Annotated in this window: 44 protein-coding genes (1 of these 44 only partly in view); 21 read left to right on the forward strand and 23 right to left on the reverse strand. The window is 37.5% G+C overall.

All coding sequences use genetic code 11. The features are described from left to right. Window positions 1-234: 234 nt before the first annotated feature. Window positions 235-1,863 (reverse strand): MFS transporter, encoded by a 1,629-nt coding sequence (locus ACFINX_RS02945; RefSeq protein ID WP_375611818.1) that lies wholly within the window; start codon window positions 1,861-1,863, stop codon window positions 235-237. A 314-nt stretch (window positions 1,864-2,177) separates the two neighbouring features. On the opposite strand from ACFINX_RS02945, the gene rpsO reads away from it, so the two are divergent. The 3 genes from rpsO (at window position 2,178) to ACFINX_RS02960 (ending at window position 5,956) form a co-directional block, all read left to right on the forward strand. Continuing rightward, entirely contained in the window at window positions 2,178-2,447 is a 270-nt protein-coding gene (gene rpsO / locus ACFINX_RS02950) for a 30S ribosomal protein S15 (protein WP_375611819.1), read from the forward strand. Window positions 2,448-2,695: 248 nt separating this feature from the next. Continuing rightward, window positions 2,696-4,888 carry a polyribonucleotide nucleotidyltransferase gene (gene pnp, locus ACFINX_RS02955; protein WP_375630006.1) on the forward strand — a complete coding sequence of 731 codons (2,193 nt, stop codon included), beginning with the start codon at window positions 2,696-2,698 and terminating at the stop codon, window positions 4,886-4,888. A 72-nt stretch (window positions 4,889-4,960) separates the two neighbouring features. Then, window positions 4,961-5,956 carry a class I SAM-dependent methyltransferase gene (locus tag ACFINX_RS02960; RefSeq protein ID WP_375668317.1) on the forward strand — a complete coding sequence of 332 codons (996 nt, stop codon included), beginning with the start codon at window positions 4,961-4,963 and terminating at the stop codon, window positions 5,954-5,956. A 19-nt stretch (window positions 5,957-5,975) separates the two neighbouring features. On the opposite strand, the gene hslU is transcribed toward ACFINX_RS02960, so the two are convergent. Both hslU and hslV read right to left on the reverse strand, forming a co-directional pair. Then, on the reverse strand, window positions 5,976-7,286 hold the full coding sequence (gene hslU / locus ACFINX_RS02965) for an ATP-dependent protease ATPase subunit HslU (protein WP_375611822.1): 1,311 nt from the start codon (window positions 7,284-7,286) through the stop codon (window positions 5,976-5,978). After that, entirely contained in the window at window positions 7,287-7,868 is a 582-nt protein-coding gene (gene hslV / locus ACFINX_RS02970) for an ATP-dependent protease subunit HslV (protein WP_120121701.1), read from the reverse strand. Window positions 7,869-8,088: 220 nt separating this feature from the next. Between hslV and ACFINX_RS02975 the strand changes: the two genes are divergently transcribed. From ACFINX_RS02975 to ACFINX_RS02990, 4 genes are all read left to right on the forward strand, one after another. After that, window positions 8,089-9,078, forward strand: coding sequence for an asparaginase (locus ACFINX_RS02975; protein ID WP_375668318.1), 990 nt, complete (start codon window positions 8,089-8,091; stop codon window positions 9,076-9,078). A gap of 123 nt (window positions 9,079-9,201) precedes the next feature. Further along, complete coding sequence (gene coaA, locus ACFINX_RS02980; RefSeq protein ID WP_375627680.1) at window positions 9,202-10,200, forward strand: type I pantothenate kinase; 999 nt, start codon at window positions 9,202-9,204, stop codon at window positions 10,198-10,200. Window positions 10,201-10,213: 13 nt separating this feature from the next. Further along, window positions 10,214-11,581 carry a M17 family metallopeptidase gene (locus ACFINX_RS02985; RefSeq protein WP_375668330.1) on the forward strand — a complete coding sequence of 456 codons (1,368 nt, stop codon included), beginning with the start codon at window positions 10,214-10,216 and terminating at the stop codon, window positions 11,579-11,581. A gap of 159 nt (window positions 11,582-11,740) precedes the next feature. After that, window positions 11,741-12,604, forward strand: a complete 864-nt coding sequence (locus ACFINX_RS02990; protein WP_375611871.1) for an NlpC/P60 family protein — start codon at window positions 11,741-11,743, stop codon at window positions 12,602-12,604. Between the two features lie 898 nt (window positions 12,605-13,502). Here the strand turns inward: ACFINX_RS02990 and mutT are convergent. From mutT to ACFINX_RS03005, 3 genes are all read right to left on the reverse strand, one after another. Beyond that, the gene (gene mutT, locus ACFINX_RS02995; protein WP_375668319.1) at window positions 13,503-13,916 is read right to left on the reverse strand and encodes an 8-oxo-dGTP diphosphatase MutT; all 414 of its coding nucleotides are present in this window, start codon (window positions 13,914-13,916) and stop codon (window positions 13,503-13,505) included. A 125-nt stretch (window positions 13,917-14,041) separates the two neighbouring features. After that, the gene (gene argJ, locus ACFINX_RS03000; protein ID WP_375627653.1) at window positions 14,042-15,274 is read right to left on the reverse strand and encodes a bifunctional glutamate N-acetyltransferase/amino-acid acetyltransferase ArgJ; all 1,233 of its coding nucleotides are present in this window, start codon (window positions 15,272-15,274) and stop codon (window positions 14,042-14,044) included. 128 nt (window positions 15,275-15,402) lie between these two features. After that, window positions 15,403-16,356, reverse strand: a complete 954-nt coding sequence (locus tag ACFINX_RS03005; protein ID WP_375611828.1) for a peptidylprolyl isomerase — start codon at window positions 16,354-16,356, stop codon at window positions 15,403-15,405. 436 nt (window positions 16,357-16,792) lie between these two features. Here ACFINX_RS03005 and secA point away from each other — a divergent pair, with 436 nt between their 5' ends. The 4 genes from secA (at window position 16,793) to prmC (ending at window position 22,102) form a co-directional block, all read left to right on the forward strand. After that, a complete protein-coding gene (gene secA / locus ACFINX_RS03010) occupies window positions 16,793-19,510 on the forward strand; it encodes a preprotein translocase subunit SecA (protein ID WP_375668320.1) in 2,718 nt (905 codons plus the stop codon). Further along, window positions 19,449-19,940, forward strand: coding sequence for a Fur family transcriptional regulator (locus ACFINX_RS03015; protein ID WP_375611830.1), 492 nt, complete (start codon window positions 19,449-19,451; stop codon window positions 19,938-19,940). Before secA ends, ACFINX_RS03015 begins: the two co-directional genes overlap by 62 nt. A 222-nt stretch (window positions 19,941-20,162) precedes the next feature. Continuing rightward, window positions 20,163-21,239: a peptide chain release factor 1 gene (gene prfA, locus ACFINX_RS03020; RefSeq protein WP_375668321.1), complete on the forward strand. Its 1,077-nt coding sequence runs from the start codon at window positions 20,163-20,165 to the stop codon at window positions 21,237-21,239. Further along, window positions 21,236-22,102: a peptide chain release factor N(5)-glutamine methyltransferase gene (prmC, locus tag ACFINX_RS03025; protein ID WP_375613295.1), complete on the forward strand. Its 867-nt coding sequence runs from the start codon at window positions 21,236-21,238 to the stop codon at window positions 22,100-22,102. The genes prfA and prmC overlap by 4 nt, the downstream gene beginning before the upstream one ends. Here the strand turns inward: prmC and nrdF are convergent. The 4 genes from nrdF to nrdH are packed head-to-tail and all read right to left on the reverse strand — an operon-like array spanning window position 22,099 to window position 25,839. Further along, complete coding sequence (gene nrdF, locus ACFINX_RS03030) at window positions 22,099-23,073, reverse strand: class 1b ribonucleoside-diphosphate reductase subunit beta (protein WP_273722534.1); 975 nt, start codon at window positions 23,071-23,073, stop codon at window positions 22,099-22,101. The genes prmC and nrdF overlap by 4 nt on opposite strands. 11 nt (window positions 23,074-23,084) lie before the next feature. Continuing rightward, on the reverse strand, window positions 23,085-25,235 hold the full coding sequence (nrdE, locus tag ACFINX_RS03035) for a class 1b ribonucleoside-diphosphate reductase subunit alpha (protein ID WP_375638354.1): 2,151 nt from the start codon (window positions 25,233-25,235) through the stop codon (window positions 23,085-23,087). After that, a complete protein-coding gene (gene nrdI / locus ACFINX_RS03040) occupies window positions 25,217-25,615 on the reverse strand; it encodes a class Ib ribonucleoside-diphosphate reductase assembly flavoprotein NrdI (RefSeq protein ID WP_375613294.1) in 399 nt (132 codons plus the stop codon). Before nrdI ends, nrdE begins: the two co-directional genes overlap by 19 nt. Beyond that, window positions 25,615-25,839 (reverse strand): glutaredoxin-like protein NrdH, encoded by a 225-nt coding sequence (gene nrdH / locus ACFINX_RS03045; RefSeq protein ID WP_005774163.1) that lies wholly within the window; start codon window positions 25,837-25,839, stop codon window positions 25,615-25,617. The genes nrdI and nrdH overlap by 1 nt, the downstream gene beginning before the upstream one ends. 680 nt (window positions 25,840-26,519) lie before the next feature. Between nrdH and ACFINX_RS03050 the strand changes: the two genes are divergently transcribed. From ACFINX_RS03050 to ACFINX_RS03065, 4 genes are all read left to right on the forward strand, one after another. Then, the gene (locus ACFINX_RS03050) at window positions 26,520-27,272 is read left to right on the forward strand and encodes an ABC transporter ATP-binding protein (RefSeq protein ID WP_375613293.1); all 753 of its coding nucleotides are present in this window, start codon (window positions 26,520-26,522) and stop codon (window positions 27,270-27,272) included. 3 nt (window positions 27,273-27,275) lie between these two features. Beyond that, window positions 27,276-28,145 carry a metal ABC transporter permease gene (locus ACFINX_RS03055; RefSeq protein WP_375613292.1) on the forward strand — a complete coding sequence of 290 codons (870 nt, stop codon included), beginning with the start codon at window positions 27,276-27,278 and terminating at the stop codon, window positions 28,143-28,145. A gap of 10 nt (window positions 28,146-28,155) precedes the next feature. Further along, complete coding sequence (locus ACFINX_RS03060; protein WP_375613291.1) at window positions 28,156-29,073, forward strand: metal ABC transporter solute-binding protein, Zn/Mn family; 918 nt, start codon at window positions 28,156-28,158, stop codon at window positions 29,071-29,073. A 370-nt stretch (window positions 29,074-29,443) separates the two neighbouring features. After that, a complete protein-coding gene (locus ACFINX_RS03065; protein ID WP_375668322.1) occupies window positions 29,444-29,623 on the forward strand; it encodes a DUF4102 domain-containing protein in 180 nt (59 codons plus the stop codon). A 1,374-nt stretch (window positions 29,624-30,997) separates the two neighbouring features. On the opposite strand, the gene ACFINX_RS03070 is transcribed toward ACFINX_RS03065, so the two are convergent. The 7 genes from ACFINX_RS03070 to ACFINX_RS03100 all read right to left on the reverse strand — a co-directional run bounded on the left by ACFINX_RS03070 (window position 30,998) and on the right by ACFINX_RS03100 (window position 40,042). After that, the gene (locus tag ACFINX_RS03070) at window positions 30,998-32,044 is read right to left on the reverse strand and encodes a sn-glycerol-3-phosphate import ATP-binding protein UgpC (RefSeq protein WP_375613290.1); all 1,047 of its coding nucleotides are present in this window, start codon (window positions 32,042-32,044) and stop codon (window positions 30,998-31,000) included. Between the two features lie 2 nt (window positions 32,045-32,046). After that, window positions 32,047-32,898, reverse strand: a complete 852-nt coding sequence (ugpE, locus tag ACFINX_RS03075; protein ID WP_375613289.1) for a sn-glycerol-3-phosphate ABC transporter permease UgpE — start codon at window positions 32,896-32,898, stop codon at window positions 32,047-32,049. 10 nt (window positions 32,899-32,908) lie between these two features. After that, complete coding sequence (ugpA, locus tag ACFINX_RS03080) at window positions 32,909-33,793, reverse strand: sn-glycerol-3-phosphate ABC transporter permease UgpA (RefSeq protein WP_375627662.1); 885 nt, start codon at window positions 33,791-33,793, stop codon at window positions 32,909-32,911. Between the two features lie 95 nt (window positions 33,794-33,888). Continuing rightward, on the reverse strand, window positions 33,889-35,223 hold the full coding sequence (gene ugpB, locus ACFINX_RS03085) for a sn-glycerol-3-phosphate ABC transporter substrate-binding protein UgpB (protein ID WP_375618067.1): 1,335 nt from the start codon (window positions 35,221-35,223) through the stop codon (window positions 33,889-33,891). Between the two features lie 951 nt (window positions 35,224-36,174). Further along, entirely contained in the window at window positions 36,175-36,897 is a 723-nt protein-coding gene (locus ACFINX_RS03090) for a glycerophosphodiester phosphodiesterase (RefSeq protein ID WP_375611843.1), read from the reverse strand. Between the two features lie 169 nt (window positions 36,898-37,066). Next, window positions 37,067-38,623: a glutamine-hydrolyzing GMP synthase gene (guaA, locus tag ACFINX_RS03095; protein WP_375611844.1), complete on the reverse strand. Its 1,557-nt coding sequence runs from the start codon at window positions 38,621-38,623 to the stop codon at window positions 37,067-37,069. A gap of 132 nt (window positions 38,624-38,755) precedes the next feature. After that, window positions 38,756-40,042 (reverse strand): RsmB/NOP family class I SAM-dependent RNA methyltransferase, encoded by a 1,287-nt coding sequence (locus ACFINX_RS03100; protein WP_375627664.1) that lies wholly within the window; start codon window positions 40,040-40,042, stop codon window positions 38,756-38,758. A gap of 466 nt (window positions 40,043-40,508) precedes the next feature. Between ACFINX_RS03100 and ACFINX_RS03105 the strand changes: the two genes are divergently transcribed. After that, on the forward strand, window positions 40,509-40,655 hold the full coding sequence (locus ACFINX_RS03105; protein WP_375668323.1) for a hypothetical protein: 147 nt from the start codon (window positions 40,509-40,511) through the stop codon (window positions 40,653-40,655). Between the two features lie 178 nt (window positions 40,656-40,833). Here ACFINX_RS03105 and guaB read toward each other — a convergent pair whose 3' ends face one another. From guaB to ACFINX_RS03120, 3 genes are all read right to left on the reverse strand, one after another. Continuing rightward, window positions 40,834-42,333: an IMP dehydrogenase gene (gene guaB / locus ACFINX_RS03110; RefSeq protein WP_375613284.1), complete on the reverse strand. Its 1,500-nt coding sequence runs from the start codon at window positions 42,331-42,333 to the stop codon at window positions 40,834-40,836. A 149-nt stretch (window positions 42,334-42,482) separates the two neighbouring features. Next, the gene (locus ACFINX_RS03115; RefSeq protein WP_375613283.1) at window positions 42,483-44,054 is read right to left on the reverse strand and encodes a phospholipase D family protein; all 1,572 of its coding nucleotides are present in this window, start codon (window positions 44,052-44,054) and stop codon (window positions 42,483-42,485) included. A gap of 403 nt (window positions 44,055-44,457) precedes the next feature. Then, window positions 44,458-45,843 (reverse strand): sigma-54-dependent transcriptional regulator, encoded by a 1,386-nt coding sequence (locus ACFINX_RS03120; RefSeq protein ID WP_375611848.1) that lies wholly within the window; start codon window positions 45,841-45,843, stop codon window positions 44,458-44,460. Between the two features lie 253 nt (window positions 45,844-46,096). Between ACFINX_RS03120 and ACFINX_RS03125 the strand changes: the two genes are divergently transcribed. Then, window positions 46,097-46,456, forward strand: a complete 360-nt coding sequence (locus ACFINX_RS03125) for a hypothetical protein (RefSeq protein ID WP_375611849.1) — start codon at window positions 46,097-46,099, stop codon at window positions 46,454-46,456. 278 nt (window positions 46,457-46,734) lie between these two features. Here ACFINX_RS03125 and ACFINX_RS03130 read toward each other — a convergent pair whose 3' ends face one another. Further along, a complete protein-coding gene (locus ACFINX_RS03130) occupies window positions 46,735-47,727 on the reverse strand; it encodes an SIS domain-containing protein (RefSeq protein ID WP_375613282.1) in 993 nt (330 codons plus the stop codon). A gap of 39 nt (window positions 47,728-47,766) precedes the next feature. Beyond that, window positions 47,767-48,657, reverse strand: coding sequence for a UTP--glucose-1-phosphate uridylyltransferase (locus ACFINX_RS03135; protein ID WP_375613281.1), 891 nt, complete (start codon window positions 48,655-48,657; stop codon window positions 47,767-47,769). A 265-nt stretch (window positions 48,658-48,922) separates the two neighbouring features. Between ACFINX_RS03135 and ACFINX_RS03140 the strand changes: the two genes are divergently transcribed. Both ACFINX_RS03140 and ACFINX_RS03145 read left to right on the forward strand, forming a co-directional pair. Next, a complete protein-coding gene (locus ACFINX_RS03140) occupies window positions 48,923-50,179 on the forward strand; it encodes a lytic murein transglycosylase (RefSeq protein WP_375668324.1) in 1,257 nt (418 codons plus the stop codon). 14 nt (window positions 50,180-50,193) lie between these two features. Further along, window positions 50,194-51,270 carry an SGNH family hydrolase gene (locus tag ACFINX_RS03145; RefSeq protein ID WP_375668325.1) on the forward strand — a complete coding sequence of 359 codons (1,077 nt, stop codon included), beginning with the start codon at window positions 50,194-50,196 and terminating at the stop codon, window positions 51,268-51,270. A gap of 162 nt (window positions 51,271-51,432) precedes the next feature. On the opposite strand, the gene ACFINX_RS03150 is transcribed toward ACFINX_RS03145, so the two are convergent. Continuing rightward, complete coding sequence (locus tag ACFINX_RS03150; protein ID WP_375632269.1) at window positions 51,433-53,457, reverse strand: M3 family metallopeptidase; 2,025 nt, start codon at window positions 53,455-53,457, stop codon at window positions 51,433-51,435. A gap of 548 nt (window positions 53,458-54,005) precedes the next feature. Here ACFINX_RS03150 and mgtE point away from each other — a divergent pair. Together mgtE and typA are read left to right on the forward strand one after the other, a co-directional pair. After that, on the forward strand, window positions 54,006-55,382 hold the full coding sequence (gene mgtE / locus ACFINX_RS03155) for a magnesium transporter (RefSeq protein ID WP_375627668.1): 1,377 nt from the start codon (window positions 54,006-54,008) through the stop codon (window positions 55,380-55,382). 1,268 nt (window positions 55,383-56,650) lie between these two features. Next, window positions 56,651-57,671 carry the 5' portion of a translational GTPase TypA gene (typA, locus tag ACFINX_RS03160; RefSeq protein WP_375611856.1) on the forward strand. It continues 806 nt past the right edge of the window, so 1,021 of the gene's 1,827 nt are visible here — the first part of the coding sequence; it begins with the start codon at window positions 56,651-56,653; the stop codon falls past the right edge of the window.

Genomic DNA, 57,671 nt, shown 5'->3' on the forward strand with positions numbered 1-57,671 from the left:
ACTTTAGTCCTCGTTTATAATGTACAAGCAAAGATATGGACTGATTTACTCTAAATAGATTTGAAACGAGAAAAGCTTAAGATTTTCAGAATCTATCACTCAACATGAAAAATGAAAAATAACCATTATAAATCAATTCATTAAATATTGAAACAGCAATTTTTTTATGATTACGCTAACAAATTGATCGAAATAATATTAATATATGTAATATTTACAAAAACTGTTTTAACCCTAAGGGAGATGATCAGAGGAAACTTTTAAAAGCATCTCATTGGCTTGAGGTATTGTTTGGCGTTCAATCATACGGTGCACTCTTATACCGTTAGGAGCACAATTTAAATGACGCAGACGCTTATTGACTTCTGCATCCGCTTTTGTGCGACGATGATTATGGCGTAAATAATCTACCCATGTTGGCATATGATAAGCCTCTGTCCAATATTCAGGTCTTTCAAGATCTCGTAAAAGAACCCACTGACGCGCACCATCACGTAATCGAATATGGCGTCGACGCGTCATCACTTTGAGAAACTCTTCAAGATCATTTTCATGAATTTTATAATCGATCATTATCATAATCGGGCCACTTCTTGCTTTGAGGTCGAGTAATAATTCCGGCTCTCTAAAATGATCAAGAGGATTTAAATCTATCTGAGGAATTTCTTGAATTCTAAATTTTACCCCTGCAAGAGCACCAAAAATCAAGAATAAAGAACAAACGCTCAAAGCAATTGTTGGAGAATAACCATCAGCTAAACCTCCCCAGATTGCACTTCCAATAGCCATCCCCCCGGCAGATGCCGTTTGATAAAGAGCTAAAGAACGTGCAACAACCCAGCGTGGTGTAGAGAGTTGTACAGATGTATTAAACAATGATAAGGCCAAAACCCAACATAACCCTGCAGGAAATAAAGCAATATGGCTTATAATCAGTGAACGACTGATTCCCAATAAAAAGCAAGAAAAGGCGAAACCAATAAATGCACTTGCAATAATTGTTTCTGAACGAAAATGATGCCGTACAACTGCATTAATAATACCTGCTGTCATGGCTCCTAACCCAAAACAACCGAGCAATGTACCATAAAGAAGGGCACTTCCTCCAAGAACTTTATGCGCAACAATTGGCAAAAGTGCTAAAATAGAAGTTGCTCCTATACCAAAAAGGAACGCTCGAACCATAATACTTAAGAGATTAGGTGACATCGCAACATAACGCAAACCATCTGAGACAGCTCCTAACAGCCTTTCTCGTGGCAATGAGTTGTTTTCATAATTCGACTTCCAGAAAAACAACGCACCAATAAGAGGAATATAGCTTATAGCATTAAACAAAAAAGCAGCCGATGCCCCTAAAGTTGCAATGATGGCACCACCAATCGCAGGACCAACACTCCGCATCAAATTAAAGCCGACACTATTCAAACTAACAGCAGCAGGAATATTTTCCCTGCTCACAATATCTCCTATCGTTGCTTGCCAAGAAGGATTATAAAAAGCTGTGCCACATCCAATCAAAAACGTAAAACATAACAAAAGCCAAGGTGTTAGAAATCCCATATAGGCTAAAACAGATAAACTCATCGATATGACCATCATCATAATCTGTACACACAACATAATTTGACGCCGATTAAAATTATCAGCTAATGCCCCTGCCATCAAAGAAAACATAACAAGTGGTAATGTTGTGGCACTTTGAACTAGCCCAACCATGGAATGCGAAGAACTAATCAACGCCATTAACCACCCTGCTCCAACAGCTTGTATCAGCCCCCCTAAATTAGAAATAAGAGTAGATGACCATAAATTTCGAAATACCGAATTACGAAAAAGTTTTAATGTTGAAATGCTCTGCATCTTTTCCCTCCAACGCTATTTATCACTTTTGTTACCACTCACACACACTCATAATCTTTGTATCAAAAGGATGCATAATTGTTTAAAACACTTCTCATAAAACTCTATTTAAATCAATATTTCAAAACAAAAGCTTTTATTTAAAGAAAGACTTCAAAATGCTGTCAAGGACTAGTATTTTAACCTTCTTTCCTATATAAGAACGAAAATAGGTAAGAGTCTTCGACTTTTCCTGTTTTCTCACAGACCCTTGCTGAACGACATCTCGGCTATGGGTGGCTTTATGTTTCTTCGTTTTTGGAAAGGATAATACGATGTCGATTACAGCTGAACGTAAAAAAGCTCTTGTCGCAGAATACGCAAACAAAGTTGGTGATACAGGATCACCAGAAGTGCAAATTGCTGTACTTTCTGAACGTATTTCTAATTTAACAAACCACTTTAAATCTCACAAAAAAGATAATCATTCTCGTCGTGGTCTTTTGAAGATGGTATCTCAACGTCGGCGTCTTCTTGATTATCTTAAAGGAGTTGACCAAAATCGTTATCAGACACTTATAAAGAAGTTAGGTTTGCGTCGCTAAAAGAAAAATGGAAGTGGTATTAAAAAAACACCCATTTTTTCAACGTGTTGCTTTTAATTAAAAATTTTAAAAACTGATAAGTTATTATGGGATAGAACTGCTCATCGTTTCGCATTTAAGCAGTTTACTTCTCTTTTCTTGCAACAAAGATAAAAAGTATGTTGTCCACCCCAGATCTTGGAAGTATGCTACGCAAAACCAGAATGTGAGCAATCAAAGATTTAAACACTGGTCATTAAGGATAAAAAATGTTCAAAACGCACAAGATAGAAATTGAATGGGCCGGGCGTCCGCTCACCCTTGAAACAGGGAAAATAGCGCGTCAAGCTGATGGTGCAGTGATTGCTACCTATGGAGAAACGATTGTCTTAGCTACCGTTGTATCGGCCAAAATCCCAAAACCAGACCAGGACTTTTTTCCACTCACCGTTAATTATCAAGAAAAATCCTATGCTGTTGGTCGAATACCTGGGGGCTATTTAAAACGTGAAAGTCGACCAAGTGAAAATGAAACTTTGGTTTCACGTTTGATTGATCGCCCAATTCGTCCCCTTTTCGTTGAGGGATATAAAAATGATACACAAGTTATTGTTTCCGTTATACAGCATGATCTCGAAAACAATCCCGATATCCTTGCGATGATTGCATCTTCTGCGGCATTGACCCTGTCAGGTGTTCCTTTCATGGGGCCTATAGCCGGTGCCCGCGTTGGCTATTGTAATGGACAATATATTCTTAATCCTCATATCGATGAAATGCCTGAATCAAAACTTGATCTTGTTGTTGCTGGAACAGAAAGTGCTGTTTTGATGGTTGAATCAGAAGCACAAGAATTACCGGAAGATATCATGTTGGGGGCCGTAATGTTTGGTCACAAAGGCCTTCAACCTGTCCTTGATGCCATTATAAAGCTTGCTGAAGTTGCTGCAAAAGATCCTCGTGATTTTGTTCCTGAAGATCTTTCTGAGCTTGAAAAAGCGATGCAGAAAATGGCAGAACAGGATATACGAAAGGCTTACACAATTACTGATAAGCAAGAACGTTATGCTGCAATTGATGCACTAAAGACAGAAATCCTCAATAAATTTATGCCAGAACCAGAAAAAGACTGTCAATTTAGTGCAGATCAAATTGCAACCGTATTTAAACAGTTGCAAGCAAAAATTGTTCGCGGAAACATTCTTGATACCCAAAAGCGGATTGATGGACGCAATCTTTCTACCGTACGCCCTATCCAATCAGAAGTAAGTATTTTACCCCGCACACATGGATCAGCACTCTTTACCCGCGGAGAAACACAAGCGATTGTCGTTGCAACATTGGGAACTGGTGAAGATGAACAATATGTTGATTCTTTGACAGGAATGTATAAGGAAACATTCCTTCTCCATTACAATTTTCCACCATTTTCAGTGGGTGAAACGGGACGCCTTGGTTCTCCAGGTCGTCGTGAAATTGGACATGGCAAATTGGCATGGCGGGCAATTCACCCCATGTTACCAACGAAAGAATCTTTTCCTTATACCATTCGTGCTGTCTCAGAAATCACTGAATCCAATGGCTCTTCTTCTATGGCAACGGTTTGTGGAACCTCACTTGCTCTTATGGATGCTGGTGTTCCTCTAGCACGCCCTGTTGCTGGTATTGCTATGGGCTTGATTAAAGAAGGAGAACGCTTTGCTGTTCTTTCTGATATTTTAGGGGATGAAGATCATCTTGGAGATATGGATTTTAAAGTCGCAGGAACAGAAAATGGTATTACTGCCTTGCAAATGGATATCAAAATTGATGGTATTACCGAAGAGATTATGAAAATCGCGCTTGAACAAGCCAAAGGTGGACGAATCCATATCCTTAATGAGATGGCGAAAGCTTTAACCAGTGCACGTGCTGAGCTGAGTGAATTTTCTCCACGAATCGAAGTTATGAATATTTCTGTCGATAAAATCCGTGATGTTATCGGCTCTGGTGGTAAAGTTATTCGGGAAATCGTGGAACAAACTGGAGCAAAAATTAATATTGAAGATGATGGTACCATTAAAATTGCTTCTGCTGATGCTAAAACCATTGAAGCAGCAAAACGTTGGATCCATTCTATTGTCGATGAGCCTGAAGTTGGTGCTATCTACCAAGGAACAGTTGTAAAAACTGCAGAATTTGGTGCATTTATAAACTTCTTTGGTTCTCGTGATGGACTCGTTCATATCTCTCAGCTTGCATCAGAACGCGTCACCAAAACAACAGATATTGTAAAAGAAGGTGACAAAGTTTGGGTTAAATTAATGGGCTTTGATGAGCGTGGAAAAGTTCGGTTATCAATGAAGGTCGTTGATCAAACAACCGGAAAGGAAATCACCGGTGATAAAGCGATGAATGAAGAAAAGTGCGTGGATGAAAAAAAACAACCTGAAAATAAGCGCCGCCGTAAGAAAGAAGAGTAAGTTTTTCCTCTTATCGTATCATGAAATGCCATCCCAACATTGGAGTGGCATTTTTCTTTGAAAGAGTCATATGTGTTATTATTTTTGCCTTTTGAAAATCATGAACTCCCGTATCCTGATCCAAACCAGTGTTGGCTAAGTTTTGGTTTAACAGAAATCCCAGCTCCAGAATGGGCACAAAATTTAAAAGTTATTACGCCTTGGCGACCAGATTTTTTAAAATTTGTCGATACTCAATTTCACTGCTCTCCTCAAATAGATAAAACTTTCAGCTATGATGGTGCATTTTTACATTTGAGCAAATATCGTGGTTTGAACCAAAATTGTTTTCTTGATTTATTAGAATGCGTTAAACCCAATAGATGGATTGTAATTAGTGGGGATAAAACTGCTGGTGCTGCTTCAATGATGAAATGGGTCAAAACAATTGTTCCCATCACCAATAAATTGTCTAAAAATCATGGTCTTGTATTTTGGTTGCAAGTTCCTCAACAAATTGAGAGACATAACATTGCGCAATTGCGCTCACCACCGCTCACTTTTGGTAAATTTCAAACCACTTCTGGTATGTTCTCACACGGACGTATTGATCCAGGATCTGCTGCGCTTGCTTCTTATATGCTCAAAATTATTTCTGGAAAAACGGCTGATTTTGGTGCTGGATGGGGTTATCTTTCTCACGTTGCGCTTGAAAGAAGTGAAAAACTCACCGCTCTCGACCTTTATGAAGCAGACTACAATGCTTTGAGAGCAGCAAAACAGCACCTTAAATCCATAACAGCTCCTTTTCCAATTCATTTTTATTGGCATGACCTTGTACATGAACCTGTCACAAATCTATATGACACAATCATTTCAAATCCACCGTTTCACACACAACAAACAACAGATGTTTCATTAGGAAAAAATTTTATTATAAATGCTGCAAAGTGCTTAAAGCCAAGCGGCAGTCTGCTTTTTGTTGCAAACCGCCACCTGCCTTATGAAACATTATTAAAAAATATTTTCCGCACAGTGTTGATACATGAACAAGCCCATGGTTTCAAAATTATCGAAGCACGCAGATAAACAGAACAAGCAATAACTTTCAAAGAATAAAACGTGAAAGATCGATATCAGCAGCAAGCTCGCCAATAGATTTTCTCACATAAGCAGCATCAATTTTAAACGATGTTCCAGCTTTATCAGGTGCAGTGAAAGAAATCTCATCCAAAACGCGCTCCATCACTGTTTGCAAACGACGTGCCCCTATATTTTCAATCCTTGCATTTAAATCTACAGCAATATCTGCTAAAGCATCAATTGCATCATCGGTAATTTCCAAATGAACCTCTTCCGTTGCCATAAGAGCGATATATTGTTTAATCAAACTAGCTTCTGGTTCCGTTAGAATGCGCCGTAAATCTTCCCTTGTTAAAGGGTTCAGCTCCACACGGATGGGCAAACGTCCTTGAAGTTCCGGTAATAAATCAGATGGCTTGGAAACATGAAATGCACCTGAGGCAATAAAAAGAATATGATCTGTTTTGATTTGCCCATATTTTGTAGCAATTGTTGTTCCTTCAACCAAAGGCAAAAGATCCCGTTGAACGCCCTCACGCGAAACCGCAACACTTGCTCCACCATCCCTGGTTGCAATTTTATCAATTTCGTCGATAAAAACAATACCGTCATTTTCAGCAACACGAAGCGCCTCTTGAATAATTTGCTCCTGATCAAGGAGTTTTTCAGATTCATCATCAATGAGCGGTTTAAAAGAATCCTTTACTGTCGTCTTACGGACTTTTGTACGACTGCCCATTTTGCCCAAAATATCTGATAAATTCATAATACCCATTTGTGCCCCAGGCATACCAGGAATATCAAAGGTTGAAGCACTATTGCTATTATTATCGGCGACTTCAATTTCAATCTCTTTCTCATCCAATTCACCTTCACGCAATTTTTTACGAAAACTATCACGGGTAGCAGGACTTGCTGTTTTACCAACAAGGGCGTCTAAAACGCGCTCTTCAGCATTCACGTGAGCCTTTTCTTTTATTTCATCCCGTTTCTTTTCACGCACAAGAGAAATGGCAATTTCAACAAGATCTCGAATAATTTGCTCAACATCACGTCCCACATAACCAACTTCAGTAAATTTAGTCGCTTCTACTTTAACGAAGGGTGCTCCAGAAAGTTTTGCTAATCGACGTGCAATACCAGTTTTACCAACTCCTGTTGGCCCTATCATTAAAATATTTTTTGGCATAACTTCTTCACGCATCGGCTCATCAAGCTGTTGCCTACGCCACCGATTGCGCAATGCAATAGCTACAGAGCGTTTGGCATCATTTTGGCCAATAATAAAACGATCAAGTTCAGAAACAGTCTCACGAGGGGAAAATACAACACACATTTAAATAGCTTTCTCTAAAGAAGATAATTCTGCATCCAATGTTTCAATCGTAAAATGATCATTGGTGTAAACACAAATTTTAGCGGCAATAGTCATAGCTTTACGAGCAATAGTTTCTGCATCCAAATCCAAATCCATGAGTGCACGCGCTGCTGAAAGAGCAAAATTTCCTCCAGAGCCAATTGCCATAACCCCATCTTCTGGCTCTAAGACATCACCAAGCCCTGTTAGAGCCAAAGTTACTTTCTTATCAGCCACGAGCATCATTGCTTCGAGACGACGCAAATAGCGATCTGTTCTCCAATCTTTTGCAAGTTCCACACAAGCACGCATAAGCTGATCAGGATATTGTTCAAGCTTTGTTTCCAATCTCTCCAGTAATGTAAAAGCATCTGCCGTAGCACCTGCAAAACCAGCAATAACCACTCCGTTCTTTCCAAGACGACGCACTTTACGTGCATTGCCTTTCATAATTGTCTGTCCAAGAGAGACCTGACCATCACCGGCCATCACGACTTTTCCACCTTTTCGTACCGTAATAATTGTTGTACCATACATTATGTCTGGCTTATGTTCTGTCATAAGGAAACTCCTTAATATTAACTTTACTTTTTAATATTGATTTCTTTTCATACAATGTAAAACTCAATTACTATTGTCCTATTTAAGAACATATACAGCAAAACACAATGATTCAGCATAACTCAATTTGTTGAAAATGGAAAAATGATATCATTGTTGTCAATGTAAATTACTGCTAAATAGCTTTATATAAACAGTTTGTGCTTTTTAGAGGAAAATTATGAAAAAAATAGCCATAGGGACCTTAGGTGGAACAATTGCAATGACTGCTGATAGTTTTGGTCACATGCAACCGACTTTAACTTCAGATAACCTCATAAAAAGTGTTCCTGATTTAAATAACGTTGCTGATATTCATGCACAAACATTGATGCAAATACCAAGTGGATCTTTATCGTTTCAAATGCTTTTTGAAATAATTAAGTGGGCAAAACAACAAATAAACGCTGGTGCAGAAGGTATTGTTTTAACACAAGGGACTGATACTCTGGAAGAAACAGCTTTTTTTCTTTCTCTTTATTGGAAAGAAGCCGAACCACTCATCATAACCGGTGCTATGCGCATGCCTCATGAAGCAGGCGCCGATGGCCCCGTCAACATTTTAGCAGCCACTCGTGTCGCAGCAGCCACACAAAGTCGTAACAGGGGCGTTCTCGTTGTCATAAATGATGCAATTCATTCACCTTATTGGCTCTATAAAAGCCATACCGTCAAAGTCGAAACATTTCAATCAGGTCTTGCAGGTGTTTTAGGAACTATTTTAGAGGGAAAACTTATTTATTTCAATGATCGAAAATTTTTCCCAAAAACGTTTGATCTTCCCCAAAACCATGATCATCAAATTGCACTCCTCTATTCCTCTTTATCATCTGATGCAAAATTAATGAAACTATGCCTTGAAAGTGGGTATTATGCTGGAGTTGTTATTGCTGGTTTTGGTGCAGGACACTGTAGTTTTCAAGAAGCAGACCTTGTACAACAATATGCACAAAAAATACCAATCATTATTGCTAGTCGTTGTTGTAATGGCTCAACAACTCGTATAACTTATGGCTATAAAGGCTCCGAAATCGATATGATTGCTTCTGGTGCTCTCATGTCTGGTTATTTATCAGCCGTAAAAGCGCGTCTACTTTTATGGACTTTTTTGGCGCAAGGGCACTCATTAGCACAAATCCGTGCAAACTGGAATGACTGGACTATAAGTTAATGAAAAATGATCTACTATCTTAAAAGAAGAGAGCATGCAAAACAAAATTTACTTGAAAATGAAGCCGCTCATCTGTCTACTCTTAAATCAATTGCTGCTGCAAAAAATTCTCGACCAATACAAATGATTGATACGACTATACAAAAAATTAATCAGAAAGATAATCTGATCAAATCCGTTTCTGACCGATATTCACCCTATCGCGTTTTTACTGCACAAGAATGGTCAGAGTTTCGTGCAGACACACCTCTTACTTTGACTTTTGATGAAATTAAGCGTTTACGCTCTATTGATGATCCTATTGATCTTAAAGAAGTCCAACGCATTTATCTTTCTTTATCGCGTCTATTATCATGCCATGTTGAAGCAGTACAGGAACTTTTTCACAAACGTCAGCAGTTTCTCCATCAAGAAGAGAGTAGAAAAACGCCCTTTATTATTGGAATTGCTGGTTCTGTAGCTGTAGGAAAATCAACCACGGCTCGCATTCTTCAAGAACTGTTGAAAAGATGGACATCTAGCCTTAAAGTTGATCTAATCACAACGGATGGTTTTCTCTATCCTAACGCAATCTTACAGCAAAAAAATCGAATGAATCGCAAAGGATTTCCTGATTCCTATGACATTAAAAAGTTGCTGTGCTTTCTTTCGGCTATAAAAGCAGGTATCGGAAATGTCCGTGCCCCGCTTTACTCACATATGATCTATGATGTTCTAGAAAATCAGACTATTACCATTGATCGTCCTGATATTTTAATTGTTGAAGGTATTAATGTATTACAGGTCAGTGATCTTCCTAAAGATGGAAAAGCTATTCCTTTCGTATCAGATTTTTTTGATTTTTCAATCTATGTCGATGCTGAAACAGAAGTCATTCGTCACTGGTATTTGGAGCGCTTTAAACGTTTGCGTAAAACAGCTTTTCAAAATCCTGAATCCTATTTTCATCGTTATGCCCATCTCAATGAAAAAGAAGCTTCAAAAATCGCTGAGGATCTTTGGCAAACGATTAATTTAAAAAATTTACAGGAAAATATATTGCCAACACGACCACGGTCCAATCTCATTCTACGAAAGGGAAAAAATCATTTGGTCGAATATGTCGCACTTAGACGACTATAAGGATCTCATAACTATGCAGCACCACCACATTCATTTTACCTCAACACGTATCGATAACAGTTGCCCTATCATCTTGGTAAACCAAAGAACTCTTGCCAACTTATCACTTGATGCGTCAACAACAGCATGGATAAAAGTTAATGACTTTACTGGTAAAGCGGGACAAATACTCTTTATTCCTCACGAAACGGGGCATTTAAAAAAAGTTTTATTTGGAATTGGCAATGGTAACGATCCTTTTATCACAGGAGTTCTTGCTCAAAAACTTCCTGCTGGTCAATGGCATTTAGAAGGTACAACCTCTGATGAAATAAATACCTATCTTGGATTAGCATTCGGTAGCTATCAATTTAATCGCTATCGTCAAAATTCTTCTTTCAAATCATTATCTATCCATGTCAATGAGGCTATTGATCTTAATGAACTCCAACGAATTTATGAAGCTGTCTTTTTCGTCCGTGATCTCATTAATATTCCAGCCAATGATATGAACCCTGATACTCTCGAAAAAGAAGCTCGAAAACTAGGAAAAACCTATGGTGCTCATATCAAAAGTATTTGTGGAGACGATCTCTTAACCCATAACTTTCCGATGATTCATGCTGTAGGACGAGCAGGCAGCACTGCACCACGACTGATTGAGTTACTCTGGGGGCAAGAACATCATCCTAAAATAACGTTGGTGGGCAAAGGCGTAACTTTTGATACTGGAGGCCTCGATATTAAATCAGCCAATAACATGTTGCTTATGAAAAAAGACATGGGGGGTGGAGCAAACGTTTTGGGATTGGCTAAACTTATCATGGATGCAAAATTGCCTTTCCGTTTACGCGTTTTGATTCCAGCTGTAGAAAATGCAATTTCTGCGAATGCTTACCGACCAGGTGATATTCTTAAAAGTCGTAAAGGTTTAAGTGTTGAAGTAGGTAATACAGATGCTGAAGGGCGCCTTGTCCTTGCCGATGCACTCGCCTATGGTGATGAAGAAAGTCCACAATTCATGCTTTGTATGGCTACTTTAACAGGGGCAGCGCGTATAGCATTAGGACCAGATCTTCCCGCATTTTATTGTAATGATTCAATATGGGCACAACAAATTTCTGAATCTGCTCACGCTGTCTTTGATCCTCTTTGGCAAATGCCCCTTTGGAAACCTTACCAAGAGATGTTATCATCACCAATTGCCGATCTTAACAATGTAACTGGAAATAGCTTTGCTGGTTCTATAACGGCTGCTTTATTTCTTAATTCTTTTGTTGAAAAAGCTGAACATTTTGCGCATTTTGACCTTTATGGATGGGTTCCAAAAGAAAAACCAGGATACCCTATTGGTGGATCAGCACAAACTATTCGTGCCCTTTATAATATTTTTAAAAAATGAATTTTGACACAAATATCCACAAAAATGGACAATTTTGCAGCTTAAAGAATAATTGGTCTTACACTGTGTTCTTAGTTTTGTTTGAGGATAAAAACCTTACCAATACAGTTTTCATGAGTTTGTTTAAAGGTAAGGAGTAACAAAATGGAAAGCAAAAAGATGATCTCTAAAGACCCAAGACTTCATGCATTCAGAGATGATCTAGCAGATCAACGTCTTGAAACAGAAATTACAGCTCAACGCTTTGTTCAAGGTGAAAAAAGACGTGTTAATACAGCGGTCGCTGGACTTTTTAAAGAAAATAGTAAAAAAAGTGAAAGACAAACAGAATGCTTATTGGGAGAAGAACTTCTCATTTTTGAACAAGGGGAAACATTGTCGTGGGGACAATCACTCAAAGATGGTTATGTCGGTTATATTGATACAAAAGTTCTTTGTACATCAACCATAAAACAAACACATGTGGTTTCAGTACCACGCACATTTAAATATTTACACGCTGACTTACGTGGACCAATAGTATCCCCATTATCTATGGGAAGCAAAGTCAGTGTTGTTGATGAAATTGAAGTCCGTGACACAATGTATTCTATTCTTGAAAATGGAACAGCAATCATTACGAGCCATCTCAGCCCCATTGGACGCGTATATGAAGATTATGTCACAGTTGCAGAAACCTTTATCCGTACACCTTATCTTTGGGGTGGTGTCAGCGGTTTTGGAATTGATTGTTCGGGACTCATTCAGCTCTCTATGATGATGACCGATCAAATAGTCTTACGTGATACCGATATGCAGCAAGAAACTATAGGCAGTCTTCTTACAGATACTGATAAACTTCAACGAGGTGATTTAATTTTTTGGAAAGATCATGTTGCTATTATGGTCGATCACGCAAATATTATTCACGCAAATGGTTTTTCTATGGACGTTATGATTGAGCCATTGGAAAAAGCAATTACGCGTATCGCTAAAAAAAATCAATATCCTATCGCAAAACGCCGTCCAATTCAAGAAACTTAATACATGCCTCCTATAAAAAATTAATTGAATGTTTTTATTATGCAATAGATTGATTTATAAGGATAATTATCCATCATTCACTCTGCATCAAGCATTCTAAATATCGTAAAATTCTCTTATTTCAAATCTGTTTTTATGTTGAATCAATCAAAATCGCTTGCTTGTTCATCACAAGCGAAATTGATGTATAAGTAAAAATGATTACGAAAAGAAAAATATCCCTTCTGAATGCTCTCAAATGCCAAGAGCTATCATAACTAACATTGGAACCAGCTTACTCCTTCACAAGCGTAAAGATAGTGGCGCTCAATAGATTTTATCTTATAAAGCTCTACCATTATACCATTCACGAGTGCCGGCACGAAATGGGCTTTGGAATATTGCGAGATGCCTCTTTTAAACAACCCCGCAAATATGCAACACAATGGCGTTCTATATTACGTAAGGGATATGCCCCTCTTAATCAAAAGCAACATTTTTTGAAATTTTTCCTATTATCGATATCTTATGAAAGAAATACTCCTAATATCTCTCGGTGCATCCAAGACAATCTCTCAATAATAATCGCGAAAAGTATAAATCCATTATCTACCACCATTTTTATGCTTATGAAGCGTGCAAAGGCATCATTATACACTTTGCCAATTCTCAATATTGCGATAACCCTTGGCTATTGGAGAGTATTCTTTCAACACGTATTTTATTTCTTTCTTAAATAATTTTATCCACATGACCCGCCCCGCTTGGAACGTGCAAAAGAATGGTTTTGACTAATTTAACATAAAACAGATTTGAAATGAGAAAATTTTTATGACCCTGGACTTTCCCATTCAACATAAAAAATATAAATTATTATTTTAAATCAATATATTGAATTATATTTTCTTCTTATAACACATTAAAGAAGATGATTTTTCAATACCTGAACCAATGGTTTATCAGCATCAGGCATAGGGTATTTATCAAGATCATTAATAAAAACCCATTCTAAATTTTGGCCCTCTCGTCCTTGCGCAACGCCCTCATAATGGTCACAAAGATACAATGGCATTAAGAGATGAAATGTTTTATAGCTATGACTTGCAAATGTTAAAGGGTGTAAATTATTTGGTTGAACATAAATACCAAGCTCTTCCTCTAATTCACGAATCAATGATGCTTCCGGAGTTTCACCTTGCTCAACCTTGCCACCAGGGAACTCCCATAAACCAGCCAATGATTTTCCTTCAGGACGCTGTGTAAGCAAAACACGATTATTCTGATCTAACAGTGCACATGCAACAACAAGAAGAATGAAACTTTTCATACACATATCACTCCCCAATAGGGAACATAAAGATAACTGACTTTTCTATCATATCCCCTCTGCTCCTAAAAGAGCTCACATACCCCATTTGCTCTGAAAAATAATAAACTGTTAAATATAAAGTGCATCCATTAACTTCTGTAATCGCTATTGATCATAACGTACTCTTTTGTTAAATCGCAAGACCAAACCGTCGCCGTACTCTTACCCAAACCGATATCAACACGAATCGTGATGTGCTTACCTTGCATATAAGTACCTATTGTCTCTTCACAATACTCAGGATCTCGTACGCCATTCACGGCCACACGATGCTCACCAAACCAAATCGTCAATAGATCACGATCGACTTCAACACCGGCCTTCCCAACTGCCATAACGACCCGCCCCCAATTCGCATCTTCACCGGCAATAGCCGTTTTTACGAGCGGTGAATTTGCAATTGATAAAGCAATAGTTTTAGCTGCATTATTTGTTGTAGCACCCACCACATTAACCTCAATTAAATGACGAGCACCTTCACCATCACAAACAACTTGTAGTGCAAGTTCATGCAGAAGTGCACTCAATTGTTTCACAAAAACCCCATAACGCGGATCAGATTTACTTGTAAGACATGGAAAATGTTCTTTTCCTGTCGCAAACAACATAAGCGTATCTGAAGTTGAGGTATCGCTATCAACAGTAATTGAATTGAAAGAACCCTCAACTGCCTCTGATAACATGGATTGGAGTGCATCCGAAGAAATGGTAGCATCACTAACCACAAATGACAGCATTGTCGCCATATCGGGTGCAATCATACCAGCACCTTTTGCAATTCCATTAATGGTAACACGCTCTCCCCCACAGTCAAAAGTGCGCGTCGCAAGTTTTGGAAATGTGTCCGTTGTCATTATGGCTTTTGCAGCTTCCAACCAATTTCCCTCTTCTGCTGTCTCTGTCATACTTGGTAAAAGATTGACAATACCCGATGCATCCATTGGCTCACCAATAACACCCGTAGAAGCTATAAAAATTTCATCTTCTCTAACCTTTAAAGCGTTCGCTGCTGCACAAATAATTGCATCGGTTGTGTGCTTTCCTTTGCTTCCTGTAAAAGCATTTGCATTTCCAGAATTCACAACAACACCCCTCGCAACCCCATGAGGAAGCGATGCACGACAATGCTCTACAGGGGCAGATGGACATTTTGAACGAGTAAAAACACCGGCCACACTCACTGGCTTATCGAATATGATGAAAAGAAGATCTGTACGATCTTTATATTTAATCCCAGCTTCAGCTGTTGCTATCCGTACACCAGATAATGGAGAAAGCTCTTGGATCTTTTGAGGAGACAAAGGAGAGATTTTCAAAACCACAATATGCCTTCTATAAAAAATGAAATGATTGCAGATCAATAACCTCTCATAGAAAACTGCTAGGCTTTTTGAACAAAACTAACCTAGCAAATTATCTATTAAAGAGGCTATCTACTTATTTTTCCTAGCTATTCCGTATCTTCTTCATCAGATGTCTCATCGGGAAGTAGCGTCCCATTTTGATGAAGCGATTCCATGATTTTTGTAACATTAGGATCAGGGTATTTCACATCTATCTTGCTACGCAAATCAACAATCAGTTCTTGATAGCGCTTTTTTATTAGCTGTGTCCGCAACATCTCTTTAACATCATCAAATGCAGGCGGTTGTTTTACACGACGATCTTCTAATTTAATAATATGCCAACCAAAAGGACTTTCAACGGGTTGTTTTGTGTATTCGCCAACTTTCAAACCAAATGCGGCATCTTCAAAAGGCTTGACCATTTGACCATGGCTAAAATAACCAAGATCACCCCCAACGGCAGCAGAACCATCTGTTGAACTTTTCTTTGCAATCTCTTCAAAATTTTCGCCTTTATTTAAATGCTTAATGATAGCTTCTGCTTCTTTTCTCGTTTTGACCAAAATATGACGCGCTTTAACCTCATCCTCTTTAGGTAAAGCAGCAACTTCTTGCTTATAAAGAGCTTCCAAATCAGTATCCGATATTTTATCAACAATCGCCTGTTTAAAATAAAGCTGTTGAAGAACATTGTCACGCATGACTGCCATACGTTTATCGTAAGCTTCTGTCTTATCAAGACCTTTGCTTCTTGCTGCTTTTGCGAGGGCCTGCATATCTAAATAAGCTTTTAGAACCATCATACGGCGTTGTTCATCAGGAAAACGTGCTAAATTAGGATTTATTTCAAGCGCTAAATCATCCAATTGGCCTGCTGTAATATTTTTCCCATCAATAACCGCCATAACATGAGAAGGAGAAACGGCTTTTTCAGAAGCTTTCTCTAAAGTCTTTAAATCACTCGACGATGAATTCAAACCTTCTTGAGCACTCACCCCTAAACTTGTACTTGCCAATAAAGTTGATGCTAAAAAAAGCGTGATAAAGTTAAATTTCATAAATATACTCCTTAAAAATGAAGGCAGGTTCAAGATTCCAATTTTCTTTACCATAACACTTTAATCTTTAAACATAGAGAAATAAATTAGTAATTTTATTTTAAAAAAAGTATAAAATTATCCTTTTATCTCAGTTTCTCCAATCCTATCTAATGCAGATGAAAAACATGATAATAGAGAAAAATGACATATTGTATCTTAAATTACTTTGTATTGTATCAGTTAAATAGCATACTTAAAGTTGACATAAAGCGCTTAGCCTCTTATCTCTACTTTACAATTAGAGTGAAAAATTGCACACCAGCAAGTATAATGGTACCATCTGCATTTCATGATGTCACTAATGATATCAGATAATTTGAAGAAAATGTAGAGTATGGGGAGAGCGTATGAATTACCCAACAAGAGTGACAACAATTAAAAGAAAGGGCCAGAGATGGTCAGTTTAGGTGTTTTTGCCCGTAAGTTTTTTGGTTCAGCTCATGAGCGACATCTCAAAGCACTCCGCCAAAAAGTTGCACAAATTAATGCTTTGGAAGAACAATTCGTAAAATTAAGTGATGAGCAGCTTTGCCAAAAAACAGATGCCTTTCGTAAACGTCTTAGTGAAGGTGAGAGTGTTGATTTGCTCTTACCAGAAGCTTTCGCGACTGTTCGTGAAGCCGCAAAACGTGTTTATGACATGCGTCCTTTTGACGTACAACTTATTGGTGGAATGGTCCTTCACGACTGCGGCATAGCTGAAATGCGTACTGGTGAAGGTAAAACATTAATGGCAACTCTACCAATTTATCTCAATGCATTGGAAGGTAAAGGCGTTCATGTTGTGACAGTAAACGATTATCTCGCCAGTCGTGATGCTGAAACAATGGGGAAAATTTTTAATTTTCTAGGGCTTACAACAGGCGTGATTCTTCATGATCTTGATAGTGATGCCCGTCGAGAGGCCTATGCATGCGACATCACCTATGCCACAAATAATGAACTAGGTTTTGATTATTTGCGTGATAATATGGCCTTCGATCATAGTCAAATGGTCCAACGTGGACATCATTACGCAATTGTTGATGAAGTTGATTCGATTCTTATTGATGAAGCCCGTACCCCCCTTATTATTTCTGGTCCTCTAGAAGATCGTACTGACTTCTATAACCTTATTGATACATTTATTCCTGCCTTAACTCCAGAAGACTATGAAATAGACGAAAAACAAAAAACAACGACCTTTACCGAAGTTGGTACTGAAAAAATTGAAAAAATGCTCGAACAAGCTGGGCATCTTAAAGGTGAGAGTCTTTATGACATAGAAAATGTCGCTATCGTTCATCATGTCAATAATGCTCTAAAAGCTCATAAACTGTTTGCTCGCGATAAAGATTATATTGTTCGCAATGATGAAATCGTTATTATTGACGAATTTACAGGGCGAATGATGCCTGGGCGGCGTTATTCTGAAGGACTTCATCAAGCGTTAGAAGCTAAAGAGCATGTTGCTATTCAACCAGAAAACCAGACACTTGCTTCCATCACTTTCCAAAATTACTTCCGTATGTATAGAAAATTATCTGGCATGACTGGAACTGCAACAACAGAAGCCGAAGAATTCAGAAATATTTATGGTCTTGACGTTGTCGAAGTCCCTACAAATTTGCCAATACAACGTATTGATGAAGATGATGAGATTTATCGAACAGCAGAAGAGAAATATCGGGCAATTGTGCGTGATATCCGTCAAGCTCATGAAAAAGAACAGCCTATTCTTGTTGGAACAACCTCTATTGAAAAGTCAGAACAATTGGCAGAGCGTTTGCGAAAAGAAGGCATTACCGATTTTAGAGTCTTAAATGCTCGCTATCACGAACAAGAAGCATATATCATTGCGCAAGCAGGAGTTCCTAGAGCTCTCACCATTGCAACCAACATGGCAGGACGCGGTACGGATATACAGCTTGGTGGTAATGTTGAAATGCGCATCCGACAAGAGTTACAGGATATCCCGGAAGGTCCAGAGCGGACAGCTAAAATTGAAGAAATAAAAAGAGATGTTCAGAAGCTTAAAGAAAAAGCTTTAGCGGCTGGAGGGCTTTACGTTATCGCTACTGAACGTCATGAAAGCCGTCGTATTGATAACCAGCTTCGTGGACGTTCTGGTCGCCAAGGCGATCCTGGTCGCTCAAAATTCTTTCTCTCTCTTCAAGATGATCTTATGCGTATCTTTGGCTCTAACCGTATGGATGGTATGCTGCAAAAACTTGGATTGAAAGAAAATGAAGCTATTATCCATCCATGGATTAATAAAGCCCTTGAAAAAGCACAAAAAAAGGTCGAAGCACGAAACTTTGAAATTCGTAAAAATCTGCTAAAATATGATGATGTCATGAATGATCAACGCAAGGTTATTTTTGAACAGCGTATGGAGGTCATGAATGCAGATGATTTATCAGAAATGATCCTTGAAATGCGTAATGAAGTCGTAGAGGATCTCGTAGAGGCTTATATTCCATCAGGGACATATTCTGAAAAATGGGATGCAAAAACTCTCGAAGAAGAGCTTCAACAACTCTTTAATCTTGAGCTTCCAGTGGAAGAATGGGCAAAAGAAGATGGAATTGCCGAGGAGCAAATTCTAGAGCGTGTATCAAATGCTGTTACAAAACTTGAAAATGAGCGTACTGAACGATATTCTCCAGAAGTTATGGCTTATTTTCACAAAGCAGTATTGCTCGAAACTATTGACACGTTATGGCGTGAACATCTGGTGAGTTTAGACCATTTGCGTTCTGTTGTTGGTTTTCGTGGTTATGCGCAGCGGGATCCGCTCAATGAATATAAGACAGAATCATTTGAACTCTTTCAAAGTATGTTGAAAAATTTGCGCCGAATTGTCACTTCTAAGCTTATGCGCTTTGAAATCATTCAACACCCCACAGAACCGACCATACCTGAGCAAACTGATGCTGCTTCTTCTGTCTTTAATGATCAAAGTCAAGAAAATGCTCCCACCTTATGGGCACGATCACAAGAAAATAGATTTGTTAATCCACAAGATCGTGACCCTAACGATATAACCACATGGGGAAAAGTTGGACGTAATGAGCGTTGTCCTTGCGGTTCAGAGAAAAAATACAAACACTGTCATGGAGCCTTTGTTTGAAAAGCAAACTATGCAAATGAATAAAAAGCGAAATTATGAGCAAGAATTGCGCACAGCTGGTTTAAGAGTAACACGTCAACGACGAGTTATTCTTGATATTTTGACTGATACAAATGATCATCCTAATGCATTTGAAATTTTTCAGCGTGCAAACAAAATAGATTCGAATATTTCACTCTCAACTGTTTATCGAACCATGAAAATATTAGAAGGAAATGGAACAATTCATCGCCATAGCTTTAGTGGTGGTCCATCTCGTTTTGAGCAAGCAGATGGGCAACATCATGATCATCTAATTGATATAGAAACAGGACAAGTTATCGAGTTTCATTCTGATGTTATTGAAAAGCTGCAAGAGGAAATTGCAAAATCCCTTGGCTATGATATTATTCATCACCGCCTTGAACTTTACGGAAAAAAAAACTCTTAAAAAAGTGATCATATATCATTAGATAAAATACCTCAGGCAAATCAAATTTTATAAAAATTTACCTTTAAAATATAATAGTTTTCATTGGCAAAAAAAAAGAATTGCTTTATTACCCCTCTTTGTATGATGCTATACGGTAATTCATTGCCAATATTATAACAAACAATCATTGCAACAAAATATTATAAAAATTGTATTATGAAAAATTAGGCCAATATTATCATGGTTTCCTTGCCACAAGATCGTATGAGACAGCTTGAAAAGCGCTTTGAAATAATTGAAAACCAAATGACGACGAATCCAAATGCTGAAACATATGTCAAATTAGCTTCTGAATATGCAGAACTACAACCCGTTATTACCTCTATACGCGCATTAAATGCTCTTTACGAAGAGATTACAGAATTAGAAACGATTATCAACGATAAACAAACAGATATAGAGATGCGTAATCTTGCCCAGGAAGAGCTACCATCGTTATATAAAAAAGTAGAGCAATTTGAAAAAGAACTCCAGATTCTGCTTTTACCTAAAGATGTTGCTGATGAAAAAAACGCTATTGTTGAAATTCGAGCAGGAACGGGTGGCTCAGAAGCAGCACTTTTTTCCGGTGATCTTTTCCGCATGTATGAACGTTATGCCCATGCTCACAATTGGAAAGTAGAAGTTATTTCACTCAGTGAGGGGGAAGTTGGCGGATATAAAGAGATTATTGCTACCATTTCAGGAAAAGGTGTCTTTTCTAAATTGAAATATGAATCAGGGGTTCATCGTGTGCAACGCATCCCTGAAACAGAGACAGGTGGACGTATCCATACATCTGCTGCTACCGTTGCTGTGCTTCCAGAAGCTGAAGATATTGATATTGATATTCGTCCTGAAGATATTCGTATCGACACAATGCGTGCATCTGGAGCAGGAGGACAGCATGTTAATACAACGGATTCAGCTGTTCGTATCACGCATATTCCAACAGGAATTATGGTCGTACAAGCAGAAAAATCACAACATCAAAACCGAGCACGAGCCCTTCAAATTTTACGGGCACGCTTATTCGATATCGAACGACAAAAAGCGGAAAGTGAACGTTCAGCTTCTCGTAAAAGCCAAGTTGGTTCTGGTGATCGCTCAGAACGTATTCGTACCTATAATTTTCCACAAGGACGTGTCACGGATCACCGTATTAATCTAACCTTGTATAAGCTTGATCGCATTCTAGAGGGAGATCTTGATGAGCTTATTCATGCACTCATCTCAGATCACCAAACAGCACTCCTGATGGAAATGGACAATAATTGAACAAATATTCTTTCAAAAATGTCATCCAACAAACTCAAGAAAAATTGCGCATGAAAGGAATTTCTGAAGCCAATCTCGATGCGAAAATACTCATTGAATGGATAACAGGAATAAATGCTGCTGAAAGAGTTTCTAAACCAGATATGCATCTATCTTCTGAGCATATTATACAAATAGAACAGGCTTTACAACGGCGTATTGCAGGCGAACCCGTTTACCGTATTATAGGAGCACGAGAATTTTATGGTATATCTTTTACATTATCTCAAGAGACGTTAGAACCACGCCCTGATACAGAAACGCTGATAGATCTTGTTCTCCCTTTTCTCCAAAAACAGATCGAAAATTCGAGAAGAACAACATTCCTTGATATGGGAACAGGAAGTGGCGCCATTGCCATTGCCATTCTTAAACAAATTCCCCAATCCTATGCAGTCGCTGTCGATATTTCTGAAGATGCCCTTAAAACAGCGACAAAAAATGCAAAAAATGCTGAAGTAGCACACCGCTTCACACCCCTTCTTAGCGACTGGTTTGATTCTGTCACAGATCGCTTTGATTTTATTGTTTCCAATCCACCTTATATCCCCGCAAAAGATATCAAAAAACTTGCAAAAGAAGTGCGCTTACATGATCCATTGCGCGCTCTTGTCGGTGGAAAAGATGGTCTTGATTTTTATCGAAAGCTCGCCCATGAAGCAGCCAACTACTTAAAAGAAAACGGCACTATCGCTGTTGAAATTGGTTACTCTCAAGAAAAAGAAGTTTGCAATTTGTTTGAAACAAATGGCTTCCAATGTTTAGAAATGCGCAAAGACCTCAGTGGAATACCCCGCGCACTTCTATTTGCATGCAAACATTAAAATTCCCAATCATCATCCGTGGTAGCAACCGCCTTGCCAATGACATAAGAAGAACCTGCCCCTGAAAAAAAGTCATGATTTTCGTCAGAGTTTGGTGATAAAGCTGCCAAAATAGCGGGATTAACACGACAAACCTCAGGGGGGAAAAGAGCTTCAAAACCTAAATTCATTAAAGCCTTGTTAGCGTTATAATGAAGAAAAATTTTAACATCTTCTGTCAATCCAAGCGCATCATAAAGATCTTCAGTATATTTGCACTCGATGTTATAAAGATCAAAGAGCAGGTTAAAAGCAAAATCTTTAATTTCTTGTCTTTTGGCTTCATCAAGCTTTGCAAAGCCCAATTGGAATTTATAACCTATATAATAACCATGGACTGCTTCATCACGAATGATTAGTCGAATGAGGTCTGCTGTATTGGTCAACTTAGCGCGACTGGCCCAATACATGGGCAAATAAAAACCAGAATAAAATAAAAAGCTTTCCAGCAAAGTCGAAGCAATTTTTTTCTTAAGTGGATCATTTGCTTCATAACGCTCAAGTACTAATCTAGCCTTTTTCTGCAAATGAATATTTTCTTCTGACCATCTAAACGCATCATCAACTTCTACCGTCGAACAAAGGGTTGAAAAAATAGAGGAATAAGAACGTGCATGAACCGCTTCCATGAAGGCAATATTCGTCAAAACTGCCTCCTCATGCTCTGTTATCGCATCAGCCAGAAGCGAAATGGCTCCTACAGTGTTTTGAATTGTATCAAGAAGCGTTAGTCCTGTAAAAACACGAATCGTTAGCTTGCGTTCTTCATCCGTTAAGCTTGACCATGAGGGAATGTCATTGGAAAGTGGAACCTTCTCAGGTAACCAAAAATTCCCAGTTAAGCGGTTCCATACTTCAAGATCTTTCTCATCATGTAATCTATTCCAATTAACAGCGCACACAACAGGATTTTTGGTTGTAATCTTTGTCATATGATGATCTCCTATAAACTGCACGAAACACAGCCATCTACTTCTGTTCCACTCAATGCTACTTGCCGTAATCGTACATAGTAAATACTTTTTATCCCCTTTTTCCAGGCATAAATTTGTGCGCGATTAATATCACGTGTAGTAGCCGTATCAGGAAAAAATAATGTTAATGAAAGACCTTGATCAACATGCTGTGTTGCCGCAGCATAGGTATCTATAATTTTTTCAGGGCCAATCTCATAAGCATCTTGGTAAAAATTCAAATTCGTATTATCCATATAAGGAGCAGGATAATAAACGCGCCCAATTTTTCCCTCTTTGCGAATTTCGATTTTTGAAGCAATCGGATGAATGGAGGAAGTGGCATGATTAATATAGGAAATAGATCCCGTGGGAGGAACTGCCTGTAGATTGCGATTATAAAGCCCGTACTCAATAACTAATTTTTTGAGTTCCTGCCAATCCTTTTGATCTGGAATAACAATATTATTCCGTGCAAAAAGCTCTTGCACAAGCGCAAATTGCGGTTTCCATTCTTTTTCAATATATTTCTCGAAAAAACGTCCATCTGCATAAGCTGATTTTTCAAACCCTGCAAACATTTCTTGACGTTCGTGCGCAATTAAATTGGAAGCACGTATGGCGTGATATGTCACAATATAAAAATAGATATTGGTAAAATCAATCGCTTCTGGAGACCCATAATAGATCTGCTCACGCGCTAGAAACCCATGCAAATTCATTTGTCCCAAACCAATCGCATGACTTTCAGCATTGCCTTTCGCAATGGAAGGCACACAATCAATATTGCTCATATCCGAAACAGCAGTCAGAGCGCGAACAGCAGATTCCACGGTCTGTCCAAAATCAGGACTTTCCATTGCTTTGGCAATATTCATGGATCCAAGATTACAGGATATATCACTTCCAATCGTGCGATAAGTTAAATCTGTCTCCAGTTCACTCGCCTCACTCACCTGCAAAATTTCTGAACATAAATTGCTCATACTTATGCGCCCAGCTATCGGATTCGATCGATTAGCAGTATCCTCAAATAAAATATAGGGATAACCCGACTCAAATTGAATTTCCGCTAATGTCTGGAAAAAAACGCGTGCACTTATTTTCTTTTTACGAATCTTTGCATTATCAACAAAAGAACGATAATGCTCCGTTAAAGAAATATCGCTAAAGGGCTTACCTGTCACACGCTCGATGTCATACGATGAGAAGAGATACATATCCTCATTATTCCGTGCAAGCTCAAAAGTAATATCAGGAATAACGACACCAAGCGAAAGCGTTTTAATTCTAACTTTTTCATCAGCATTTTCACGCTTTGTATCCAAAAACTTCATAATATCTAAATGATGAGCATGCAAATAAACAGCTCCAGCCCCCTGTCGTGCCCCAAGCTGATTGGCGTAAGAAAAAGAATCTTCCAAGAGTTTCATCACCGGTAAAACACCTGAGGACTGATTTTCTATTTGCTTAATTGGCGCCCCTGCTTCCCGCAAATTCGTTAAACAAAGCGCCACACCTCCACCACGTTTTGAAAGCTGCAAAGCCGAATTAACCGAACGACCTATCGATTCCATATTATCTTCAACACGTAGCAAAAAACACGAAACCAATTCACCTCGTTGTTTTTTCCCAGCATTTAAAAATGTTGGTGTTGCCGGTTGAAAACGTCCTGTAATAATTTCATCCACAAAACTTTCAGCAAGAGCTTTATTCCCTTGTGCCAAATATAAAGCTACAAGACAAACGCGATCTTCATAACGTTCAAGATAACGTTTCCCATCAAAAGTCTTCAGTGTATAGCTGGTATAATACTTAAATGCGCCTAAAAAGGTAGGAAAACGAAATTTAAATGCATAAGCACGTTTAAAAAGCTTTTTAATAAAAGAAAAATCATAAAGCTCAAATAAAGCTTTTTCATAATAACCTTCCTCTATTAAGTAATCTACTTTTTCCTTCAGGTTATGAAAAAAAACTGTATTTTGATTAACATGCTGAAGAAAATATTGCCGCGCAGCAAGCCGATCCATATCAAATTGAATATGACCATTTTCATCATAAAGATTAAGCATTGCATTCAACGCATGATAATCAGTAATCTGATCCGATTTCTGCGATTGTCCTATACCAATTGTTTCCAAAATCTTTCCAATCCCTTTTTTACATAAATAACGTCTTCATCAGTTCCACGCAGCTCAAAACGATAAAGGCAAGGTACACAACATTTTTCAGCAATAATTTTACTTGCTAGATTATAATAGCGACCAAAATTACGATTCCCACCGCCAATAACACCACAAATTAATTTTCGGTTCTCAGCTTCATTAAGAAACTGGACAACGGCTTTCGGCACGGCCCCTCTTCCTTCACCATCTGCATATGTAGGAACAACCAATACATAAGGTTCACCAACCAATGCAGAAGGCTTTCTTTTATCAATTTTGAAGAGTCTTTGCCCAAGCTGCGAGACAAAATGTTCTGTATTACCCGTTGCACTCGAATAATAAACAATAAGCCCCATTAAGCACAAAGACCACTAATCATATCTGGTCTAAAACCAGACCAATGATTTTCACCACAAACAACGACAGGAACCTGACGATACCCCAGAGATTGAACAAAACTGTATGCTTGTTCATCACAGGAAATATCAACAACACGATAATGAATGCCTTTTGCATCAAAAGCGCGGCGTGTAGCATCACATTGGACACAAGATGGTTTGCTATAAATAGTGATCGACATTTTCTTCAACTTTCACAATTCCAAACAATCAACCCTGAAAGGTCAATCTAATAATTTTATAGGTACTCAAGAATAACAAAAAATAGAAATTGTACGCAAAACATGTGGTTATTTTCAAATAATACACAGCTTCCTGAACATAACAGAATTCCTCATCAAATAACTTCAAAAACTATGATGAGAATAAGCGATTATTCTACAACTTAAATGGCAAAGCCCCCTAGTTATAAAACAATCTTTTGCTTGCATTACAATTCCCTCCTGCTGTCTAAAAAACTAATGTTCTAAACTACCGTTTTTCAAGAGCTCTGTTTGCTCTTTTACGGCAAAAATCAATTACAAAAACGAAAGGAAATCCTTCCAAAAGAGACCCTTCAGTAAAAATACTGCTATACCTTTGGCCAATAAACTCTTTACAATAATGGAAATAACTTAGATACCAAACGAAACACACTAACACCCTCTCTTGTGCTTATTTAGAATCACCAATCATTTTGATACTATATATAGTATATACTCTCTCTCTTTCGTCAAGGTGAATTCAATTATTATTTTTAATTTTCCACGATCTTCCCACTAAAATTTTCAGTACTCAAAACTATGTAATAATATAACATTTTGTTGACAAACGTTATATTATTACATAGTTTCCAAAATAATAAGCAACGATGGTAAAAAATATGGATCTGCACTTCAATAAAACAACATTAGGCTATAGGAATAGAATAGCAATAAAGAACTTTTCAGCAAAGTTAAAAGCTGGTTCATTGGTTGCAATAACAGGTGATAATGGCGCTGGAAAATCGACACTGCTAAAAGCCATCGCCGGATTGATTAAACCTCTTAAAGGAAAAATTACAAAACCAAAAAAAAGCCGCATTGCTTATCTTGCTCAGCAATGTAATATAGATCAAACATTTCCAATTGATGTGAAAACGCTTGTAAAAACAGGACTGTGGTCTTTTTGTGGATTATGGAAGAATCAGCGCCCTTATGATTCTAAGATTCAAAATGCTCTTAAAATGGTTGGGCTTACAGAACTCGCACCCCGTTCGCTTGAAACATTATCAGGCGGGCAATTACAACGCGCTCTTTTTGCACGTATCATTGTACAAGATGCCAATATTATTTTACTTGATGAACCTTTCAATGGTGTAGATCATAATACCCAAAAAGACCTTCTTGCTCTGATCACATACTGGCAACAGCAAGGACGCACAATTCTCACCGCACTCCATAACCCTCTCATCGTGCAAGAATTTTTCCCCCAAATGATTCAAATTGATCAACAAAACGCCTTTTATGGAGAAACAACACAGTTTTTAAACAACACCCTTCATCACGTTATGCCACCTCTCACATCCAATTCTTTCCCTATTAGCGCACAAAAACAAAATCTTCTCATCAATGATCCTCTCTTTCTTAGGTTATAAGACGTGTATGCATTTTTTCTTGCCCCCTTTGTTGATTTCCAATTTATGCAAAACGCCCTTATCGGTTCTATTTTTCTGTCTATTAGCGCTTGTCCTGTTGGTGTGTTTTTGATGCTCCGAGGAATGAGCTTGACAGGAGATGCTATCTCTCATGCCATTCTTCCTGGTGTTGCAATTGCTTTTCTGATTTGTGGCTTTTCCCTCATATCTATGACACTTGGTGGTATCTTCGCTGGTCTTATTGTTGCTTTAGCAACCATTTTGATTTCACGAAACAGCTTTCAGAAAGAAGATGCATCCATGACCGTCTTTTATCTTATTGCACTCGCGGCAGGTGTTATTATTATCTCACTGAAAGACTCAACAATTGAGCTGCTTCATCTCTTATTCGGATCGGTTCTTGCACTTGATGCACAAGCCCTTTGGTTAATCACTACTATAATGCTGATTACACTCTGCAGCCTTTGTATTTTTTGGCGTGCACTCGTTTTAGAAAGCTTTGACCCCCTCTTTTTTAAATCACTCTCTCCATTGAGTAAATATATTCATATTTCATTGCTTGGACTTGTGGTGCTGAATCTGGTTGGAGGCTTTCAATCACTAGGAACATTACTTTCCGTTGGTATTATGATGATTCCAGCCATTACAGCCCGTTTTTGGTTTTCACGGCTAGGCCCTATTTGCGCGCTTTCCACTCTTTTTGGAATCATTTCTAGCGTATGTGGTCTCCTGCTTTCTTTTCATCTTTCACTTCCCTCCGGCCCTGCTATCATCATTGCCGCAGGATTTATTTATCTTGTTTCCTGTTTGATAAGTCCACGTGGCTTTATTGTAACATGGTTTCCCCACCTCTTTTATACCTCCTCACTTTAAGGAAAAAAATGTGCCTAAGTTTGCTCAAAAATTTGTTCTTCTTGGAGCTTTATTGCTTGCCCTTTCTCCATTTTCTGCTTCTGCACACAATAAAATCAAAGTTGTTGCGAGCTTTTCTATTCTTGCAGATCTCGTAAAAAATGTAGGAGACAACCATATCTCTATGACCACTTTTGTAGGTCCCAATGCGAATACTCACACTTATGAACCTACCCCCCATGATGCTCAGGCTCTTAGAAATGCTCAAATTATTTTCATCAACGGGCTTCATTTAGAAGGATTTATTGATCGCCTCATTACAGCAAGTGGTACAAAAGCACTTCTTGTCGAAGTTAGCGCTAACATTCCCTCCCTCAAAATGAAAAATCAAGAACATAATGCCCATCACCACCACAGCGTTATTGATCCACACGCTTGGCAAACAATTCCCAATGTCAAAATCTATGTGAAGAATATCGCTGCTGCTTTTTGTAAAATCGATCCACAATCCTGTACCAGCTACAAAAAAAATGCCGAAACCTACATCCAAAAACTTAAAATAGCACAAGATACCCTGAAAACAAAAATTGCTACCATTCCTAAAGATAAACGTATCATTATCACATCTCATGATGCCTTTGGCTATTTTGCCAAGGAATATGGTTTTACTATCCTTGCCCCTCAAAGTGCTTCAACAGAAACTGAAGCAACCGCAGCCGATGTTGCTAAACTTATAAAACAAATTAAAGCGAATAAAGCAACTGCCCTATTCGTTGAAAATATCTCTAATCCCCGTCTCATAAAACAGATTGCAAAAGAAACAGGCTTAACAATTGGTGGAACACTTTATTCTGATGCATTGTCAAACAAAAATGGCCCTGCAGCAACTTATCTCGATATGATGGAACATAATGTGAATACCATCATTGATGCTATCACAAAACATTAAGATCTTCTATAAAAGAGATAAAAAAGAGTTCATAAAATCGTAAGTCTATGATTATGTTACTAATGATGCCCCAACAGCTATAATTGATAACATTGATATGAAATAAAGTTACTTTTACAGAGAAATTTATACTCTATAGATTCTAAGATAGATAAAGTAAGTGGATTTATTGCCTCATGGTGCCCAAACTGTCAGCAGTAGCATTCTATTTTTCAATGCTTTTTTTACAATAACTCTCGACACTTGAAACGATTCATAAGAAGAATTTGGTGTCTCTTTCTTAAAGTATTTTTATCTATCCAACTTCATTTATAACATGCAAGTAGAATTAGTGTATGAATAAAAACCACTTGAAGAAAAAATGCCTCTTATGAAGAGTCTCAACACAATAATTGTTGCAATGTTGGAGACTGAAAGAGAGTATGATAATGGCCCCAGCTTGCATTTTTATAAGCATAAAGATGGCGATACACAATGGATTTTATGTTATACTACTTATAAACGACTGCGTGAAAAAATAGTTGGAACAACCTTGCAAGATATTTTTTAAAAAAAGTGCGTAAATTGGCAACCCAATAGCCTTCTGTTTAGGTATTCTGTTTTGTATGAGAGATGCAATTCTATTACGTAAAAAAATGTGTTCGGCAATACTTAATCGCCATTATGTAAGAGACACTGGCTCAGATGTTTTTGAAAATTGCAATACTAAATTAAAAGATGATGCTAAAGACAGAATCTATTTTTTATTTGATGCTTTCATATTCTCCCTAAATTAAGCTGTCTCCTCATTTTAGAAATTACACAAGCAGATAAGCTTATTCTACTTTGGCATACAAAACTGAATACAGCACTGAACCGTCTTCATATTTGTCTCAAACATACTGCTGTATAAAGTTTAGGTTGATTTATAAGCAACAAAAAGCACGCGCTTTATAAGAAAGTAATATCATAAAACCATTAATAAACTGGCAATATATTGAAAAAATATACCAGCTTTTATAGAATGCTTTGTAAAACAATAACATAACTGCCTTTGTCCCTGCTGATTCTTATAGGTATTCGCATCGATCCCTTATGTTATATTCATAAAGATCTGTTTGAGGATGATCTACAGGCAATTTTTAACTCAAGAATATAGAAAAGATCGATGAGATGTTACAGATGTGTTTCATCTGCTTTTATCGCTAAAAGTAATGAAAATTCTAAAACAAGCACGCCTTCTATCTCTCAGTGATTTTTTGCAACTTATCAGATACCCTTGCTGAGAATTGCATAGTGATTTACACGAGAAAAAATAAACTTGCAGCATGCGCGCATAGGTTTCTCTCTAATTTATGTGATTGGTAAAAAAAACAAATGCTTCTTATAGGAGCTCTGAAACTATTTTAGATCATATGGCCAGCGGTAAGATAGAATGCGCCTATTCTCGTAGAGATTATTTAGAACAGCGTCGTATTTTGTGCATCAAATAGACTTCTTATGTTAGGGATCAAAGCTCAGATATGGGGCGCATCCTTCCTTATCTGTAACTCATTTTTTCTCTCTATTTCTCTCATTTACTTTTATAATACACATAAATTATTACATCAAGAAACATATGATAATATGTTGTTTTTTATAACAAAATTATAAATGAGTAAAAATATGGTTAATAAAGATTTATTCTATATTGATATTTTTTTTATAATGAAAATGATGTTTGAAAATTATATTCTTCTTACAGACCGTGAAAATGCAAAATTTCTTCATATAAATGTTTTGACATTCTCAGCGCTATGGGACAATAGATCATTACCAAAACTGTTAAAATTTTGTTTTTAATCCCATCGGTTACAACCTGAGTTTGTAAATGTAATTGAGCAAGTCAAAACACACCATTATCATGACGCAGCATAAAAGAGAGTCGTATCACATCAATTAATGCTTACTTATTATTTGTGCGCTTTCCTGTGTTTTTATTAAAAGTATGAAAATTCTGATGAGCAACAGTGAAACTTAGTTTTTGACCATAGTCGTGTGTCAAGCGTTCTTTTATTTCAATCGTAAAGATGATACCATTCCAACGCGTTAAAACATGGCAACCTGTTCCAATAAGCTTGATAAGCTCAATTTTTGTGTGAAAGACAGGCCCTTTATCTGGATGTTCGCCCAATAAGATTATTTCAGGTCTGAATGCTAAAAGATCAGTTTCTTCACCATAAGAAAATGAATGCCCTAAATGTTGTTCTAAGACATAGCGATCAAGAAAATTCATAGGAGGAGAACCAATAAAATCAGCAACAAATGTTGTTGCTGGAGTATCGTAAATTTCCATTGGTGTTCCAATTTGCTCGATAGCTCCTTTATTCAAAACGACTATTCTATCAGCTAATGTCATAGCTTCTAGTTGATCATGGGTAACATAGAGGCTCGTTGTTCCTAATGAACGCTGTAGTGTTTTTATTTCAATACACATTTGCGCCCGTAATTTTGCATCAAGATTTGAAAGAGGTTCATCAAAGAGAAAAACACGGGGTTGACGTACAATCACACGCCCCATTGCAACACGCTGACGTTGTCCTCCTGATAATTGTCGTGGTTTACGATCAAGAAATGGTTCTATCTCCAAAAGCTTTGCAGCATGTGCGATACGTTTTTTAATTTCTTCTTTAGGAGTTTTACGATTTTTAAGACCATATTCTAAATTTCCACGAACTGTCATATGGGGATAAAGGGCATAATTTTGAAAAACCATAGCGATATCACGATCAGCTGGTTCACGATCATTGATACATTCGTTATCAATGCATAATTCACCTGAGGTAACTTGTTCAAGTCCTGCTATAATACGTAATAAGGTCGATTTTCCGCACCCTGAAGGACCGACAAGAACAAGAAGTTCTTTATCGGCAACAGTTAAGTTTAAATCATCAATGACCAGAATGCCGTTGTCATACTGTTTTTTTATATTTGATAACTGGATTATGGCCACAATTACTTCTCCGTTTCAATAAGGCCTTTGATAAAAAGCCGCTGCATGAAGATAACAACAAGAACAGGGGGAACCATGGCAACAACCGATACTGCCATGAGTATATTCCATTGAGGATCATGTTGAAGTGATTCGACAATAAGCTGTTTTAAAATAATAAGGATCGTTTGATGATTTTGATCCGTTGTGATGATAAGAGGCCAGAGATATTGTATCCATCCATAAATGAACATAATGATAAATAAAGCAGCAATATTGCTTTTACTAAGAGGAAGAAGAATATCCTTAAAAAATTTAACTGGACCTGCACCATCAACACGTGCCGCCTCTAAGAGTTCATCTGGAACAGTCAAAAAAAACTGGCGAAATAAAAATGTAGCGGTCGCAGATGCAATAAGTGGAATAATCATTCCACTATAGGTGTTGACCATCCCCAATTTTGCAACAATCTCATAGGTTGGAAGAATACGAACTTCGACAGGGAGCATCAATGTAACAAAAATAAGAACAAAAGCAGTTTTTCGGAAGGGAAAGCGCATGTAAATAATTGCATAAGCAGACAAAAGTGAAATAATAATTTTTCCAACGCTAATCCCAAGAGCCATAATGAATGAATTCATTAAGAGTGGCCAGAGGTTGGGCAAACCCAGCTGTGCAAGGCCATCACCAAAGATTGTTTTATAATTTTCCAGAGCATATTTCCCAGGCAAAAGAGGAAGTGTTCCTGAGTTAAATGCTGCTGAACTATGAGTTGATGCAATGATAGCAACATAAACTGGAAAGCAAATAATGATAATACCAACAATGAGAATAATATGGGTTAGAAATTTCAAAACAGGGCGATTTTCAACCATAATTTGTTTCCTAATATTGTACACGGCGCTCAATCCAGCGAAACTGGATAAACGTTAAGACAATAACCATCAACATCAATATTGTTGATTGTGCTGCTGATGCACCGATTATTTGATTTCTAAAGCCATCGTCATATACTTTATAGACGAGGATGCTCGTTGCACGCGCAGGACCTCCAGAAGTTGTATTATCAATAATACCAAAAGTATCAAACATAACATAATTGACATTGACAATAAGAAGGAAAAACGTCGTTGGTGAAATTTGCGGGAAAACCACTGTCCAAAATCGTTTAAAGGGACCAGCACCATCAATGGCGGCTGCTTCTATTTGAGAACGCGGAACAGATTGAAGACCTGTAAGAAAAAAGAGAAAATTGTAAGAAATTTGTTTCCAACTAGCCGCAATGACAATAAGAATCATTGCTTGAGTGCCATTAATACGATAATTCCATAGCACCCCTATTTTCTCGAGAAAAAAAGGGATAATTCCGATGGTGGGATGAAAGATAAACAGCCACAATATACCTGCCAATACTGGAGCAACAGCATAGGGCCAGAGCAAAAGCATTGTATAAGCCTTTTTTGCACGGATGACACGATCAACACAGACAGCTAAGAGAAGTGATATTGTCATTGAAGCGACAGTAACTGAGATGGAAAATACTGCGGTTGTAAAAAGCGATTGCCGATAAGTAGGATCAGAAAGAACGGTTAGATAATTCTCAAAACCAATAAAGGTTGTTGTAAAGCCAAAAGGGTCTTCACGCTCAAAAGATGATTTTATTGCTTGAGCAGCAGGCCAAAAGAAAAACAAAAAAGTCACAAGAAGCTGAGGAAAAAGCAGTCCGTAAGAAAGTAGACTATTTTTAAAATATGCATGTTTTTCTTGCATTCATAGGGCTCTTTAAATGTAGAGACTTTAAAAAAGTAAACAAAAAGGACTCAACCGTTTTTGTTGAGTCTTTAATGTTTAACAATAAAACGAAATTAATGATTAGATCTTTCAAATTCACGCAAGAGTTTATTTCCACGTTCAACGGTCTCATCTAAACCATCTTTCGGCGTTTTTGAACCACTAAGAACAGCTTCCAACTCTTGATCAAGAATGGCACGAATTTGTGGTAAATTACCAAATCTTATCCCTTTTGAGTTAACTGTTGGTGGATTAAGATTAATCTGTTTGATAGCTATATCCGCACCTGGCGTTTTTTCATAGAAATGTTGTTTTTTGCTCAATTCATAAGTCGCTTTTGTGGTTGGGAGATAACCTGTTTCCTGATGCCATTTTGCTTGATTTTCTGTTTTTGAAAGAAATTTAAGAAAAGCGGCTGCCCCTGCATATTCCTTTGGAGTATGGCCCTTAAACGCCCAAATAGAAGCTCCCCCAATAACTGAATTTTGTGGTGCTCCTTCTGTATCCTTATAGTACGGTAGCATACCAACCCCCACATTAAACTGAGCTTCAGAAACAATTCCAGCATGTGATCCTGAAGATTGCATAAAAATTGCACAATTTTGTGCCATAAACATTGGTGTTGAATCTAATGCACCTGCTGGACCACCATAACGGAAAATACCTTGATCAGACCACTTTTTCAGGTCAGTCCACATACGCACTTGTAAAGGTCCATTAAATGTAAGTTCTGAATCAAGTCCTTTAAAGCCATTTTCCTTCGTTCCAAAAGGAACATTATGCAACGCTGAAAAATTTTCTATACCAATCCATTGAGCGGCATAAGCCATTGTAAAACCACAAGTTGCCGCTTTAGTCTCAAGAATTTTCTTGGAAAAGTTTTCTATATCTTGCCACGTTCTAGGAGGCTGTTCTGGATCAAGCCCTGCTTTTTTAAAGATATCTTTGTTATAATAAAGGATGGGTGTTGAAATATTAAATGGCATAGAGACGATACGTCCCTGTTCATCGGAGTAATAACCACTAATAGCAGGGAAATAATCTGTAGGATCAAATTCTTGTTTTGTATCAGCCATAAGTTGATAAAATGGGTAGATTGCACCTTTTGCAGCCATCATAGTTCCAGTACCAACGTCATAAATTTGAGCAAGTACTGGCTGTTTCTTTCCACGAAATGCTGCAATGAGTGAAATCAATCCCTCTTCATATTCACCGCGAAATGAAGAAACAACTTTATACTCAGATTGACTTGCATTAAAATCGTTAATGAGACTTTCAGTTTGCTTTCCTAATTCACCACTCATAGAATGCCAAAAGCTGATTTTTGTCTGTGCAAAACTTTCTGTCATCCCCGCTGTGGACATTATGATAGCAACCGTGGCCGCTATGGAAAGATAAAAACGACTCATGCTTCACCCTTTCTGAAGTGATGGAATACAAACTACCCCTAAATTTATAGTATTACACATGAACATGCTATGACAGTTTTATTTCAGAAACATATTCTCTCATTTAAACAGGAACCACCTAAAGGTCAAATGAATTTGTTTAAATTTATTTATTTTCTTTTATAAGCTTTCTTATGTATTCACGAAATACGCGTTTGTAACTATCTGAAAAAAGTGAGATGGCTTAAATAAGAAAAGTCACTTGGTAAAAAGATATAGATCGTAAATATCATTTCAATGACTATTTTAATATCTGGATTTACTTTTTTAAAAAGAATTGTTTATTCTTTTATTATTTGTCTTATAACTTTAACACGATGTTGCTACTGAATTTAAAGAAGAGACAAATAGAATTTTTTTAAAATTAAGAAAATCATTTTGAAGCGCTTAATAGTCTCTTTCCCTGTAACAAGATCACACCCCTCACGCAAAACAAAATGACACTGTATAACCAATTTCCATGCTGTTAAAAAATCTTTCAATACATCTACATTTCATGATAGCACCTATAAAATAAGCCCTAAAGCCTCTCCATTAAAGTATATAAGACTTTTTGTATGCCATCATTTTTACACTTCATAAAAGTGCAAAACGACATCATCATGTGCGATCCTAATGCTTCAACAAATCTTGCATTTAAAATACGTTAAATGAATATTTTTATTCTTTTCTCAATCATTTTTTATCCACACACCAACCCTGCTTGTAATGTGCAAACGAATGATTTTGATTGATTCATTGTAAAAATATTTGAAATAAGAGAATCTTACGTATTAAGGTCTCTTACTCACATGAATAAAATATTAATTATGATTATAAATCAATGTATTATTGTCGTATATTAGATAATTTTTCTTCTTTCATTACGCTAACTTTATGAAGATATATAGTTCCTTTTGTGTTGATGTATTTTTACCTTTGTGCACACAATTGCAATGCGAGATCAGGTTGATCTGTCGTAATATAATGTACAGGCATATCAAGCCAATATGATAACCGAGCTTTTCCATTAATTGTCCATACCCCTACAGTAAAACCAGCCTCAAGAGCTGATTCAATAAAGTTCTGTGAAACAATAGAGCCATCTAAACTTAGATCAGAATAACCTAATTGCTTCCATTCAGAAAAATGACGGTACATATCACCTTCGAAATTATCAACACATGGACCAGATGGTATTCCTGCTTCAATAAAAGGACGAAGGATAAAAGGATCAAAACTAATAGCAGAAACCCGTTCTGATAAATTTCGGCTTTTTATTAGCGCAAGCGCTTTTTGGGATAATATTGTTTCGCGCTCCACTTCACCGCATGTCTTGATTTCAAGATGCAATGCAACATTCGTTGGTGCTAAAAGATCAAGCACTTCTTCTAATAAGGGAGGTGCTTCTTGGCTTCCTTTTACGCAGAGTTGTTTGCGTGTTTCATTATCAATGTCGTGAATATACCCCTTTTTTCCAACCAATTGGTCTAGACGGAAGTCGTGAAAGACAACCACTTCACCGCTTTTTAGCAAATGAACGTCGCATTCAACTTCATCAACACCTAACGCTATAGCATTATTAAATGCCGAAAGGGTATTTTCAGGATAAAGATGAGCTCCTCCACGGTGTGCAACAATTTTTTTCTCAGACATGCAAAATCCCACACTTCTCAATTTTAAACGATATTGACGTACAGATTGCCAGATAAAAGCTTATATCATATGAAAATACACAATCATTTTTAAATGATTTTTTCTACACTTTTCGAATATCAAACCCTCAGTCATATTTTATTCTTAAAAGACTTATCCTTCATTTTAATTATTCCCATTCAATAGTACTAGGAGGCTTTGAGGTTACATCATATACAACACGATTAATCCCTCTAACTTCGTTAATAATACGTGCTGCTGTCTTACTTAAAAACGCCATATCATAAGGATAAAAATCAGCAGTCATTCCATCTACAGATGTGACGGCGCGAAGAGCACAAACAAATTCATAAGTGCGACCATCCCCCATAACACCAACAGTTTGAACTGGAAGAAGAACAGCAAAAGCTTGCCAAATTTCATCATAAAGACCGGCCTTACGGATTTCCTCAAGATAAATAGCATCTGCTTCGCGTAAAATTTCTAATTTTTCACGTGTTACAGCACCTGGACACCGAATTGCAAGGCCGGGACCTGGAAAAGGATGGCGACCAATAAACTGCTCCGGTAGCCCTAACTCTCGTCCTAGCGAGCGAACCTCATCCTTAAAGAGCTCACGTAACGGTTCTACAAGTTTCATCTTCATCTGTTCTGGTAGCCCACCCACATTATGATGGCTTTTAATGGTTACCGTTTCACCAATAGCAGACACACTCTCAATAACATCTGGATAAAGTGTTCCTTGTGCTAAAAACTCTGCACCTCCTATTTTTTTCGTTTCTTCTTCAAAAACTTCAATAAAAAGGCGACCAATTGTTTTGCGTTTTTTTTCTGGATCTGTCTCACCTTTTAAAGCATTAAGAAACACATCAGCAGCATTAACGTGAATAAGCTCTATATTATAATGATCACGAAAGAGCGTGAGAACTTCTTCAGCTTCATTCTTGCGCATCAGCCCATGGTCTACCAAAATACATGTCAGTTGATCTCCTATAGCTTCATGAAGGAGTACCGCTACAACAGATGAATCCACTCCCCCTGAAAGACCACAAATCACACGACTTTTCCCAACTTTTTGTCGTATCGTAGCAATTGCCTGCTCACGATAAGAAGCCATTGACCAATTGCCTTTAATAGCAGAGATCTTATGAACAAAATTTTGCAAAAGTTTTGTACCATCCGGTGTATGGATAACTTCAGGATGAAACTGTACCGCATAAAAATGTCTTTTTTCATCCGCAATAGCCGCATAGGGAGCTCCTTTTGAGGTTCCTATGACACGAAAACCTTCTGGTAAAGCTGCCACACGGTCACCATGGCTCATCCATACTTGATAACGAGAACCTTTTTCCCACACTCCATCAAAAAGGGCACTCTCTTCTTGAACTTCCAAAAAAGCACGCCCAAATTCACGCTCATGTCCAGCTTCAACCTTTCCTCCAAGCTGAACACACATGACTTGTTCACCATAGCAAATACCCAAAATCGGAACACCCGCCTCAAAAATTTCCATTGGTGCACGCGGAGAGCCCTCATCAATAACGGAATAAGGACTCCCTGATAAAATAATAGCTTTAGGATTTATGCGGCGCACAGCTTCTAAAGCCAATTGAAAAGGAGCAATTTCACAATATACCCCCATTGCTCGTACCCGTCGTGCAATAAGTTGTGTAACTTGTGAACCAAAGTCAATAATAAGAACAGTGTCTGGATGTGATATGCTCATAGAAAACCAATCAACAATTGTAAAAGAAAACTCATGAGAGTTATGATTTAATCTTTCTCTTTTCACAAGCCTATTTTCTTACGAAAAAGATTATTCTCGTAAAGTTTATGATAAAAAGTGCAAAAATATGGATCAATGTTTTTTTTGCAACACAGATAAAAAGAACCCATCTGTTTGTGTTGTGGCTGGCGACAAAGTAAGTCCATAATTTGAAAAAACTGGTTGCACAGGAGAAAAACTAAAATGTTTCTGCCAAAGCGCTGGCATATCTATTGGAGAAAAATGAGAATGTTGTTGAAGGAAATGGGAAATTTGTTCCTCATTTTCATCTGTAAAAAGAGAACAGGTAATATAGATTAAGCGCCCATTTGGCTTAAGATAAGCTATCGCTTCATTCAAAATATCCCTCTGTTCTGTTTGGCGTTGTTTCACTTGTTCTAATGTTAAACGCCATTTCGCATCTGGACGACGACGCCATGTTCCTGTCCCACTACATGGTGCATCTAGTAGAACTCTATCCATCTGGCCTATTAATGGCTTCAATTCTTCTTTTTGTGCTCGTGTTTGTACATTACGAACACCAGCGCGTCGAAGACGATCAAAAATAGGAGCTAAGCGCGCTTTATCGGAATCATAAGCATAAATTTGCCCACGATTGTTCATATCGGAAGCTAAAGCTAATGTTTTGCCACCAGCACCTGCACAATAATCTAATACCTGCATGCTCTCTTGCGCTTCCACAAGGTGAGCAACAATTTGAGATCCTAAATCCTGTATTTCAAAGTGTCCTTTTTGAAAAGCTGGTTCCACTTGAACATTGGGATGACGATTAAACTTTTCAATCGGTGCAATTCTTAAAGCTTGCCCAAACCATGGAAAAGATTTAAGTTTGGTTTTTGCTAATTCTTTCAGCACCTTTTCTGGTGTTGCCTTTAGGTTATTTACCCGTAGGTCTAAAGAAGGACGCGTTGCTAACGCAGCCGCTTCAGTGATCCAATTATCACCAAATAAAGGACGCAGATGCGCTTGACACCATTGCGGAATATCACCACGAATATAGTCTGGAGCATCCACTAATTGCTGACCTTGCCACGATTTACGCTGTTTAGCCCCTAATAACTGCGGTGCAAACCGATCTTCTGTCAACTCACCGTCAATTTGCTCCAGCGTCATTTTTCCAGAATCTAATAAGGCACCAAAAACGATATCTCGGATATCATCACTCTCCATACGCCATTGTAAAGAATAACGTCGTCTTAAAACATCATAAACGATTGTACCAATAGCTGCACGATCACCTGCTCCAGCAAAGCGATGAGAAAGACCCCAATCCTTTAAAGCTTCTCCTACTGGGCGATGCTTCATTTCTATCTCTGTGAGAACATCTATTGCTGCTTGCAAACGCCCACCTAATCGCATTCATTTCTCCCATTAAAATAATAAAATTTTAAATCATCTAAAAAATAATATTATCGCCTTCTTGCCAATGAAACCTTCTCAACGCCATAAAAAATTTACATTCAATCTTAAAACGATCTGATCATACTTTTTTATAAGATCCAATTTAGAGTATCTAAATTTTTCCTTTCATCTTCTGCCCATTCGTTTTTTATCCTTCTACCTCTTATACTAAAAGATACGTAGCCATCCATAAAAAACTTATTTCCGCCATGCATTACGAAAAAAACAAACTCTTTAATTTATTGGCGTAAAATAAAGTTTACGAGGATTGTCTGAACAATAGAAAAAATCTTCTCATAAAATTAAACAAGCTCATCTTACGTTCAACAAAAAATTAACTTTTTAGAAAATGCTTGGAACCACTATTTGGCATGACCGTTTTTACTCTAATGGCAACTGCCAGACAATTTTAAAGGAGAAAATAATGACTTATAATAATGGAAAAACAACTTCGTCTAAAAGCCGTCATAATACAATGCCCTCAAACAACGGAAAGAAATCCGTTCAAAGTGATCAGACAAACACTCGCCAACGTGCGTCAAAGACTGGATGGAAGACAACAAAAAGTTAATTCTAATTTTATATAACTTATTTCATATAGTCTTAACAGAAAGAATTAGAGTTTTAACCTCTAATTCTTTCCTTTTTGGGATTATTACACCAAATTACAAACAGAAAAAGCGCAGTCTCTCTTTCTTGTTCTCGGCAAATTTTATATTTATGCAATATGATATTAGGCTCTTGTATCTTTAAACTGGCCCACGATAATTTGGACTCTCTCGTGTGATAGAAACATCATGCGTATGACTTTCATGGAGTCCCGCATTCGTAATACGTACAAACGTTGCTTTTTCACGAAACTCTACGAGATCTTTTGCTCCAACATACCCCATCGAAGCACGAAGTCCACCAGCAAGCTGATGTAGAACTGATGCTATAGGACCTTTATAAGCCACCTGCCCCTCCACACCCTCAGGAACCAACTTAAGTTCATCACGAACATCATCTTGAAAATAGCGATCTGCCGATCCTCGTGCCATAGCACCAACAGATCCCATGCCGCGATAAGCTTTAAAGGATCGTCCTTGATAAAGATAAACTTCGCCAGGACTTTCTTCTGTACCCGCTAAAAGAGAGCCAATCATAGCAGCACAAGCCCCACCTGCTAAGGCTTTAGCAAAATCACCCGAAGCTTTTATCCCCCCATCAGCAATAACGGGAATGCCCGCTTTTTCAGCAACTTCTGCAGCATTCATAATGGCTGCAAGCTGAGGAACACCAACACCTGCAACAATTCGCGTTGTGCAAATAGAACCAGGACCAATCCCAACTTTTATAGCATCCGCACCACTGTCAATCAAAGCCTGTGTTGCTTGAGCAGTCGCCACATTACCAGCAATAATAGCTGGAGAAAACGTCATTTTTTTAATACGCTCAACAGTGTCTAATACACGCTGAGAATGTCCATGTGCAGTATCAATTACTAGAATATCAACGCCTGCATCAATTAATCGTTCAGCCCGCTCAAACCCATCGTTCCCTACACTACTTGCAGCTGCAACACGCAAGCGACCTTGTGAATCTTTGGCAGCGTTTGGATTTAATTTTGCTTTTTCAATATCCTTAACTGTTATCAGTCCGACACAACGATTCTGTTCATCCACAACTAATAATTTTTCAATACGATGATGATGTAAAAGATACTTCGCTTCATTGAGTTGAACATTTTCACGCACTGTGATTAAATTTTCATGCGTCATTAATTCATAAATTTTTTGTTTAGGATCCGATGCAAAACGCACATCCCTATTTGTCAAAATGCCAACAAGCCGTCCAGCAGTTTCACCTTTAGCACCATTTTCAACAACCGGAATACCGGAAATACCATGAGAGCGCATCAAAGATTTTGCTTCTTCAAGTGTTGCATCTGGTCCAATGGTGACTGGATTAACAACCATACCAGATTCAAACTTTTTTACTTGGCGAACTTCTTCTGCCTGCTCTGCAGGAGACATATTACGATGAATAACCCCAAGACCACCAGCTTGAGCCATAGCAATTGCCAAACGCGATTCTGTTACCGTATCCATTGCCGCAGAAAGCAATGGCAAATTGAGCTTAATATCCGCTGCAATGCGCGTACTGAGATCCACTTGACTAGGCATAACAAGAGAATGACCGGGTTGTAAAAGTACATCATCAAAAGTCAGTGCCAATGCACCTGTCCCCGTTTCAACAATCTTTGCCATATCAAAATTCCTTTTATAATAAAACACCGCAAGAAGCTTTAAAATACAACTGCGGTTCTCATACATGGTAGATTGGCAAAAAATTATGCCATGCTACAAACAAAATGAAAAGAAAAATAAATATTTTTTTAAGTGTGGTTTATAAAAATTTACAATTGTGATTCAATAGGTAACCAACTTATTATTTTTGCAAATGCGCGACGCCAAAAATTGCTTTCTGGCTCATAGTCAATGCTATATTTTTTTTCATTTTCAATAAAATCCCAATAAATACGATTATTATCACCAAGACGCAGATGATAGCTCATTTCCCCTGTGGTTTCTTCAGAAAACAACAAATCTAATCTTGCTGTAATGGGAGCACATTCAAAAAGAATGCCCATTTCTGTATTTAATGATGCTGATCTTGGATCAAAATTTAAAGATCCAATAAAAGCTGTTTTACGATCAATTAAAAAAGCTTTGGCATGTAGACTTGCCTTACTCGATCGAAACAATCGTAACCCATGAGTATTGCCTTCCGCTTTTAATTCATAAAGATTAACACCACTTTTCAACAATGCCTTACGATAAGGTACATAACCACCATGCACTAATGCTACATCAGTAGCTGCTAAAGAATTTGTCAGAATTTTGACATCAACACCTTTTGAAACCAAATTACTAAAATTCTGCGTGCCAACCTTACCAGGAACAAAATAAGGTGACGTAATCTGAACCGTTTTTTGGGCATTTCCAATAACCTTTGAAAGTGCCTTCATAAGCCAATTACTTGCTTTTTTACGCAATGCTTTTTCTGGAGGGTCAGAAAGAACAACAACTTTGTCTGCTAAAAATAACCGCTTTCCTGTTTGGATAAAACAATTAAAGTTAATGTGCTCTTTGACATAATCTAAATAAACTTTTGCAACTTTGGAATCACGAAACTTTCGTAATTTATCTTTCCAATAGCTAAGATCACTTGCGCTTTTAGGAACAACCAAAGTATGAATTGGCAAAACAACAGCACTATTCCAAAAATCATCAAAGATACTTTCTACCTTTTTAACAGAAGGACCGATTAACATCAAATCTAAATCTCGAAAATGGGATTCTTTACCAGCATCAAAATAAGAATCTGCAAGATTACGTCCTCCTACAAAAGCGACCCTGCCATCAACAATAAAAGCTTTATTATGCATTCTACGTGTTACAGTAATTGCCCGTAATATAATTTCTAAACCACGGCGTAAACCACCTTTACGCGATCGCCCTGGATTAAACATTCTCACCTCAATGTGAGGATGTTTATCTAGCGCAATATAAGCTGGATCACGTGCCTGAGCATTAATATCATCCAAAAGAAGCCGTACCCGAACCCCTCGATCAGCTGCCTCAACTATTTCACTTAATAATAGGCGCCCCGTTAAATCATCATCCCAAATATAATACATCAGATCAAGGCTACGCCCAGCCTCTGCAGCTCCTATTGCCCGAACACAAAACGCATCCAAATTGCTGATAATGAGGGAAAGGGCATCTTTATCAATCCCCAATCCATTTTCTTTCTCAGCTAATTGACTGACGATACGATCAAGCTTAGTTTCATCTTTCTGAAGAGGTAACGCATAAGAACATTTTCCCCTAGCATTTTTCACAAAACGCCCATAGGTGTAGATTGCCAACATAGATGCAATAAAAAAAAAGAGGACAAAACCAATAACAATCTGTAAAAGAGTCAAAGAGGGCAAACTTTCTATTTTAAACTATCACATCATCAGTAATGCAAACGATAACACTAATCACTTTATCTTAATCGTATAGCAGATAAAATGCCACTTCTTGCTTAAGAGAGTATAAATTTAATATTGATGATACAAAAATTTTAGCGGTAGTATTTAAAAGTTTTTAAAAATGCTTCTCTGTTTTAATAAATGTAAACTTAACTAAAATTGTATAAATTGAAACAAACGATTAAAATAGTCACATAAAATTTATATTTGATTTAAATCAACAAAATTATCCACTATAGATAAATTTTACAATAAATGATTGTTTTCTTCAGCTTTCCCCCACGGACTTTATCAAAATTCACTCTATTTTTTGAAACGCATGCTTGTCATGAAGAGAAATTTGTTATGAATTTTATTTTCGTTCTTGATTTCTTATTGCTCTCAATTCTTCCATTTTTCTATAAAGTGTAGAGCGACCAATATGAAGGCGACGCGCAATCTCACTCATATGTCCTTTATAATGTTTAATCGCTTTCTCTATAATATCATGCTCCATTTCTGCAAAAGTACGTACATGCCCATCAGTATTCAAAAATTTTATCGATTCTTGCTCATTATCTTCTTGCATATTACCCTCAATGATATTGGGAACATTCATTAATGAATTTCCCATTAATTGCGGAAAGTCTCGAACAGTTAATAACGGTCCTTCACTGAGTAAAATCGCACGAAATAAAAAGGTTTCAAGCTCATTTCTATTGCCAGGCCAATCATACTGCATAAGCAAGGAAAGAGCAGAGCCTGCTAAACCATGGACATGTGATCGCCCTGTTTCTGTGATAATGCGATCAATCAAACGTTGTGTGATCTCTGGAAAATCATCCCTTAATTCTCGTAAAGCAGGAACGCTAATAGACAAGTGAGAAAATTGTTCAAACAAACTATGCAAAAAAAAGTTCTCATTAACCAAGTCCTTTAAACGCGATGTTGAAATAGCGATGATCCGAAAAGGAAAAAAATCTCCTTTTGTATCCCTTTCCCTTTCTTTAAGGTAATGAGCAAACCGTTTTTGCTGTATGGGCTCAAGTCGATCAATATCACAAAGGCAAAGTGTCCCTTTTTCAAGAGAAGAAACCAATGGTAGGAATTCTTTAAACCACTGCTGATTTTCTTCTTCTGGATCAACGATGGCTGAACATTGAAAGCGAACAAAAACACCCTCCGAAAATAATCCCTCATGATGAATAATCCGAGCTAATGTCTCACGTCCTGTTCCAGCTTCTCCCTCTATCAAAAGATTCTGTAAAGAAGTTGCTGCTTGTCTCGATTGTTCTAATACTATCTGCATAGCTCTACTTTTTACGCAAAGATCAGAAAACCGTAAATGATTCTCTTTTTTTCGCCGAATATCTCGAACCTCATGCTCCAAGGCAGAAATAAGAGCAAGGATATCCAAAGTAACTCTTACACGTAATAATGTTACTGGATGGATCCAATAATCAATAGCTCCAGCTGTTAAAGCTTTCTGGAGTAAATGCTGATTCTCTTGTTGTGCTATAACGACAATAGGAACAGAAACACCAGCAACTCTAATCATTTTAATCAAATCGCTCACACTCAAATCACTCATAACGACATCAAGGAGTGCAAGCACAATGTTTTTACGCCTGTGTAAAAGATCAATCGTACGGAGACCATTTTCTGCTTCAATGACACGATAACCAAAACCTCGCAGCATAGAAGAAAGTTCTATACGTCTTCCATAATCTTCACTCGCAACAAGAATGGGACCAACCATAATGTTAATAATCTCCTTTGAGACTACTTAGCAGCTTAATATAAAAATTGTTGTAAACCATAAGAAATATTTTACCTCTTGTGTTTCACTTACGAACTTCATCAAGCTGTCAATTAAATACAACATTAAGGCATTTTTTTCCATTTTTTTGCTTTTTCATTGATTTTTATCAAATTTTTCATATTGACTCATGGGGTAATTTAATAATGTTATAGAAACTAGAGAGCAAAATAATCTAAATAGAGTGCAATAAATGAAACATACCTATCATATTTTATGTCTTACAATTACCGCCTTGCTGTTAAGTGCCTGTAACTTTTCGCGATATTATAACTCAAATATGCCAACTGGAATTGATGGAAAATGGGTTGATGAGAATGGTATTATTTCTTCTTTCCACAATGGTGTTTTTGAAACGCATGCAGCAGATACAGAAGAAAAACTATCAGAAGGAGCATATAATTATCTCAATGCCCAAAATATAGAAATTGAAATACGCTCTATTCTCCGTGGAACAATTTCTAGAGTCAATTGTACAATGTCATATGACGCCACACAACTTCTCTGCACCTCACATACAGGAGCACAGTTTTTCCTTAAGCGGAAATCTTAAACAAAGTACAAGGGAAACCTCTCTTAAGAACAGAGGGAGCACACACATTAAGCAGGAGGCGGCATCCTTTCTCCTCCTGATAGAAAATCCTCTCTAAAATACGCAAAGAGGCTGGTATAATCTTTACCCTGAAAATTTTCTAAACATTATGAAATGCGTAAAATAATCATTTTCTTCCACAAAATATCAGTAAAGCCACCTCACAATAAAATTGTAACTTTGTATCATTCAATCTATTTCAACCTAAAATAACATTTTATTTGATAGGGAAGCTTAATCTAAGCAGCGCCAATGCGCAAAAGATCATGAAAATGAACAATTCCTATCGGTTTTTTATCTTCAACCACAAAAAATGCACCAATCTGATGATCATTAATAAAAGCTGTTGCTGCACCAACAAGTGTATTTGGCTTTACAACTTTAGGAGCTTTGGTCATCACCTCGTCAACATTAAATTTTGATAAATTAAAATGAATGTTACGTGCAAGATCGCCATCAGTTACAATTCCGATTAGTTCACCTTCTTGATTCACAACACCAACACAACCAAAATGTTTTTCCACCAAAACATTCATCGCTTCAGTCATAGCTGTTCCCTGCATAACCAAAGGAATATTATCACCCTCATGCATAATATCACACACGTATTTAAGGCTTGCACCAAGAGAACCACCAGGATGATATATTTTGAAATCCGTTGCGGTAAAACCACGCATTTCTAAAAGAGAAACCGCTAATGCATCTCCCATTGCCAATTGCATAATTGTTGAAGTTGTAGGGGCTAAACCATGGGGGCAAGCCTCTTCTATCTTTGGTAATAATAGTACAATATCAGCTTGTCGTCCTAACACAGAGTGCTTACTTGATGTCATCGCAATAAGGGGGATACGAAAACGCGCCGCATAACTTATAATACCACTTAACTCTTGAGTTTCACCAGACCATGATAAAGCAAGAATAACGTCATCAGAGCCAATCATACCAAGATCACCATGATTGGCTTCTGCAGCGTGAACAAAAAAGGCAGGTGTTCCAGTTGAGGCTAAGGTTGCTGCAATTTTTGTCCCTATATGACCACTTTTTCCAAGACCAGTAATAACCACATGTCCACGAGCATTTCTAATAGTTTGAACAGCCGCTTCAAAAGAAGAAGAAAGACTTTCCAGAAGAGCTTTTTCAAGAGCTTCAAGCCCCTGCTTTTCACTAGCAAGTGTTTTAAGCGCTGATGCTACTGCACCTTGCAAAGCCATATGAGGAGACGATATTGTCATAATCAAATTCGACCAATAAAATTAAGTGAGAGATCTATATCACTTTTCGACATTAATGGTTTCTAGTAAATTTTTCAATGAAGCAGAAACGTGGCTGTGCATATCAGCGCGTGCCAAAGAAAATGCAACGTTGGCTTCAATAAAACCAGCTTTAGAACCGCAATCAAAAGTGCGCCCTTTTACTTGCAAACCCCAAAAATCTTGCTCATTTGAAAGCCGTATCATAGCATCTGTTAATTGAATTTCATTTCCTGTTCCCCGTTCTTGAGTGGAAAGAATATTAAAAATTTCTGGCTGCAAAATATAACGTCCATTGATGTACAAATTTGATGGTGCCGTACCTTGTGCTGGTTTCTCTACCATTTTTGTGATTTCAAAACCATTTGCAATCTGTTTGCCTTTCCCAACAATACCATATTTATGTGTTTCTCTAGGATCGCATTCCTGAACTGCTATAATATTTCCCCCACCCACCTTTTCATAAAGGCTCATCATTTCAGAAAGACAGCCCTTTTTCGCTTGTATCAACATATCCGGTAATAACAAAGCAAAAGGTTCCCCTGCAACTAATTCACGTGCACACCAAAGAGCATGCCCTAATCCCAAAGGTTGTTGTTGCCGAGTGAAAGAAGTTGACCCTGGTAATGGCTGTAAACGGTATAAATGTGCAAGATCTTCTTTCTTTCCACATTCAGCAAGTGTCGTATATAATTCAACTTGCTCATCAAAATAATCCTCAATAACGGCTTTGTTACGTCCAGTTACAAAAATAAAATGCTCAATACCAGCTTCCCTCGCCTCATCCATAACATATTGAATAACAGGTTTATCAACAACTGTTAGCATTTCTTTAGGAATCGTTTTTGTCGCAGGAAGAAAACGCGTACCAAGACCTGCTACTGGGAATACTGCTTTCCGGATTTTACGCACACTCACCCTCCTCAATGAATTCATATAACTTTTTTGTTTTATTTATCATATGTTTTTACGAAATGGTAAAAAAGATATCTTATTGTTTTGATTATCATTATAATGAGCAATAAAAATGTAAAAAGAGTCTGAGAATTTATTGAAGGGATTAAAACGTATTATTTATTTCAGTTTTTTCCTCTTCTTGATCATATTATCGATTAAACTAAATACAAAATAAAGTTATTGCACATCTAATGAATTGAATATTAATGGGGATTTCAAAATGCAAAAAACAGAATTGAAGACTTTCTCTTTTTTAGAGAAGTCAATAGCTTGGAGAACTCTTCTCACTGGCTCTGCCGTTATTTTTTCTGCTTTTTTAATGTTTTTTGCACCCCTTTCATATGCTGATAGCGGATTTAAACACTGGATTAAAGAATTTAAAAAAATAGCTATTGCTCACAATATTACCCCCTCTACGTTTCATATGGCGTTTAAAGGTGTTAATGCCATTGATCCAGAAGTTCTAAAAAGCGCCGCATACCAACCGGAATTTGTTGCTCCTTCATGGAACTATTTCGATAATCGTGTCCATGATATTGCAATTGAGGAAGGACGACGCCAAACTCAAAAATGGAACAAATGGCTTCTTCAAATTGAAAAACGTTTTGGTGTTGATCGCAATATTCTGCTTGCTATTTGGTCAATGGAAAGCAACTATGGGAAGGTTTTAGCTAATAAAAGTGTAATGCGTGATACCATTCGCTCTCTTGCAACTTTAGCCTATGCTGATAAAAAACGTGCAAAATATGCATATACACAGCTGATTGCTGCTATGAAAATTCTACAAAGTGGCGAAATTAAACGCTCTCAACTCACTGGATCTTGGGCCGGTGCATTGGGGCATACACAATTTATTCCAAGCAGTTATCTCGCCTATGCAGTTGATATGGACCAAGATGGACGGCGTGATATCTGGAACTCTGTTCCAGATGCTCTGGCTACTGCTGCTAACCTTCTCCACAAAAATGGCTGGCAACCTAATCTTATTTGGGGAGTAGAGGTAAAAGTGCCGCAGGGGAAAACCCTTCCTGAAGGCTGGTATTCCTTTGAACAATGGAAAAAATTAGGTGTAAAACACGCAAATGGGCACCCTCTTCCTACATCAGCTGAACAAGCAATATTAAAATATCCAGATGGAGCAAAAGGACCTATATTTTTAGTCACAAAAAATTTCTTTGTTCTGAAACATTATAATAATGCAGATCGTTATGCGTTTGCTGTTGGCCTTCTTGCTGATCGCATTGCTGGACATCTTAGATTGGTAAATGATTGGCAAAGACCTTTTCAACCTCTTACTTTCCAGGAATGTAAAGAACTACAATCTCGCTTAAGTGCACTGGGCTATTATAAAGGGAATGTTGATGGAAAAATCGGAACAGCTTCTCGCAAAGCAATTAAAGCTTTTCAACTGCGTCACGGTCTAAAAGCAAATGGATATCCATCATCTCAAGTGCTTTTTCTCCTTCGCAAACAATAAGGGAGACTAAATTTTTGTCTTCTTTTCGCCTGATATACTTGACATTATTGCTGTTTTCACTTTCTATTGTGGGGATCTTACAGCCATCCCCAAGTAAAGCAACGAACTTCTTCAAATGGTTGTCACAACAAAACAAACAGACACAGCAGCCACCGCAAATTATAGAACAAAAAATAGACAAGCCGCAAAAAAAGATCGTAACACAAAAAAACATACAAAAGCTAAAAAATGAGAATGCAAAGCGCATTCTTGTCATAGGGGATTTTGCAGCTTCTGCTGTTGCTGATGCACTTAAGAAATTTTTTATAAATAATAGCGATATCGTTATCATGAACAACACAATGCCAGCTTCCGGCTTAGTTCGAACGGATTATTATTCTTGGCAAAGCAATATTTCTAAACTCATTGATCAAAATAGCCCCGATGTTATTATCATGATGATCGGTGCAAATGATAATCAACCCATCACAGACTCTCATAACATGATTAACACAGATCAGTCAGAATGGATACGCATCTACAAACAAAGAATTATCGAAATTACTGAAAGTCTTCACGCCTCTGGAAAATCATGGATATGGATAGGTCAGCCTTCTTTTGGAAATGATCTTTTGACACAAAAAATGAAAATTTTTAATGCGCTCTATAAACAAGAAACAGAAACAGCAGGAGGGTATTTTCTCGATATCTGGAGCGGCTTTAGTGATGAGACAGGAAATTTTTCTTTTTCAGGCTATGATATTAATGGAAAAATAACCAAATTACGCACCAATAATGGCATGCATTTCACCCCTGAAGGAAAGAAAAAACTTGCCTCTTATTTAGAAAAACCATTGAAAAATATTTCAAATTTTTATGCCTTTTCTCATGAAAATTCTTACTCAACCGATCAAGTTATTCAAAAACTTATACAAGAATCAGAGAATCAAGAGCGGAGTAAAATTATGCGTCAGCCTCCAATGAGCCTCGATGATATGGCACAAAAAAACACTCACCTTTTAGGCAAAAGAAAGTCAAGTTTTATAAAAAAATCATGGTTTCCACCAAATGGGCATCAAAAAGATCGAGCTGATAATTTTTCTTTCCCATAATGTCTATTTAAAATACAAAATCTATTTTCCTCTATAAACAAAAAGCGAATAAGATAAAAAACTCTGTTTACAGAGCTATAATGAAGAGAAAATTTGCATAAATCGCAACTGTACCTTTCGAATAATATGAAAACGGCATGGTGTTAACCATACCGTTATATCTTATAGTCCACGTTTGTTAATCATTGCCTCTGGTAAAGGCATTCGTCCCCGAAAAGCTTTATAAAGCTCCTCTGGATCACGACTTCCTCCAGCGGAGTAAATAAAACGTTTCAACTTATCAGCAAGCTCTGAATTAAAAACATCTCCCGTTTCTTCAAAAGCTTGAAAAGCATCAGCATCAAGGACTTCCGACCACATATAAGAATAGTAACCAGATGCGTAACCATCCCCCGCAAACACGTGCATAAAATGTGGGGGACGATGACGCATAATAATTGTATCAGGCATTTGCAGCTTTTCTAATTCTTGGCGTTCAAACACTGTTGGATCAGTGACTGTTTCGCCTTGATGAAAAGCCATATCCACTAAAGCTGATGAGATAAATTCAACGGCAGAAAATCCTGCATTAAATGTCTGTGCTACTAAGACTTTATCTATCAACTCTTGTGGCATAGGATGGCCTGTTTTTGTATGTATAGCATAAGATTTTAATATCTCTGGTACTGTTAACCAATGTTCGTAAAGTTGAGAAGGTAGCTCAACAAAATCACGTGAAACAGATGTTCCCGACACAGATGGCCATGTGACATCAGAAAGCAAACCATGCAATGCATGTCCAAATTCGTGGAAAAGCGTACGTGCATCATCAAGTGATAAAAGAGCAACTTCCCCTTTAGGTGGTTTAGCAAAATTACAAACATTGTAGATAATAGGCTTTTGTCCGCCATCCAATTTATGTTGTGATTGCAAACTACTCATCCACGCACCGGAGCGTTTTGAAGAACGTGCAAAATAATCACCAATAAAATGCCCAAGTAGACTTCCATCAGACTTTTTTACTTCCCACAAACGTGCATCAGGATGCCAAAGTGTAACAGCGTTTTTTTCTTCAAATGTAATGCTAAAGAGTTTTTCGGCTACCCCAAAAGCCGCTTTAATCATAAGATCAAGCTGAAAATAATATTTAATCTCAGCGCTATCGAAAGAAAGTTTTTCAGTGCGAAGCTTTTCAGCATAATAACGCCAATCCCAAGCAGCTAAAGATTCATTGCTGCCCTGATTGTTGGCAAAATTTTGTAAGTCAATTTGCTCAGTAGAAGCTTTCGCTCTTGCGCGCTTCCATACAGGCATAAGCAAATCCATAACGGAATCAACACTTTTAGCCATAGTATTATCGAGCTTCAAATCTGCGAAAGATTTATATCCCAATAATTTAGCCTGCTCATCTCGAAGCGCAACAATCTCTACAATAATTGTTTTATTATCATTCTTGTTATTATTTTCACCACGTTTAGCCCAAGCTTGGAATGCAACCTCACGCAAATCACGACGATCAGAGAATTTTAAAAAAGGTTCAACAATCGAACGTGCTAGTGTTAATGCATACGCTTCTTCATTGCCTCTTTCACACGCAATTTCCTTCATTGAAGCAATGAGATCTTGCGGTAAACCAGATAAGTCTGTTTGTTTTAAAAACAGAATCCATTCAGCTTCATCATTTAAGACATTTTGTCCAAAAGTAGCATTTAAAAAAGCAAGTCTTTCATTAATTTCCAAAAGCCGTTTCTTAGCTTTTTCATCGAGTTTTGCCCCATGACAAACAAACTTTTTCCACCATAATTCAAGAACACGTGTTGTTTCACTCTCAAATGTGCCCAACTGCGACTGTTTATAAAGCATATCTATTTTCGCAAATATCCGCGCATCCATCATCATTTTTGAAGAATAACGAGAAAGTTTTACAACGAACTCTTGCTCTAGCTGTTGAATTAATACATTCGTATGAGCACTGGTGCGTAAGAAAAATATTGAACAGACACGATCAAGCGCTTTGCCGCAAAGCTCAAAAGGCTGCAAAAAATTCTCAAGCGTTGGTGGTTCTTGCACCATCGCAATTGCCTCTAGTTCTTCTTCTGCTTCTTGAAGTGCCTGTTCAAAAGCGGGTTTAAAATCTTCGTCACTTATAGAAGAAAAATCAGGAAGACCTAAAAATCCCTTCCAGTCCAGCACTGCTGCTTTTGTCATAATACTTTATGTCTCCATTATAAATTTAAACTGTAACAATTATCTTTACGACACAAATTGATAACATACTAAAACTATTTCGTGAGTTTCAAAACTACCTTTCAAAACCCTATTGAATAAAAAACCTGAAAATCGTAAAGTTCTTTCATTCAAACCATATTATATTGAAGCAATAAAGATTATTCGCTCGCACATCACAATAGAATTGCATATTAACAAAAACACTTGGAGAAAAGCATAATCTCCACTCTTTATAAAATATTGCTTTAGATTCTTTTGAAAATCGCAAACTACATTAAAGAAATGATGGTAAAATCAGAACTGATTTTTACATTTACGTTTTTATATTATCCTCAAATTAAGCTGTATTCTCGTTTTAGTGATTCAGAAACTTGTTTATAACTTATAATTTATCCTTGACTTTACTTCAAATATTAACAATTGGGAATATAGCTGGGGAGTTTTTTTAAATCTTCCATAAACTTTTGTTTTTATCTCATCTATTATCTAGATTTACAACTCTCCAACTCTTCAGGAGGTACTTTATCATGACTGAAATCAAAACGGCCTTCGACTTCAAAAAATTTTCTCCTGAAGCTCTCGCTGAAAAGTTAAAGAACCAGCATTTTGCAGACTCTATTGATATCATCAATGAGCTCGATATCATGGAACGTGTAACTATTCTTAGTCTTCTGCCTCTTGATTATGTTATCGAACTTTTTGATAAACCAGAGCTTGAGCAACCTGCTGCCATCCTAGAACTTCTCCCTATAAATCGTGCTGTTGAAATTCTTGATGGCATGTCTGCCGATGCTGCTGCAGACGTCTTTCAAGAAATGGATAAGGAAACCCGTACACGACTTTATGCCTTGCTTAACCCCTTAACGCGCGCTGAACTTAAAAAACTCACCAGTTATCCTGATCATACAGCAGGAGCACTGATGACAACAGAGTTTATAGCCGTTCCTTCAAACTGGACCATACAAAAAACTTTGGATCACATTCGTGAGGTCGAGCGAACACGTGAAACAGTTTATACCAGCTATGTAATTGACCCCAAAACAGGTACTCTTCTCAAAGCTGTTTCCCTGCGTAACCTTATTCTTGCCTCACCTGATGAACAAATTCTTAATGTCCCTACCCATGACTCGCCCATTACAATATCACCTTTCACACATCATGAAGATATCGCACGCCTTTTCCAGCGCCATGATCTTCTCTCTGTGCCTGTAGTTGATGAAAGTAACCATGTCATTGGCATTGTAACCGTTGATGACGTGCTTGATACTATGGTCGATGAAATGAATGAAGATGCCTATAAATTTGGGGGTATGGAAGCGCTTAATAAGCCCTATATGCAAATTAAGTTTCCTGAAATGATGAAAAAACGCGGAGGCTGGCTCGCTTTACTCTTTATCGGTGAAATGCTGACAGCAAGCGCTATGCAACATTTCGAAACAGAACTCGAAAAAGCGATTATTCTTACACTGTTCATACCTCTCATTATGAGCTCAGGAGGAAATTCCGGCTCACAGGCTACATCCCTTATTATCCGTGCATTGGCTTTACGTGAACTCACGTTGAAAGACTGGTGGAAAGTGATCATTCGTGAAATTCCAACAGGACTATCCCTTGGTCTCTTACTAGGAATTATTGGTGTTACGCGCATTGCTCTTTGGCAAAAACTGGGTATCTACGACTATGGACAACATTGGATTGCTATTTCGACAACAGTGGGTACAGCTTTAGTTGGAATCGTTACCTTTGGTTCTCTTTCTGGATCTATGTTGCCTTTTATTCTTAAAGGTTTAAAATTTGATCCAGCAAGTGCTTCTGCTCCTTTTGTGGCAACTTTAGTAGATGTCATGGGCATTATAATCTATTTTTCTGTAGCTTCCCTCATTTTGTCAGGAACTCTTCTTTAAACATGTAAAGTAAAAACTCTTACTTATGGAAAGATCTTGTCATGTAACCTAAGATTCTTTCCATAAGAAAATAAGCTTTATTATTTATTTTCTAGCGCACCGCTCCATAGATAATTTATTATTTTTTTTGAATAACAGCTCCGAATGACGTAAATTTACCTCATCATAAAGCTTCTCATATTAAATCGATTAAAGTCATCTTCTTGCCAGTCACAAACGAGATCGGTGTATGGCTAAAAACTATTCAAGAAAAAATAAAATACTTCTTATATCTTCTTTCTCGTATCAAAAACTGGCGCAATATTGACAGCTGAGAAAGAATAATAATGATAATGCTCAACAGCTTTATATTTTTTCACAAAGGCGTTAATAGTATACTATTCGCGTATATTATATCATTTATGAGCCCTATCATGGAATGGATGTAGTGTACGTTAAGCAATCTCTCTTAAGTACATGAATATGTAACAACAAGTATATTCTGTTTAAAGTGTTCTGTTTGGCATGAAAAGCATGCTCCTATTAGAGAATACGATTAACAAAAGTGTGAGGGGCAAAGCATTATCTCCATGGTTTAAAAGATATTACTTTAGATGCCTTTGAAAGCATAAATTGGATTAACGGCAAAGATGGACATTTTCTTTGGATGCCTTCATATTCTTTCTAAATAAAACTGTATTCCGGGTTCATAAATAAATCAAACAGATATAACTCTTGCCCCAATCTGGCATACAAAAGCTAGAACTTCTTATAAAATTCTTAATCGTCTCAATATTTACCTCAAATACACGGTTGCATTAGATCTGGATTTTGATTGACAAGTTATAGAATAAGAAAAAGCTTTATTTAGAATAAGAATGTTGTACAGTTGTCAATAAATTGGCTATGGATTGAGAGATATTCCGGATTTTTATTAATCTCTTTGCAAAACAACAACAATAATATGGCTAGCTTTATACTTACTTACTCTTACAAGAGCTCATATAAACTCCTTGTGTCATATTGATAGAAATCAAGTTGACGGTGATTTTTTGGATAATTCTTAGCTCGAGAATAGAACATACGCACTATAAAAATCCTTTTACGAAGCTCCAGCAATTGAAGCTTAATAGAGCCTTAAAGACTTGGATAAATAGTTTTGTCATAAAAATATTGCCTCCATCTTCCAAAACTATAAAAAAACATGTAAAAGGTTTTTTAATAGTCAGGCAAAGAATGTAAAGACTTTGCCTCAAATGAAATTTCATTAAACGAAAAGAAGAAAATTTATGCAATTGCGTAACATTGCCATCATTGCCCACGTTGACCATGGGAAAACAACGCTTGTAGACGGACTTCTCAAGCAATCAGGAAACTTCCGTGATAATCAGCGTACAAGCGAACGTATGATGGATTCAAACGATATTGAGAAAGAACGCGGAATTACAATCCTAGCGAAAGTGACATCTGTTGTTTGGAAAGATACACGAATTAATATTGTTGATACACCAGGACACGCCGACTTTGGTGGAGAAGTTGAACGCATTCTAAATATGGTTGATGGAGCCATTGTACTTGTTGATGCTGCTGAAGGACCAATGCCACAAACAAAATTTGTCGTTGGCAAAGCATTGAAAGTAGGATTGCGCCCTATTGTTGCTATTAATAAAATTGACCGACCGGATGCACGCGTTGATGAAGTCATTAATGAGGTTTTTGACCTTTTCGCTGCTCTTGACGCAACCGATGAACAGCTTGATTTTCCTATTCTTTATGGATCTGGACGCGATGGATGGATGGCTGAAGCCCCTGAAGGACCAAAAGATCAGGGATTAGGTCCTTTATTTGATCTTGTGACGCAGCATGTCCCTTCTCCTAGTGTAGCAGAAGGACCGTTTCGCATGATTGGAACTATTCTTGAAGCGGATCCGTTTTTGGGACGAATTATTACAGGACGGATTCATTCTGGCTCTTTGAAACCCAATCAAAATGTCAAGGTTCTTGGACAAGATGGAAAACTTTTAGAAACTGGGCGTATTTCAAAAATTTTAGCGTTTCGTGGCTTAGAACGGCAACCTATTGAAGAAGGAAGTGCTGGTGATATTGTTGCGATTGCAGGTCTGCAAAAAGGTACCGTAGCTGATACTTTCTGTGATCCTACTGTCAATGAACCCCTTACTGCCCAACCAATTGATCCTCCTACTGTTACTATGAGTTTTCTCGTCAACGATAGTCCCCTTGCTGGAACTGAAGGCGATAAAGTAACAAGCCGTGTCATTCGTGACCGATTGTTAAAAGAAGCAGAAGGCA

This window comes from Bartonella sp. AP36NXGY (assembly GCF_042195865.1).
GTDB lineage: Bacteria > Pseudomonadota > Alphaproteobacteria > Rhizobiales > Rhizobiaceae > Bartonella.

Bases quoted from the DNA above. Each gene is read 5' to 3' on its own strand.
- ACFINX_RS03005 (WP_375611828.1), bottom strand. From the start codon at position 16,356: ATGAAATTTAACTTTATCACGCTTTTTTTAGCATCAACTTTATTGGCA.
- pnp (WP_375630006.1), top strand. From the start codon at position 2,696: ATGTTCAAAACGCACAAGATAGAAATTGAATGGGCCGGGCGTCCGCTC.
- guaA (WP_375611844.1), bottom strand. From the start codon at position 38,623: ATGAGCATATCACATCCAGACACTGTTCTTATTATTGACTTTGGTTCA.
- ACFINX_RS03150 (WP_375632269.1), bottom strand. From the start codon at position 53,457: ATGACAAAAGCAGCAGTGCTGGACTGGAAGGGATTTTTAGGTCTTCCT.
- coaA (WP_375627680.1), top strand. From the start codon at position 9,202: ATGATTGATACGACTATACAAAAAATTAATCAGAAAGATAATCTGATC.
- ACFINX_RS03100 (WP_375627664.1), bottom strand. From the start codon at position 40,042: ATGCGATTAGGTGGGCGTTTGCAAGCAGCAATAGATGTTCTCACAGAG.
- mutT (WP_375668319.1), bottom strand. From the start codon at position 13,916: ATGTGTATGAAAAGTTTCATTCTTCTTGTTGTTGCATGTGCACTGTTA.
- ACFINX_RS02945 (WP_375611818.1), bottom strand. From the start codon at position 1,863: ATGCAGAGCATTTCAACATTAAAACTTTTTCGTAATTCGGTATTTCGA.
- ACFINX_RS03120 (WP_375611848.1), bottom strand. From the start codon at position 45,843: ATGGTTGGTCCCATTCTTGTTGCGAGTGAAGATTATGGAAGACGTATA.
- ACFINX_RS03130 (WP_375613282.1), bottom strand. From the start codon at position 47,727: ATGACAATATCGTCTCCTCATATGGCTTTGCAAGGTGCAGTAGCATCA.
- ugpA (WP_375627662.1), bottom strand. From the start codon at position 33,793: ATGCAAGAAAAACATGCATATTTTAAAAATAGTCTACTTTCTTACGGA.
- ACFINX_RS03125 (WP_375611849.1), top strand. From the start codon at position 46,097: ATGAAACATACCTATCATATTTTATGTCTTACAATTACCGCCTTGCTG.
- ACFINX_RS02985 (WP_375668330.1), top strand. From the start codon at position 10,214: ATGCAGCACCACCACATTCATTTTACCTCAACACGTATCGATAACAGT.
- hslV (WP_120121701.1), bottom strand. From the start codon at position 7,868: ATGACAGAACATAAGCCAGACATAATGTATGGTACAACAATTATTACG.
- ACFINX_RS03105 (WP_375668323.1), top strand. From the start codon at position 40,509: ATGACTTATAATAATGGAAAAACAACTTCGTCTAAAAGCCGTCATAAT.
- nrdF (WP_273722534.1), bottom strand. From the start codon at position 23,073: ATGACAAAGATTACAACCAAAAATCCTGTTGTGTGCGCTGTTAATTGG.
- nrdH (WP_005774163.1), bottom strand. From the start codon at position 25,839: ATGTCGATCACTATTTATAGCAAACCATCTTGTGTCCAATGTGATGCT.
- ACFINX_RS02975 (WP_375668318.1), top strand. From the start codon at position 8,089: ATGAAAAAAATAGCCATAGGGACCTTAGGTGGAACAATTGCAATGACT.
- hslU (WP_375611822.1), bottom strand. From the start codon at position 7,286: ATGTGTGTTGTATTTTCCCCTCGTGAGACTGTTTCTGAACTTGATCGT.
- prfA (WP_375668321.1), top strand. From the start codon at position 20,163: ATGGTTTCCTTGCCACAAGATCGTATGAGACAGCTTGAAAAGCGCTTT.
- ACFINX_RS02990 (WP_375611871.1), top strand. From the start codon at position 11,741: ATGATCTCTAAAGACCCAAGACTTCATGCATTCAGAGATGATCTAGCA.
- ACFINX_RS03140 (WP_375668324.1), top strand. From the start codon at position 48,923: ATGCAAAAAACAGAATTGAAGACTTTCTCTTTTTTAGAGAAGTCAATA.
- rpsO (WP_375611819.1), top strand. From the start codon at position 2,178: ATGTCGATTACAGCTGAACGTAAAAAAGCTCTTGTCGCAGAATACGCA.
- ugpB (WP_375618067.1), bottom strand. From the start codon at position 35,223: ATGAGTCGTTTTTATCTTTCCATAGCGGCCACGGTTGCTATCATAATG.
- ugpE (WP_375613289.1), bottom strand. From the start codon at position 32,898: ATGGTTGAAAATCGCCCTGTTTTGAAATTTCTAACCCATATTATTCTC.
- nrdI (WP_375613294.1), bottom strand. From the start codon at position 25,615: ATGGGGCTTATTGTTTATTATTCGAGTGCAACGGGTAATACAGAACAT.
- ACFINX_RS03065 (WP_375668322.1), top strand. From the start codon at position 29,444: ATGAAGAGTCTCAACACAATAATTGTTGCAATGTTGGAGACTGAAAGA.
- ACFINX_RS03090 (WP_375611843.1), bottom strand. From the start codon at position 36,897: ATGTCTGAGAAAAAAATTGTTGCACACCGTGGAGGAGCTCATCTTTAT.
- guaB (WP_375613284.1), bottom strand. From the start codon at position 42,333: ATGGCAAAGATTGTTGAAACGGGGACAGGTGCATTGGCACTGACTTTT.
- secA (WP_375668320.1), top strand. From the start codon at position 16,793: ATGGTCAGTTTAGGTGTTTTTGCCCGTAAGTTTTTTGGTTCAGCTCAT.
- mgtE (WP_375627668.1), top strand. From the start codon at position 54,006: ATGACTGAAATCAAAACGGCCTTCGACTTCAAAAAATTTTCTCCTGAA.
- ACFINX_RS03015 (WP_375611830.1), top strand. From the start codon at position 19,449: ATGAGCGTTGTCCTTGCGGTTCAGAGAAAAAATACAAACACTGTCATG.
- ACFINX_RS03050 (WP_375613293.1), top strand. From the start codon at position 26,520: ATGGATCTGCACTTCAATAAAACAACATTAGGCTATAGGAATAGAATA.